Origin of the sequence: Methylobacterium sp. 22177, assembly GCF_052045615.1 — a bacterium.
Classification (GTDB): Bacteria; Pseudomonadota; Alphaproteobacteria; order Rhizobiales; family Beijerinckiaceae; genus Methylobacterium; species Methylobacterium radiotolerans.
The window spans coordinates 1-56,760 of record NZ_JBQEPK010000018.1; the positions used below are offsets into that span (position 1 = coordinate 1).

At 71.9% G+C, this 56,760-nt stretch carries 48 protein-coding genes and 1 pseudogene (1 of these 49 only partly in view); 29 read left to right on the plus strand and 20 right to left on the minus strand.

Features of this window, described 5'->3' with window-relative positions; genetic code table 11:
* From ACTJK8_RS17010 to ACTJK8_RS17020, 3 genes are all read left to right on the plus strand, one after another.
* Positions 1-880 (plus strand): methyl-accepting chemotaxis protein (locus ACTJK8_RS17010; RefSeq protein WP_440762264.1); only part of this gene is annotated, 880 nt, incomplete at its 5' end.
* A gap of 432 nt (positions 881-1,312) precedes the next feature.
* Entirely contained in the window at positions 1,313-4,000 is a 2,688-nt protein-coding gene (locus tag ACTJK8_RS17015; protein WP_164891413.1) for an EAL domain-containing protein, read from the plus strand.
* Between the two features lie 546 nt (positions 4,001-4,546).
* On the plus strand, positions 4,547-6,814 hold the full coding sequence (locus ACTJK8_RS17020) for a CDC48 family AAA ATPase (protein WP_024827390.1): 2,268 nt from the start codon (positions 4,547-4,549) through the stop codon (positions 6,812-6,814).
* 138 nt (positions 6,815-6,952) lie between these two features.
* On the opposite strand, the gene ACTJK8_RS17025 is transcribed toward ACTJK8_RS17020, so the two are convergent.
* On the minus strand, positions 6,953-7,792 hold the full coding sequence (locus ACTJK8_RS17025) for an aldo/keto reductase (protein ID WP_012329535.1): 840 nt from the start codon (positions 7,790-7,792) through the stop codon (positions 6,953-6,955).
* Positions 7,793-8,075: 283 nt separating this feature from the next.
* Between ACTJK8_RS17025 and ACTJK8_RS17030 the strand changes: the two genes are divergently transcribed.
* From ACTJK8_RS17030 to ACTJK8_RS17040, 3 genes and pseudogenes are all read left to right on the plus strand, one after another.
* Positions 8,076-10,775 (plus strand): excinuclease ABC subunit A, encoded by a 2,700-nt coding sequence (locus ACTJK8_RS17030; protein ID WP_440762265.1) that lies wholly within the window; start codon positions 8,076-8,078, stop codon positions 10,773-10,775.
* Between the two features lie 94 nt (positions 10,776-10,869).
* On the plus strand, positions 10,870-11,553 hold the full coding sequence (locus ACTJK8_RS17035; protein ID WP_012329537.1) for a type 1 glutamine amidotransferase domain-containing protein: 684 nt from the start codon (positions 10,870-10,872) through the stop codon (positions 11,551-11,553).
* A 232-nt stretch (positions 11,554-11,785) separates the two neighbouring features.
* A pseudogene (locus ACTJK8_RS17040) lies at positions 11,786-13,036 on the plus strand (hydantoinase/carbamoylase family amidase); the annotation flags it as partial.
* Positions 13,037-13,083: 47 nt separating this feature from the next.
* Here ACTJK8_RS17040 and ACTJK8_RS17045 read toward each other — a convergent pair.
* Both ACTJK8_RS17045 and ACTJK8_RS17050 read right to left on the minus strand, forming a co-directional pair.
* A complete protein-coding gene (locus ACTJK8_RS17045; protein WP_440762266.1) occupies positions 13,084-14,403 on the minus strand; it encodes a dihydroorotase in 1,320 nt (439 codons plus the stop codon).
* A 13-nt stretch (positions 14,404-14,416) separates the two neighbouring features.
* Complete coding sequence (locus ACTJK8_RS17050; protein WP_024827386.1) at positions 14,417-15,097, minus strand: aspartate/glutamate racemase family protein; 681 nt, start codon at positions 15,095-15,097, stop codon at positions 14,417-14,419.
* A gap of 169 nt (positions 15,098-15,266) precedes the next feature.
* On the opposite strand from ACTJK8_RS17050, the gene ACTJK8_RS17055 reads away from it, so the two are divergent.
* On the plus strand, positions 15,267-16,733 hold the full coding sequence (locus ACTJK8_RS17055; protein ID WP_024827385.1) for an amidohydrolase family protein: 1,467 nt from the start codon (positions 15,267-15,269) through the stop codon (positions 16,731-16,733).
* 13 nt (positions 16,734-16,746) lie between these two features.
* On the opposite strand, the gene ACTJK8_RS17060 is transcribed toward ACTJK8_RS17055, so the two are convergent.
* The 6 genes from ACTJK8_RS17060 to ACTJK8_RS17085 form a co-directional block, all read right to left on the minus strand.
* A complete protein-coding gene (locus ACTJK8_RS17060; RefSeq protein WP_012329542.1) occupies positions 16,747-18,339 on the minus strand; it encodes an ABC transporter substrate-binding protein in 1,593 nt (530 codons plus the stop codon).
* A 188-nt stretch (positions 18,340-18,527) separates the two neighbouring features.
* Positions 18,528-19,694 carry a M24 family metallopeptidase gene (locus ACTJK8_RS17065; RefSeq protein ID WP_012329543.1) on the minus strand — a complete coding sequence of 389 codons (1,167 nt, stop codon included), beginning with the start codon at positions 19,692-19,694 and terminating at the stop codon, positions 18,528-18,530.
* Between the two features lie 26 nt (positions 19,695-19,720).
* On the minus strand, positions 19,721-20,401 hold the full coding sequence (locus ACTJK8_RS17070) for a GntR family transcriptional regulator (protein ID WP_012329544.1): 681 nt from the start codon (positions 20,399-20,401) through the stop codon (positions 19,721-19,723).
* 69 nt (positions 20,402-20,470) lie between these two features.
* Entirely contained in the window at positions 20,471-21,280 is an 810-nt protein-coding gene (locus ACTJK8_RS17075; protein ID WP_029358149.1) for a transporter substrate-binding domain-containing protein, read from the minus strand.
* 66 nt (positions 21,281-21,346) lie between these two features.
* Positions 21,347-22,030, minus strand: coding sequence for an amino acid ABC transporter permease (locus tag ACTJK8_RS17080; protein WP_012329546.1), 684 nt, complete (start codon positions 22,028-22,030; stop codon positions 21,347-21,349).
* A 34-nt stretch (positions 22,031-22,064) separates the two neighbouring features.
* The gene (locus ACTJK8_RS17085; RefSeq protein WP_012329547.1) at positions 22,065-22,871 is read right to left on the minus strand and encodes an amino acid ABC transporter ATP-binding protein; all 807 of its coding nucleotides are present in this window, start codon (positions 22,869-22,871) and stop codon (positions 22,065-22,067) included.
* 431 nt (positions 22,872-23,302) lie between these two features.
* Between ACTJK8_RS17085 and ACTJK8_RS17090 the strand changes: the two genes are divergently transcribed.
* From ACTJK8_RS17090 to ACTJK8_RS17110, 5 genes are read left to right on the plus strand one after another with little or no spacing between them, the layout of a single operon-like run.
* Positions 23,303-24,559, plus strand: a complete 1,257-nt coding sequence (locus ACTJK8_RS17090; RefSeq protein WP_043074718.1) for a Zn-dependent hydrolase — start codon at positions 23,303-23,305, stop codon at positions 24,557-24,559.
* Positions 24,560-24,585: 26 nt separating this feature from the next.
* Positions 24,586-25,359: a LamB/YcsF family protein gene (locus tag ACTJK8_RS17095; RefSeq protein ID WP_053620965.1), complete on the plus strand. Its 774-nt coding sequence runs from the start codon at positions 24,586-24,588 to the stop codon at positions 25,357-25,359.
* Entirely contained in the window at positions 25,352-26,086 is a 735-nt protein-coding gene (pxpB, locus tag ACTJK8_RS17100) for a 5-oxoprolinase subunit PxpB (RefSeq protein WP_440762267.1), read from the plus strand. The genes ACTJK8_RS17095 and pxpB overlap by 8 nt, the downstream gene beginning before the upstream one ends.
* On the plus strand, positions 26,079-27,113 hold the full coding sequence (locus ACTJK8_RS17105; protein ID WP_440762268.1) for a biotin-dependent carboxyltransferase family protein: 1,035 nt from the start codon (positions 26,079-26,081) through the stop codon (positions 27,111-27,113). Before pxpB ends, ACTJK8_RS17105 begins: the two co-directional genes overlap by 8 nt.
* Positions 27,114-27,151: 38 nt before the next feature.
* Complete coding sequence (locus ACTJK8_RS17110; protein ID WP_012329553.1) at positions 27,152-27,565, plus strand: VOC family protein; 414 nt, start codon at positions 27,152-27,154, stop codon at positions 27,563-27,565.
* Positions 27,566-27,616: 51 nt separating this feature from the next.
* Here the strand turns inward: ACTJK8_RS17110 and ACTJK8_RS17115 are convergent, their stop codons facing one another.
* The 10 genes from ACTJK8_RS17115 to ACTJK8_RS17160 form a co-directional block, all read right to left on the minus strand.
* Positions 27,617-29,158: an ABC transporter substrate-binding protein gene (locus ACTJK8_RS17115; protein ID WP_440762293.1), complete on the minus strand. Its 1,542-nt coding sequence runs from the start codon at positions 29,156-29,158 to the stop codon at positions 27,617-27,619.
* Between the two features lie 187 nt (positions 29,159-29,345).
* Positions 29,346-30,869: a class I adenylate-forming enzyme family protein gene (locus ACTJK8_RS17120; RefSeq protein WP_024827382.1), complete on the minus strand. Its 1,524-nt coding sequence runs from the start codon at positions 30,867-30,869 to the stop codon at positions 29,346-29,348.
* Positions 30,866-31,675: a VOC family protein gene (locus ACTJK8_RS17125; RefSeq protein ID WP_274852327.1), complete on the minus strand. Its 810-nt coding sequence runs from the start codon at positions 31,673-31,675 to the stop codon at positions 30,866-30,868. Before ACTJK8_RS17125 ends, ACTJK8_RS17120 begins: the two co-directional genes overlap by 4 nt.
* Positions 31,675-32,094, minus strand: a complete 420-nt coding sequence (locus ACTJK8_RS17130) for a PaaI family thioesterase (RefSeq protein ID WP_012329557.1) — start codon at positions 32,092-32,094, stop codon at positions 31,675-31,677. Before ACTJK8_RS17130 ends, ACTJK8_RS17125 begins: the two co-directional genes overlap by 1 nt.
* 64 nt (positions 32,095-32,158) lie before the next feature.
* Positions 32,159-33,175 (minus strand): zinc-binding dehydrogenase, encoded by a 1,017-nt coding sequence (locus ACTJK8_RS17135; RefSeq protein WP_029358139.1) that lies wholly within the window; start codon positions 33,173-33,175, stop codon positions 32,159-32,161.
* A gap of 31 nt (positions 33,176-33,206) precedes the next feature.
* Positions 33,207-34,187, minus strand: coding sequence for an ABC transporter substrate-binding protein (locus ACTJK8_RS17140; protein ID WP_440762269.1), 981 nt, complete (start codon positions 34,185-34,187; stop codon positions 33,207-33,209).
* 64 nt (positions 34,188-34,251) lie between these two features.
* Positions 34,252-35,067 (minus strand): ABC transporter permease, encoded by an 816-nt coding sequence (locus tag ACTJK8_RS17145; protein ID WP_440762270.1) that lies wholly within the window; start codon positions 35,065-35,067, stop codon positions 34,252-34,254.
* On the minus strand, positions 35,061-35,828 hold the full coding sequence (locus ACTJK8_RS17150; RefSeq protein ID WP_440762271.1) for an ABC transporter ATP-binding protein: 768 nt from the start codon (positions 35,826-35,828) through the stop codon (positions 35,061-35,063). The genes ACTJK8_RS17145 and ACTJK8_RS17150 overlap by 7 nt, the downstream gene beginning before the upstream one ends.
* Positions 35,825-36,589 (minus strand): GntR family transcriptional regulator, encoded by a 765-nt coding sequence (locus ACTJK8_RS17155; RefSeq protein ID WP_440762272.1) that lies wholly within the window; start codon positions 36,587-36,589, stop codon positions 35,825-35,827. The genes ACTJK8_RS17150 and ACTJK8_RS17155 overlap by 4 nt, the downstream gene beginning before the upstream one ends.
* Before the next feature lie 365 nt (positions 36,590-36,954).
* Positions 36,955-37,485 (minus strand): MarR family winged helix-turn-helix transcriptional regulator, encoded by a 531-nt coding sequence (locus tag ACTJK8_RS17160; RefSeq protein ID WP_012329563.1) that lies wholly within the window; start codon positions 37,483-37,485, stop codon positions 36,955-36,957.
* Positions 37,486-37,606: 121 nt separating this feature from the next.
* On the opposite strand from ACTJK8_RS17160, the gene ACTJK8_RS17165 reads away from it, so the two are divergent.
* The 13 genes from ACTJK8_RS17165 to ACTJK8_RS17225 all read left to right on the plus strand — a co-directional run bounded on the left by ACTJK8_RS17165 (position 37,607) and on the right by ACTJK8_RS17225 (position 52,371).
* Positions 37,607-38,890 carry an amidohydrolase/deacetylase family metallohydrolase gene (locus tag ACTJK8_RS17165; RefSeq protein WP_012329564.1) on the plus strand — a complete coding sequence of 428 codons (1,284 nt, stop codon included), beginning with the start codon at positions 37,607-37,609 and terminating at the stop codon, positions 38,888-38,890.
* Between the two features lie 10 nt (positions 38,891-38,900).
* Complete coding sequence (locus ACTJK8_RS17170; protein ID WP_440762273.1) at positions 38,901-39,770, plus strand: alpha/beta hydrolase; 870 nt, start codon at positions 38,901-38,903, stop codon at positions 39,768-39,770.
* On the plus strand, positions 39,767-42,121 hold the full coding sequence (locus tag ACTJK8_RS17175) for a xanthine dehydrogenase family protein molybdopterin-binding subunit (protein ID WP_440762274.1): 2,355 nt from the start codon (positions 39,767-39,769) through the stop codon (positions 42,119-42,121). Before ACTJK8_RS17170 ends, ACTJK8_RS17175 begins: the two co-directional genes overlap by 4 nt.
* Entirely contained in the window at positions 42,118-42,990 is an 873-nt protein-coding gene (locus ACTJK8_RS17180; protein ID WP_012329567.1) for an FAD binding domain-containing protein, read from the plus strand. The genes ACTJK8_RS17175 and ACTJK8_RS17180 overlap by 4 nt, the downstream gene beginning before the upstream one ends.
* Positions 42,987-44,195 (plus strand): xanthine dehydrogenase family Fe-S subunit, encoded by a 1,209-nt coding sequence (locus ACTJK8_RS17185; RefSeq protein WP_440762275.1) that lies wholly within the window; start codon positions 42,987-42,989, stop codon positions 44,193-44,195. The genes ACTJK8_RS17180 and ACTJK8_RS17185 overlap by 4 nt, the downstream gene beginning before the upstream one ends.
* A gap of 34 nt (positions 44,196-44,229) precedes the next feature.
* Entirely contained in the window at positions 44,230-45,378 is a 1,149-nt protein-coding gene (locus tag ACTJK8_RS17190; protein WP_440762276.1) for an ABC transporter substrate-binding protein, read from the plus strand.
* 82 nt (positions 45,379-45,460) lie between these two features.
* On the plus strand, positions 45,461-46,333 hold the full coding sequence (locus ACTJK8_RS17195; RefSeq protein WP_012329570.1) for a branched-chain amino acid ABC transporter permease: 873 nt from the start codon (positions 45,461-45,463) through the stop codon (positions 46,331-46,333).
* The gene (locus ACTJK8_RS17200; RefSeq protein ID WP_012329571.1) at positions 46,330-47,364 is read left to right on the plus strand and encodes a branched-chain amino acid ABC transporter permease; all 1,035 of its coding nucleotides are present in this window, start codon (positions 46,330-46,332) and stop codon (positions 47,362-47,364) included. The genes ACTJK8_RS17195 and ACTJK8_RS17200 overlap by 4 nt, the downstream gene beginning before the upstream one ends.
* Complete coding sequence (locus ACTJK8_RS17205) at positions 47,361-48,179, plus strand: ABC transporter ATP-binding protein (protein WP_058608075.1); 819 nt, start codon at positions 47,361-47,363, stop codon at positions 48,177-48,179. Before ACTJK8_RS17200 ends, ACTJK8_RS17205 begins: the two co-directional genes overlap by 4 nt.
* Entirely contained in the window at positions 48,172-48,876 is a 705-nt protein-coding gene (locus ACTJK8_RS17210; RefSeq protein WP_012329573.1) for an ABC transporter ATP-binding protein, read from the plus strand. The genes ACTJK8_RS17205 and ACTJK8_RS17210 overlap by 8 nt, the downstream gene beginning before the upstream one ends.
* Positions 48,869-49,315 carry a Rieske (2Fe-2S) protein gene (locus tag ACTJK8_RS17215; RefSeq protein WP_024827367.1) on the plus strand — a complete coding sequence of 149 codons (447 nt, stop codon included), beginning with the start codon at positions 48,869-48,871 and terminating at the stop codon, positions 49,313-49,315. Before ACTJK8_RS17210 ends, ACTJK8_RS17215 begins: the two co-directional genes overlap by 8 nt.
* Before the next feature lie 597 nt (positions 49,316-49,912).
* Positions 49,913-50,509 carry a response regulator gene (locus ACTJK8_RS17220; protein WP_043074725.1) on the plus strand — a complete coding sequence of 199 codons (597 nt, stop codon included), beginning with the start codon at positions 49,913-49,915 and terminating at the stop codon, positions 50,507-50,509.
* Positions 50,506-52,371, plus strand: coding sequence for an ATP-binding response regulator (locus ACTJK8_RS17225; RefSeq protein WP_440762277.1), 1,866 nt, complete (start codon positions 50,506-50,508; stop codon positions 52,369-52,371). The genes ACTJK8_RS17220 and ACTJK8_RS17225 overlap by 4 nt, the downstream gene beginning before the upstream one ends.
* A gap of 161 nt (positions 52,372-52,532) precedes the next feature.
* Here the strand turns inward: ACTJK8_RS17225 and ACTJK8_RS17230 are convergent, their stop codons facing one another.
* Positions 52,533-52,976 carry a PACE efflux transporter gene (locus tag ACTJK8_RS17230; RefSeq protein WP_012329577.1) on the minus strand — a complete coding sequence of 148 codons (444 nt, stop codon included), beginning with the start codon at positions 52,974-52,976 and terminating at the stop codon, positions 52,533-52,535.
* 89 nt (positions 52,977-53,065) lie between these two features.
* On the opposite strand from ACTJK8_RS17230, the gene ACTJK8_RS17235 reads away from it, so the two are divergent.
* From ACTJK8_RS17235 to ACTJK8_RS17250, 4 genes are all read left to right on the plus strand, one after another.
* On the plus strand, positions 53,066-53,974 hold the full coding sequence (locus tag ACTJK8_RS17235; RefSeq protein WP_012329578.1) for a LysR family transcriptional regulator: 909 nt from the start codon (positions 53,066-53,068) through the stop codon (positions 53,972-53,974).
* Positions 53,975-54,121: 147 nt separating this feature from the next.
* Complete coding sequence (locus tag ACTJK8_RS17240) at positions 54,122-55,024, plus strand: LysR family transcriptional regulator (RefSeq protein WP_024827365.1); 903 nt, start codon at positions 54,122-54,124, stop codon at positions 55,022-55,024.
* Between the two features lie 125 nt (positions 55,025-55,149).
* On the plus strand, positions 55,150-56,313 hold the full coding sequence (puuE, locus tag ACTJK8_RS17245) for an allantoinase PuuE (protein WP_116656609.1): 1,164 nt from the start codon (positions 55,150-55,152) through the stop codon (positions 56,311-56,313).
* Positions 56,314-56,489: 176 nt separating this feature from the next.
* Positions 56,490-56,760, plus strand: the beginning of a protein-coding gene (locus tag ACTJK8_RS17250) for an NCS1 family nucleobase:cation symporter-1 (RefSeq protein ID WP_012329581.1). 1,229 nt of this gene lie beyond the right edge of the window; only the first 271 of its 1,500 coding nucleotides appear in the window; the start codon lies at positions 56,490-56,492; its stop codon lies beyond the right edge, outside the window.

A 56,760-nucleotide genomic window follows, 5' to 3' on the forward strand; every position in this document is an offset into this window, starting at 1 on the left:
GCGCCTGGCCGACGCGGCCGCCGCCGCCGAGCGGAAGCGCACCATGATCGAGCTCGCCGACGGCTTCGAGCGCGCCGTCGGCGGCATCGTCGGCCTGGTCTCGTCCTCGGCCACCGAGCTCCAGGCCACAGCCCAGCAGATGACCGCCACCGCCCAGGAGACCGCCGCGCAATCGACCACCGTGGCCGCCGCAGCGGAAGAGGCCGCCACCAACGTCAACACGGTCGCGGCCGCGGCCGAGGAGCTCGGCTCGTCGGTGCAGGAGATCGGCCGGCAGGTGCAGGGCTCGGCCCATCTCGCCCAGGCCGCGGTGGGCGAGGCCGACCAGACTGCGCACCTCGTCCAGGCGCTCAGCCAGAACGCGGCGCGGATCGGCGACATGGTCGGGATGATCTCGGGCATCGCCGGGCAGACCAACCTCTTGGCGCTCAACGCCACGATCGAGGCGGCGCGCGCCGGCGCGGCGGGGCGGGGCTTCGCGGTGGTGGCCTCCGAGGTGAAGGCGCTGGCCGAGCAGACCGCCAAGGCGACCGAGGAGATCGCGCGCCAGATCGGCGAGGTTCAGGGGGTGACCGCGCAGGCGGTGACGGCGATCGGCGGGATCACGGGGCGGATCCGGGAGATCGACGGCGTGGCGACGTCGATCGCGGCGGCGGTGGAGCAGCAGGGTGCGGCGACCCAGGAGATCGTGCGCAACGTGGCGCAGGCCTCGACCGGCGCCGGCGAGGTGACGGGCAACATCGCGGGCGTGGCGCAGGCCTCGGAGGAGACGGGGGCCGCGGCCGGTCAGGTCCTGTCGGCGGCCTCGGAGCTGTCGCGGCAATCCGAGCATCTCCGCGCCGAAGTCGCACGCTTCCTCGCCACCGTCCGCGCCGCTTGACCCATCCCTCTCGTCGCTCGGGTGCGCAACAGGGCGGCCCAGCTTCGAGGTTCGCCTCCGCCTCCTCGACGAGCGGAAGCGGACCGGCAGAGATCGACCCGTGCGCTCATCCGGGCCGTGATCGGCGGCCCCGAGGGCGGCTGTGTCAGGCTGGCAACGATGTATTAGTCGATTGTGTGCGATCTATATGCCGGGCGGCGCAGCGGCCGCCCCGAGGCCAACCGCGGAGCGGCTCGGACCACCATCTGTCGGAGCCGACCGCCACGCTCTGTTTTCCGGCCCAGATACGATCACCGAACTCCGCGCGCTCGACGGTAAGGGGCTGAACATCTGCGAAGCGCCGGAAGCTGGGCATGCAATGAGATAACAGCCCGAGTCTATGAGTTCGCCTTTTGCTCCCGCGCCAGAGAAGGGCGACAGATGAGGGCCGGGATGGCAGCGATGTTCGGATCACCTGATCGGTCATACCCCGCTCTCGTCACGTCACTGGTCGTTCTAGCTCTCGCGATCGCGTCGGGCGGGGCCATCCTGATCTCCGACATGTACGGCCAGGCGCTGCAGGATACCGAGCGCAACCTCGTCGGCCTCTCCACGATCCTCGCTGATCAGGCCGACCGTTCGCTCCAGGCCCTCGAGATCGTTCAGGAAGCCATCATCGAGGATATGGCCGGCGCAAAGGTAGCCACTCCTTCGCAGTACGCTGCAGCGGCAAGCCGACACGACTTACATGAGGCACTCAAAGCGCGCGTCGCCGCCTTGCCGCAGGTCAACGCGGTCACGATTATCGATCACACCGGCCAGCTCCTGAACTTCAGCCGCTTCTGGCCGATCCCGAACGTCAACATCGCAGATCGTGATTACTTCAAGGCGCTCGCTTCGGACCCGAAGCTGCAACGCTTCATCAGCCAGCCGGTCCAGAACCGCGGCGACGGTGCCTGGACGATCTACATCGCGCGGAAGGTCACGGCGCCCGACGGAACGTTCCTCGGCCTCGTGCTCGGCGCAATCGAGCTCGGCTATTTCGAACGACTGTACCGGCAGATCGCGCCGACCGACGACGCCGTGGTCTCGGTCTTCCGCCACGACGGGATGCTGCTCGTCCGTCACCCCTATCGGGAAAACGTGATCGGCAAGATCCTGCCGACCACGGGGGCCGCGCTGATCGCCCAGAAGAATCCTCTGGGCGGCGTGATGCGCAACGTGAGCCCCGTCGATGATCAAGAACGCATCATCGCGACGAAGGCGCTCGCCGGCTATCCGCTCATTCTCAGCATCAGCCGCACGACAGAAGCGTGCCTGGCCCCCTTCCGCCGGCAGGCGCTCGCGGTCGGTTCAGCAACAGCCCTCCTCCTGGTGTGCATCGCGGCGCTGTTTCGGCTCTTTCTTCGGGGGGCGAGCGCCGAGCGGCGGATCGCGAGCGCCGAAGAACGTGCCCGCAGCGAGCGCGACTTACGGGCCCATTACGAGCGGTTCGGCGTCGCCCTCGACAACATGGTCCAGGGACTATGCCTGTTCGACGCCGACGAGCGGCTCGTCATCTTGAATGAGCGCTTCGCCACGCTCTACGCGATCCCCGATCAACTTCGGCAACCCGGCACGAAAGCCAAGGATCTGCGCGGGTTCGTGCTGGCGCAGCACCGCGACGCGGGGGGGGCCTGGGACGAAGTGCTGACGCCACCATCGCCCCGGGCCCCTTCGGACACGGCGAGCGTCGTTCACATGACCGACGATCGGGACATCAGCGTCCTCCGCGTTCTCCTTCCGGACGGAGGCTGGATTTCGACGCATGAGGACATCACGGAGCGCCGGCGGAGCGAAGCGCGCCTGCGCTTCCTCGCGCGGCACGACGTTCTGACCCAATTGCCGAACCGCCTGCATTTCGAGGAGGTCGTCGAACGCGAGCTGGCAGCGCGAGCCGATCGAGCCGGGGAAGTGGTCCTTCTCTGCCTCGATCTCGACGGCTTCAAGCAGGTCAACGATCTCTTCGGTCATCCGGCCGGGGACCGCCTGCTGATCGAGGTCGCCGCGCGCCTGAAGGCATTGATCGGCGCGCGCGGCGCGGTCGCGCGCCTCGGCGGCGACGAATTCGCGGTGCTGGCGACAGATCTCGCCGCCGGGCAAGCTGCCGCGCGGGCCCAGGCTATCATCGATGCGATCTCAGCGCCCTACGCGGACGGCGAGCTGAGGTATTCCATCAGTTGCAGCGTCGGCATCGCCCTCTTCCCGCATGATGGCGACACCTACGACGCGGTGCTGTCCGCTTCCGATATGGCGCTCGTGCGCGCCAAGAAGGAAGGCAAGGGAACCTACCGCTTCTTCGAGGCGGATATGGACAAGGCGGCTTTCGAGCGGCAACGATTGGCTCTGGACCTGCGCGCGGCCATCGGGACGGGGCAGTTCGCGCTGCATTACCAGCCCCAGTTCAGGATCGCCGCCGATCGCGCCTGCGGCTTCGAGGCGCTCCTGCGATGGACCCATCCGACCCGCGGGCCGATTTCGCCGGCGCAGTTCATACCGCTGGCAGAGGAGACAGGGGCGATCCTCCCACTCGGCGAGTGGGTGCTCCGTGAGGCCTGCCGCGAGGCTGCGAGCTGGACGTTGCCCCTCGGCATCGCTGTCAATCTCTCGATCGCGCAGCTGCAGCAAGCTGGCCTGTGCGATGTCGTCGGTGCGGTGCTCGAGGAGACCGGACTGAAGGCCGACCGTCTCGAACTCGAGGTGACCGAGAGCCTCTTCCTGAAGGGGTCGGCACGCGCGCAGGAGATGCTGCGCGACCTGAAAGCGCTCGGCGTGCGCATCTCGATGGATGATTTCGGAACCGGATACTCATCACTGGCAACGTTGGAAGCTTTTCCGTTCGACAAGATCAAGATCGATCGGTCGTTCGTGTGGCAGATCGGCGTGACCAGCAAAGGCGGCGCGATCGTCCGGGCGATCCTGAGTCTCGGCGAGAGCTTGGACATTCCGGTCATCGCGGAGGGCGTCGAGACTGAGGGGCAGCTGGCCTTCTTGCGGCAACACGGTTGTGCAGAGATACAAGGCTATCTGCGCGGCAAACCGCAGCCGATCGCCTCTTACCGCGCGCTCGTCGGTCCCGATCGTGATCTCAAGGTCGCCTAGCGGCGACTTGTGTCCGCCCAACGAGCGGTTCTCGAATACTCCTCGACAGCGAAACCGCTATCGCCAGAGGAAGAAGCCCCGAAGCCCGTCCCGCTTCCCATCGATCCGAGCGACCGGCCTGAGGGAGCATGAGAGGCCCCAAGAACAGGACTTTCCCGCCGGCGCACGCTGATGTCGTCGAATGCGGTGAACAGCGACACTTTCGCGGCTGGCATCATGCCATTGCCCACGGGCGCCCATTGGCCGCGCGGAATCGGGATCGCACTCTGCCTTGTCAAGCGAGACCGATATCGAAGTCGAATAGCATATCATCAGCGATCGCATCCTGAACTGCGTGCAGGCCCGCTTGTTCTGGAGATGCGGACGCTCCCGAACCGTGTCCGGTCGTCGCGTCCTGACCGAGCCTTGCCGGTGCCGCCTCGGACCGTCGCGACGCAGCCGCCATGGTCGTGGCGGCGCGGGCATGTCCTGGCTCGATCCGAACCATCCGGATCACCGACGGTTGACCAGATGTCGTCATGACCGAGGTCCTGCCCGGGAGTTCAGATGGCTGACGCCGAGGAGCGGGCGCTCAGATTGCAGGTCGCCAATGCACGCCCCCAGGATTCGGGGCGCGGCATCGCCCGACTCGGCCATGCGGCGCTGACCCAGCTCGGCCTGCGCGAGGGCGACGTTGTCGAGATCGTCGGCAAGCGCCACACCGCGGCGATCGCGGTCGGTCCCTACGATGAGGACGAGGGCCTGAACCTCGTCCGCCTCGACGGGCTGCAGCGCGTCAACGCCGGCACCGCGAGCGGCGACCATGTCGAGATCCACCCCGCGGAGATCCGGCCGGCCGCCCGCGTCGTCGTCGCGCCGGCTCAGAAGAACATGCGCTTGCAGGGTTCGGGGGAGGCCCTGCGCCGCACGCTGTTCCGGCGGCCGCTGGTTTCGGGCGACGTCATCTCCACATCGACTCAGTCGCGCGCCGCGTCCGACCCGCGCGTTCCACCGGAGCTGCGCCCCTATCTCGAGGGGCCGTCCTACGGCCTGCAGGAGATCCGCCTCGTCGTCGTCGCCACACAGCCCCGCGGCATCGTCTACGTGGCGGAAGGGACACAGATCGAACTCCGGCCGCTCTTCGAGGAGCCGAAGGACGGGCGGCGCGCCGACGTCACCTACGACGATATCGGCGGCCTCGGCGACACCGTCGATCAGATCCGCGAGATGGTCGAGCTGCCCCTGCGCCACCCAGAGCTGTTCCAGCGTCTCGGCATCGATCCGCCGAAGGGCGTGCTGCTGCACGGACCGCCCGGCACCGGCAAGACCCGGCTGGCGCGGGCGGTGGCCAACGAGACCGAGGCCCGGTTCTTCCACATCGCCGGGCCCGAGATCATGGGCAGCCGGTACGGCGAGTCCGAGCAGCGCCTGCGCGAGGTCTTCCAGGAAGCCGCTCAGAGCGCGCCCTCGATCATCTTCATCGACGAGATCGACTCGATCGCCCCGAAGCGCGAGCAGGTGACCGGCGAGGTCGAGCGCCGCATCGTCGCGCAGCTCCTCACGCTGATGGACGGGCTGGAGCCGCGCCAGAACATCGTGGTGATCGGCGCGACGAACCGGCGCGACGCCATCGACGAGGCCCTGCGCCGGCCTGGCCGCTTCGACCGCGAGATCATCATCGGCGTGCCGGACCAGCCGGGCCGGCGCGAGATCCTGGGCATCCACACCCGCGGCATGCCGCTGGCGGAGGATGTCGACCTGGATGAGGTCGCGCGCACCACCTACGGGTTCGTCGGGGCCGATCTCGGCGCGCTGGTGCGCGAGGCCGCCATGGACGCGGTGCGCCGGATCCTCCCGGAGGTGAACCTGCGCGACGGTATCCCGGCGGAGATCCTAGAGGGCCTGAGCGTCCGGCGCGACGACTTCCTCTCGGCGATGAAACGGATTCAGCCGTCGGCGCTGCGCGAGATCATGATCCAGGTGCCGGACGTGACCTGGGACGATGTCGGGGGACTCGCCGAGGCCCAGATGCGCCTGCGCGAGGGCGTCGAGCTGCCGCTGCGGTCGCCGCAGGCCTTCCGCCGCATCGGCATCCGGCCGGCCAAGGGCTTCCTCCTGTTCGGGCCACCCGGCACCGGCAAGACGCTGCTCGCCAAGGCGGTGGCGCGCGAGTCGGACGCGAACTTCGTCGCGACGAAATCCTCCGACCTCCTGTCGAAATGGTACGGCGAATCCGAGCAGCAGGTCTCGCGCCTGTTCCAACGCGCCCGGCAGGTGGCGCCGACGGTGATCTTCATCGACGAGATCGACAGTCTCGCGCCAGCGCGGGGCGGGGGTCTCGGCGAGCCCGCCGTCACGGAGCGCGTCGTCAACACACTCCTGGCCGAGATGGACGGGCTGGAGGATTTGCAGGGGGTTGTCGTGATGGCGGCCACAAACCGCCCGAACCTGCTCGACCAAGCGCTGCTGCGTCCGGGACGGTTCGACGAACTCGTCTACGTGCCGGTTCCGGACATCGCCGGCCGTCGCCGGATCCTGGCCATTCACACGCGGGACATGCCGCTCGCGGAAGATGTCGATCTCGACGTGATTGCCGAGCGGACCGCCCGCTTCACCGGCGCGGATCTGGAAGATCTCACGCGCCGCGCCGGTCTGCTGGCGCTGCGCGAATCGCTGGAGGCGGCCCAGGTGCAGCGTGCACATTTCGAACAGGCTGCCCGTGAGACCCGGCCTTCGGTCACACCCGAGATGGAGCGGGAATACGAGGAGATGCTGCGCACCTTGAAGCAAGAGGGCCCGCAGCGCCAACCGATCGGCTTCCTATCCCCGCGCTGAGGCGGCCCACCAGGCGAAAGGGCGGGCGGCGCCCGAAACGGGATCACGTCAGGGATTTCTTCGAATCGGACGCCGCGTCCGCTGACCAAGGCTGGCCATGCGCGAGCGCCCGTTTCGGCCGAGCGGGCATCCCGGCGCCTACAGCATCGGCAGCCGACGCGGCCGCGGCCCGAGCGGGAACGCCGCGTCGAGCCGGGCGAGCTCGGCATCCGTCAGCGAGAGCGCGCTCGCGCCCGCGTTGTCGGCGGCATGCTCTGGGCTGGACGCCTTGGGGATCGCGAAGGTCGACGGCCTCCGCACGAGAAACCGGAGCGCGACCTGGCGTGCGGTCGCGCCGTGGTTGGCCGCGATACTCTCCAACAGGCGGCCGCCCGGCGTGCGGGGGCCGGGGAAGCTGCCATGACCGAAGGGGCTGTAGGCGACGACGGCGATGCCGTGCGCCTCGCACCAGGGCTGGACCGCGTGCTCGATCGCGCGCTCCTCCAGGTGGTAGAGCACTTGGTTGCAGGCGATGCGGCCCTCGCCGCCGGCTTCCCACGCGGCCTCGAGGTCGGGCACGTCGAAGTTGCTCACCCCCCAGGACAGGATCTTGCCCTGCTCGCGAAGCCGTTCGAAGGCGGCGAAGGTGTCCTCGAGCGGGTGCGGACCGGGCCAGTGCAGGAGGTAGCAGTCCAGCCTGTCGGTGCGCAGACGCGCGAGGGAGCGCTCGCACGCGGCCACCGTCCCGGCGCGCGAGGCGTTGCTGGGGACGACCTTGGAGACGAGGAACACCGCGTCGCGCCGTCCGGCGATCGCCTCGCCGACCACGATCTCGGCGTCGCCGTACATCTCGGCGGTGTCGACGTGGGTCATCCCGAGATCGAGGCCGCGGCGCAGGGCAGCGACCGCGGTGGGCCGGTGCGCGTCGTCGATGTACCAGGTTCCCTGCCCGATCAGCGCCACCTCGTGCGGCACGAGACCGAAGGGACGTCGTTCCATTTGCAACGGCTCCCTTGAACGACGTGTGCTCTGCAGCGCCGGTTCGGGCTGCAGGTCACACCCGGCCGCGGCGGGCCGCGATCGTCCCTGTGCGCGGGCGGACAGCCTGATCACTGCGGGCTCGAAGGCCGGGATCCCGATCCTTGTCGTGAAAGACAAACGTCGGCCGTAGCCCCTGGTTTGCTACGGAGTGTCCCTAAGGATGGTCTCTCGCGTTGACTCTATCCGCGGTCCAGCGGCGTTTGCTGTTTTACGCGAGAGTGCCCGCCGAGAGAGCGATCCGATGGACCAGCCGACGCCCAGGGAACCCGGCAGGATCGCGCGATCCGGCGTCGGACGGCCGGGCTACGTCACGGTAAAGGGCGCCCGGGAGCACAACCTGCGCGACGTCGACGTGGAACTGCCGCGCGACGCCCTCGTCGTGTTCACGGGGGTCTCCGGCTCCGGCAAGTCCTCGCTCGCCTTCGGTACGCTCTATGCGGAAGCCCAGCGGCGCTACTTCGAGTCGGTCGCCCCCTACGCGCGGCGGATGATCGACCAAGTCGGCGTGCCCGACGTCGATTCCATCGAGGGCCTCCCCCCGGCGGTCGCCCTGCAGCAGCAGCGCGGCACGCCCAGCGCCCGCTCCTCGGTCGGCAGCGTCACCACCCTGTCGAGCCTCGTGCGGATGATGTACTCGCGCGCCGGCACCTACCCGCCGGGCCAACCGATGCTCTACGCGGAGGACTTCTCGCCCAACACGCCCCAGGGCGCCTGCCCGTCCTGCGGCGGGCTCGGGCGGATCTACCGGGCCACGGAAGCCTCCATGGTGCCCGACCCGTCGCTGACGATCCGCGAGCGCGCCGTCGCGGCCTGGCCGCAGGCCTGGGGCGGCCAGAACCTGCGGGACATCCTGGTGAGCCGGGGTGTCGATGTCGACACGCCGTGGAAGGACCTGCCGCGGGCGCTCCGGGACTGGATCCTGTTCACGGACGACCAGCCGCAGGAGCCGGTCTATGCCGGGCTCTCCCCAGAGCAAACGCGCCTCGCCCGCCAGCGCCGCCTGGAGCCGAGCTACATGGGCACGTTCACGAGCGCCCGCCGCCACGTGCTCGGGACCTTCACCAAGTCGCAGAGCGCGCTCATGCGCCGACGGGCGGCGCGCTACCTCGTCAGCGAGGACTGCCCCGCCTGCCACGGCAAGCGCCTGAAGCCCGAAGCGCTCTCGGTCACCTTCGCGGGCTTCGATATCGGCGACCTGTCGCGCATGCCGCTCTCCGCGCTCGCCGCGGTGATGCGGCCGGTCGCCGAGGACCGGCTGCCCGATGACGACGCCGACGCCAGCGCCGGGTCCGGGACGCTCGATCGCGAAGTGGGCCGGCGCGATCGGGCCCGGCGGGCCGCCTCCGGAGCGTCGGCCCATGCCGGCGCGCCGGACGTGCGCGCGACCCCGAACCTCTCGATCGAGAAGCGGCTCGCCGCCCAGCGCCTCGCCGCCGATCTCATCGACCGGATCGGGACGCTCACGGAGCTGGGCCTCGGCTACCTGTCGCTCGACCGGGTCACCACGACCCTGTCGTCGGGCGAGTTGCAGCGCCTGCGCCTCGCCACCCAGCTGCGCTCGCAGCTCTTCGGCGTGGCCTACGTGCTCGATGAGCCGACGGCCGGCCTGCACCCCGCCGACGGTGACGCCATGCACGACGCGCTTGCCGGGCTGCTCGCCTCGGGCAACTCGCTGTTCGTCGTCGAGCACGATATCGGCACGATGCGCCGCGCCGACTGGCTGGTCGATGTCGGTCCGGCGGCGGGCGAGCACGGGGGCACCGTGCTCTACAGCGGCCCGCCGGAGGGCCTGCGCGCCGTGGAGGCGTCGCGCACGCGCCTTCACCTGTTCGGGCTCGCCGAGCCGCCGCTGCGACCGCAGCGCGAGCCCGCGGGATGGCTGCGCCTGGAGGGGATCGTCCGCAACAACCTGCGCGACGTCTCGGTCGCGTTCCCGCTGGGATGCCTCACCGCCGTCACGGGCATCTCGGGCTCCGGCAAGTCGAGCCTCGTCAGCCAGGCCTTGCTGGATCTCGTCGGCGACCGCCTCGGCCGGCCCGTCGACACCGACGACGAGCCGGACGATCCCCTCGACGCGGCGCCGGGCCCGACGGAGGGGCGCATCGCCGGCGGCCTGGAGGGAATCCGCCGCTTGGTCCAGGTCGATCAGAAACCGATCGGGCGCACGCCCCGCTCGAACCTCGCGACCTATACTGGCCTGTTCGACGGCGTCCGCAAACTGTTCGCCGCCGCGCCCGAGGCCCGCCGGCGCCGCTACGATGCCGGCCGCTTCTCCTTCAACGTCGCGAAGGGCCGCTGCCCGGCCTGCGAGGGCGAGGGTTTCGTCAGCGTCGAACTCCTGTTCATGCCGAGCGTCTACGCCCCCTGCCCGACCTGCCACGGGTCCCGCTACGCGCCGGAGACGCTGGCGGTCACCTGGAACGGGCTGACCATCGCGGACGTGCTCGGGCTGACCGTCGATCGGGCCTGCGAAGCCTTCGCGGACGAGCCCGCCGTACTGCGGCCGCTCACCGTGCTGCGGGATCTCGGCCTCGGCTACCTGCGCCTGGGCCAGCCGGCGACCGAACTCTCCGGCGGGGAGGCCCAGCGGATCAAGCTCGCGACCGAATTGCAGAGGGGGCAGCGCGGGGGCACGCTCTACGTCCTCGACGAGCCGACGACCGGGTTGCACCCGACCGATGTCGACCGCCTCATGCTCCAGCTCAACGGCCTGGTCGATGCGGGCAACACGGTCGTCATGGTCGAACACGACATGCGCGTCGTCGCGGCGGCCGATCACGTCATCGACGTGGGGCCCGGCGCCGGAAACCTCGGTGGCACGATCGTGGCGGCCGGCCGCCCCGAGGTGGTGGCCCGGGCGCGGGCGAGCCGCACGGCACCGTACCTGCGGGAGGAGCTTGAGGCCGACGCCAACGGGGGCTGGCAGCCCCGAGATCCGTGATGGCCCCGCCGACCCGGTTTCTGGGCTCGGCCGGCACCGGACGCGGGTGACGGCATCCAGGACGACTGACCCAGACCAGCCCCGGAGAATGACCATGAAGATCCTGATGGTGCTGACCTCCCACGACCGGCTCGGCGATACCGGCCGCAGGACCGGCTTCTGGCTCGAGGAGCTCGCCGCGCCCTACTACGTGTTCAAGGATGCCGGTGCGGAGGTGGTCCTCGTCTCGCCGAAGGGCGGGCGTCCGCCGCTCGATCCGAAGAGCAGCGAGCCGGGTTCTCAGACCGACCTGACCCGGCGCTTCGAGGCGGACGGCGAGGCCAACGCTGCCCTGTCAAGCACGGGCCGGCTCGACGGCGTCACCCACGCGGGCTTCGACGCGGTGTTCTATCCCGGCGGCCATGGCCCCCTCTGGGATCTCGCCGAGGACCCGGCCTCGATCCGGCTGATCGAGACGACGCTCCGGGCCGGCAAGCCGGTCACCCTCGTCTGCCACGCCCCCGGCGTGCTGCGTCATGCCAAGACGCCCGACGGCCAGCCGCTCGTCGCCGGCAAGGCGGTGACCGGCTTCACCAACACCGAAGAGGAGGCCGTGGGCCTGACCGCGGTGGTTCCCTTCCTCGTCGAGGACGAGCTCAAGCGGAAGGGTGGCCTGTTCTCCAAGGCCGGCGACTGGCAGCCCTACGTGGTCGGGGACGGGCTGCTGATCACCGGCCAGAACCCGGCCTCGTCCGGACCGGCGGCCGAGCGCCTCAAAGCGACGCTCGACGATCGATGACCGGAGGGGGCGCATACCGGCCGGTTTGGGCTTCGGATCCCCGCGACGCCGGCGCCGCGGGGCTGACCCGCGCCTCTGGTCGCACGGCCGGCGATCCGGCAGACTCGGCCACCGTGACGGGGCCCGCCGCTCCGGCGGCCGCTTGATGACGCGCCCCCCGGCGGGCCGGCACGAAAGTGGCAGGTGGGGACCGGCGGGCCCGTCCCGGGGCCCCGCCCGGGGAGGCGTAGCGATGGACCGCGTGTCCGCCATCAAGGCAGCCGTGCGCGCGCAGCACGGCCGGGTCGAGGCCCTGTTCGCGGAGCTGGCCCGGTGCGGCCGGACGGAGCCGGGCTTCACCCGCCCCTCCTACAGCCCGGAGGAGACCGCGGCGCACGCGGTGGTCGCGCGCTGCGCTGCGGATCTGGGCCTCGCGATCGGCCGGGACGCCGCCGCCAACACCGCGATGACGCTGCCGGGGCGGGACCGGACCCTGCCGCCGATCCTGATCGGCTCCCACCTCGACACCGTGGCCCAGGGCGGCAACTTCGACGGCGCCGCCGGCGTGGTGGCCGGGCTCGCCGCCGTCGCGGCGATCCGCGCGCTCGGCCTGGAGCCGGAGCGGGACATCATCGTCCTGGGCATCCGCGCCGAGGAGAGCGTCTGGTTCCAGGTCTCCTACATCGGCAGCCGCGCGGCGCTCGGAGCCCTGCCGGACGGGGCGCTCGACGCGGCCCGGATCGACACCGGCCTCAGCCTCGCCGCCCACATCGCCCGGGAGGGCGGCGACCCGGACGCGCTCGCCCGCGGCCCGGCCGCCCGCGCCGCCGCCGCGATCCACGCCTTCCTCGAGGTGCATATCGAGCAGGCGCCGAGCCTCGAGGAGGCCGGGATCTCGGTCGGCTTGTGCACCGGGATCCCCGGCAACGTCCGCTATCCTGACGTCCGCATCGCCGGCCGCTACGACCATGTCGGGACGCCGCGCCGCTTCCGGCGCGACGCGGCCATGGCGGGGGCCGAGATCGCTCTGGCGCTGGACCGGGTCTGGGCGGAGCGCGAGGCGGCCGGCTGCCCGATGGCCGTCACCTTCGGCCGGTTCCACACCGACGCCGCTGCGCACGGCCTGACGACCGTACCGGGTGAGTTCCGGTTCAGCCTCGACATGCGGGCCTACACCGCCGGGGTGCTGGCCGCGCTGGAGGCGGCGTTCCTGGCGGCGGTGGCGGAGGTGTCGGCGCGCCGCGGCGTGACGGTGACGCTTGGCCCGCGCGCCGAGGCGGGCGTCGGGACTGTCGCGCCCCGGATCCGCGACGGGTTCGCGGCGGCCGCGGACGCGCTCGGCATCGCGACGCGGCCCCTCGGCAGCCCGGCCTCCCACGACGCCGCCGCCTTCGCCAAGGCCGGCGTGCCGATGGCGATGCTGTTCGTGCGCAACGCCAACGGCAGTCACAATCCCGACGAGGCCATGGCGATAGACGACCTGCTCGACGCCGTGGCGATCCTCACCGCGTGGCTGGTGGCGGAGACGTGCGGCGGGCGAGGGGCGTCCCGTCAGGCGGCGAAGCGCGCGAGGCGACCGACGGGTTCGCCCAGCACCGCGTCGTCGCGCATGACGGGGGTCCCGCGCACGATCGTGGCGACGGGCCAGCCGGTGACTTCGAGGCCCGCGAAGGGCGTCCAGCCGCAGGGCGAGGCGATCCACGATTCCTCGATCCTGCGGTGGGCCTTCAGGTCCACCAGGGTGAAGTCCGCGTCGTAGCCGGCGGCGATGCGGCCCTTGCCCAAGAGCCCGTAGACGCGGGCCGGCCCGGCCGCCATCAGGTCGACGAGGCGGGCGAGGGACAATCGCCCCGCCGCCACGTGATCGAGCATCACCGGCACCAGGGTCTGGACCCCGGTGAGGCCGGCCGGGCAGTCCGGCCAGGGCTGCGCCTTGGCCGCCCGCGCGTGGGGCGCGTGGTCGCTGCCGACCGTGTCGACGGTGCCGTCGCGCAGGGCCGCCCAGGCGGCCGCCCGATGGCGCGCGTCGCGGATCGGCGGGTTCATCACGCCGAACCCGCCCAGCGTGTCGTAGCATTCCGGCGCCACCTGGGTCAGGTGGTTGACCAAGACCTCGACGGTGGCGACGTCGCGGAAGTCGCGCAGGTAGGCGAGTTCCTCCGCGGTCGAGACGTGGAGGATGTGGGTCGCCCGGCCGGTCCTGCGCGCGAGGGCCATGAGGCGCCGCGTGCCCAGGAAGGCGCATTCCGGGTCGCGCCACGCCATGTGAGTCCGGTAGGGCTGCCCCCGGCTGAACAGCGCCTTGCGCGCCTGGAGCCGGTACTCGTCCTCGCTGTGGAAGGCCATGCGCCGGTGGCCGGCGCGCATCGCCCGCTCGAGGTGCGCGTCGTCCTCGATCATCAGCGCCGCCGTGGAACTGCCGGCGAAGACCTTGACGGCGCAGACCCCGGCCTCGCGTTCCAGGGCCGCGAGCGCGTCGATGTTGGTCTTCGTCCCGGCCACGTAGAGGCCGATGTCGCACCAGCTGCGGCCCGCGACGTAGTCGCGCTTCCAGGCGACGCGCCCGGCGTCGGCGACCGGCGGGACCGTGTTGGGCATGTCGAACAGCGTGGCGATCCCGCCGAGGATTGCGGCCCGCGTGCCGGTCTCGATCGTCTCCACCGCCGGGTCGCCGGGATCGCGCAGGTGGACGTGGCTGTCGATCAGGCCGGGCAGGACGTGCAGGCCCGCGGCGTCGATCACCGCCTCCGCGGTCGCACCGGCCGGGACCCCGAGGGCCGCGATGCGCCCGTCGCGGACCCCGACATCCATCGTGTCGGAGCCCCAGGGTGTCACGCAGGTGCCGCCGCGGATCAGGAGGTCGTAATGCATGCCCGGTTCCTTCTCACGGGGCCGTCCGAAGCAGCACGGCCCCGAGGGCCGCGGCGGCCGCCTGCTGGCAGGGCTCGATGACGGGACACCCGATCGCGCTCGCCACGGCGGCCCGGTGGCGCGCCATGCCGGCGCAGCCGAGCACGACCACGTCGGCGCCGTCGCGCTCGACCAGGGTCCGACCGGCCGCGATCAGGCGCGAACCCATCGCGGCGTCCGCCGTCTCGGAGGCCCGCGCCTCCACGGGTCGGCTTCCGGCATAGCGATCCCCAACGCCCATCTGGCGCACCATGCGGCGCTGGCGCCGGACGCTGCCCTCCGACAGGGCCACGATGCCGAAGCGCTCCCCGAGCGTCAGGGCCCGCAGGATCCCCCACTCGGCGATGCCCATCACCGGGCGTCCGCGGGCCGCCTCTCGGACCGCGTGCAGGCCCGGATCGCTGAAGCAGGCGATGACGAAGGCGTCGGACGGATCGTCCGCCACGCGCCGCACGAGCGGCAACACCACCGAATCCGCGTCCTGCTGGGTCGCGATGCTCTCCGGGCCCTCCGGCAGGTCGGTCACCGCGAGAACGGGGCCGCCCGGCAGGCGCAGCGGTGCCAGCGCGGCGTCGATGGCGTCCGTCACCGCCCGGGACGCGTTCGGATTGATGACGAGGATGCGCGGGGGCGCGGTGGTGTCGCGAGGCTGCACGGCGCCCTCTCTCTGAACGCGGTTCGATCCGGACCGACCTCGATGCCGCGACATCGACCGCTCTGTCGTGACCGCGGAGGGGTCCAAGCGAAACCCGGGCCGCACGGCCGCCGGTCCGAGTGCGAGGCACCGATCTTGCCCGCCCGCCGACGCAAGCGAGAGGTTATCGATGCACGACGAAGCTCCGGACGCCACCGCCGCCGTCACCCTGGTCAAGGGAGCCCGGTGGGTCGTCGCCTGGGATCCGGACAGCGGCGGTCACGTCTACCGCACCGACGCGGACGTCGCCTTCGCGGACGGGGCCCTCGTCCATGTCGGGCCGGGCTACGCGGGTCCCGAGCCGGCCCGGACCATCGACGCCTCCGGCTGCATGGTCATGCCCGGGCTCGTCGACATCCACACGCACCTGTTCTCGGAACCGATGAACAAGGGCATGTGGGACGAGGTCGGCAGCCAGCGGCTCTACAACACCTCGCTCTACGAGTACCTGCCGATCCTACGGCCCGACGCGGAGGGTACCCGCGCCGCCTACGGGGTGGCGCTCGCCGAGCTGGCGCTCTCGGGCGTCACCACCGTCTGCGATCTCGCCCTGCCGAGCGAGGGCTGGCTCGACCTCCTCGGCGCCTCGGGCCTGCGGGTCTGCATCGCCCCGATGTTCCGGTCGGGGCGCTGGCTGACCCGGAACGGCCACAGCGTCGAGTACGAGTGGGACGCGGCGGCGGGCCAGCGCGGCCTGGAGCAGGCGCTCGCCGAGATCGAGGCCGCGCGAAGGCACCCGAGCGGGCGCCTGTTCGGCATGCTCTGCCCGGCGCAGGTCGATACCTGCACGGCGGAGCTGCTGCGGGACGCTTACGCCGAGGCGGTGCGGCGCGACCTGCGCTTCCACACGCACGCGGCGCAATCGCTGTCGGAGTTCCACGAGATCACCCGCCGCAGCGGGATGACGCCGATCGAGTGGCTCGACGACCTCGGCGTGCTCACCGAGCGGACCATCGTGGGTCACGGGATCTTCCTGGACGACCACCCCTGGACCCACTGGCACAGCCCGGGCTCGGACATGCGCCGCTTGGCCGAGCGCGGCGCCACGGTCGCCCACTGCCCGACGGTCTTCGCCCGCCGCGGCATCGCGCTCCACCATTTCGGGCGCTACCTCCAGGCGGGCGTCAACATGGGCATCGGCACCGACGTCTACCCGCACAACATGCTCGACGAGATGCGCCTGGTCTCGTACCTCGCCCGGGTCGTCGCCGAGAATCCCCGCGACACCCGCGCGGCGGACGTGTTCCACGCCGCCACGGTGGGGGGCGCCAAGGCGCTCGGGCGCGGCGATATCGGCCGTCTCGCGCCGGGCTGCAAGGCCGACTTCGTCCTCGTCGACTGCGCGCATCCCGCCATGCGGCCGTGCCGCGATCCCGTGCAGTCGCTGATCTACTCGGCCGGCGACCGCGCGGTCCGGCAGGTCTTCGTCGGCGGCCGCGAGATCGTGCGCGACGGCCGCGCCCTGACGATCGACTATGCGGCGGCCGCGGCGGCGCTGGAGGAGGCGCAGGGCCGCGCGCTGGCGCAGATCCGGCAGCTCGACTGGGCCGGGCGCGGCCCCGACGCCATCGCGCCTCCGACCTTCCCGGGGCTGTGAGGCCCCGCGCTCCTCAGGCGGGCCGGACGTTCCAGAAGGTCGGGAACCCGTCGAGGATGCCGGTGAGCCGGGAGCGGTAGGCGGTCGGCTGCAGGTACTGCCCGAGGGGATAGTAGGGCACGTCCTGCATCGCCTGGAGCTGGATGTCCCGGCAGAGCGCGGCGCGCGCCGCCTCGTCCGGGGCTGTGAGCCAGGCGTCGCGCAGGGACTCGATCCGCGGGGTCGTGGCCCAGCCGGCGTAGCCGGTCTCGCCGGTGCCGCGCAGGGCGATGTAGCCCGCGGGGTTGAGCCAATCCATGCCGGACCAGTTGGTAACGAAGGCGCTCCAGCCGCCCTCGGAGACCGGCCCCTTGCGGTTGCGCCGCTGCAGCATCGCGTTGAACTCGACCGCGTAGACCTCGACCGTCATGCCGACGCGCTGGAGCAGGTCGGCCGCGACCTGACCGAGCGCCAGAAGGGGCGCCGAGTTCGACGGCACCATCAGCAGCACGGTCTCGCCATTGTAGCCGGCGGCCTTGAGGTCGGCGCGCACCCGCGCCGGATCGCGCGGATCCGTGAGCGGCTGCAATCCGTCCGTCGAGGCCATCGGCGTGCCCGGGCAGAAGAAGCCGAGAGGCACGTGGAACAGGCCGGGATCCTCGGCGCCGACGACCCCCTGCATGCAGGCGGTCTGGTCGATCCCGCCCCAGAGCGCCCGCCGGATCGCCGGGTTGTTGAAGGGCGGCTGCAGGTGGTTGACCCGCAGCATGGTCACGAAGCCGGTCGGGTCGAGGACGCGGGTGCTCACGCCTTTGGCGGCGTGCAGGAGCCCGAGCTGGTCGTGCGAGGCGTATTCCTGCCAGTCCGCCTCGCCGGCGATCAGCGCCGAGGTCGCCGTGGAGGTGTCGCCGATCACGCGCCACTCGACCCGGTCGAAGTGGACGACCTTCGGACCCGAGGTCCAGGTGAGCGGGCCGTCCCGGCGCGGCACGTAGCCCTCGAAGCGGGTGTAGACGACGCGGTCGCCGGGCACCCGCTCGTCCGCCTTGAAGCGGAACGGGCCCGAGCCGATGAGCTCCGGCACCTGCTGGAACGGGTCGGTGGCGGCGAGGCGCTCCGGCATCATGGCGCAGACCGGGACGGACGCCTTGCCCAGCGCGATCGGCAGCAGCGGGAACGGGTGCTTGAGGCGGAACCGGATCGTCCGGTCGTCGGGCGCGGAGAGCTCGTCGGTCGCCTCCATGAGGGAGCCGCCGAACGGGTCGCGCTTCGCCCAGCGCCGCAGGGAGGCGACGCAGTCGCGGGCCAGCACCGGCGTCCCGTCGTGGAAGCGCAGGCCCTCGCGCAGGGTCAGGTCCCAGCGGCGCCCGTCCGCCTCGACGCGGTGGCCCTCGACCATCTGCGGCGTGGCGCGATAGGCCGCGTCCATGCCGTAGAGCGTGTCGAAGACCATGTAGCCGTGGTTGCGGGTGATGTACGCGAAGGTCGTCACCGGATCGAGGGTGACGAGATCCTGCTGCGGGATGAAGCGCAGGGTCCTGGCAGCCTCCGCACGGACGAGGGCCGGCGCCGCGACGGCGCCGGCGACGAGGGCGCCGGCTCCCTGCAACAGCGTGCGTCGCTTCATCCGAAACCTCCCGCTCTGCTCCGGCACCGCGCCTCGCGCGCCTGCGGCCCGAGGCCCCGCGGGGCGCCCGGCCCGGCATCGCTTGCAGGAACGGGGCCGGCTTCCGCTCGGGGGGGACCGGCCGGCCCTCGACCGGGGGCGCGAGGCGGCGGCCCGTCAGTCCGACCTCCGTTCGTGAAAGCAGCGCCTCACCGCAGCGACAGGGTGCGGGGCAGGTCGGACAGGGGCTCGGCCCCGCTGGCGGTGACGATGACGGTCTCGGACGCGCCGACCGTCCAGGCGCCGTAGCGGCGCAGGGTGGCCGGCAGGTGGAAGACCATCCCGGGCTCGATCGGCCGGTCCTCACCGGTGAAGAGCGAGAGCAGACCGCCCTCCCCCCAGTCCGGGGCGAAGGCGACGCCCATCGAGTAGCCGATGCGCTTGCGGAAGGCCGGGCCGTAGCCCGCCGCGTCGATGACGGCCTGCGCCGCTTCGTGGGGAGCCGAGCAGGGATGGCCGGGGCGAATCGCGTCGAGTGCCGCGTCGAGGGCGCGCAGGGCGCAGTCCATCATCCGCGACGCCTCGTCCGGCGGCGGGCCGATCCAGACGCTGCGCATCAGCGCCGCGTGGTAGCGGGCGTGGCTGCCGGCGAGTTCGAGGAAGACCGCGTCGCCCGGCTCCAGCCGTCGCCGCCGCCACGTCATGTGCGGCAGCCCGCTGCGCGGGCCCGACGCGACCAGGGGCTCCATCGCCATGGCCTCGGACCCGGCGGCCGTCGCGGCCGCCAGCATGGCGGCGGCGACGGCGTTCTCGTCGGTGCCCGCCGCGCAGGCATCGAGCCCCGCGGCGAGCCCGGCCTGCGCGTACCGGGCGGCGGCCCGGATCGCCTCCAGCTCGGCCGCCGACTTCACCGCCCGCAAGGGGGCCAGGAGGCCGGAGCCGTCGGGCAGCGGGCCGCGGCCGAGGGCAGCGTCGATCCGTCCCGCGAGCGCCGGCGAGACGAACCAGCCGTCCCGCTCCAGGGCCGGCCGGGCGAGCCCGCGCCGGCGCACGAGGGCCGCCAGGGCCTCGACCGGGTCGGCGCCGTCCGGATAGGCCTGGATGTCGTCGAGCCACGTGTTGGCGGCCGCACCCGGCAGTTCGAGCTGCCGGACGAGGAGCGCCGGGTCGCCCTCCACCGGCACGAGGAGGGCCTGGAAGGCGAAGTAGCCCGCGGTCTGGCGGCCGGTCAGCCAGTAGATCGTCTCCGGGCCGGTCACCACCAGGGCGTCGTGGCCGGCCGCCGCGATGGCGGCCCGGGCCGCCCCCTGCCGGGCGGCGAACTCCGCCTCCGGGAAGGCCGCCTCGCGGCCGCGCAGGTCCGTGAACTCGTGCATCGCGCCGCCCTCGTCTCAGACTGCGCTCAGACTTCGCTCAGGCGTCGGATGATGCCCTGCTTGAAGTTCTCGAGATGGGCCGCGATGGCGTCCGCCGCCGCCGCCGCGTCCTTGGCCCGCAGGGCGGCGACCACCGCGAGGTGTTCGCGATGGACCGCCTCGAACCGCTCGGGCATCCGGCTCAGGTTGAACATCTGCGTCTTGAGCCGCAGGTCCTTGATCGTCTTGGCGAGGATCGCGTTGTGGCTGTGATCCGCGATCAGGTCGTGGAAGCGCCGGTCGACCTCCCAATTGCCCGGCGCGTCCGGATCGCCCGCCGCCAGAAGCGACTCCATCTGCCGCTGCAGGTCCGCCAGCACCGCGTCGGCGATCCGGCCGGTGGCCAGCGTGACGCTCTCCCGTTCCAGCAGGCGGCGGACATGCAGGATCTCGATCAGCTCGCGCAGGGAGAACTCCTTGACCACGAGCATCCCGCCGGGCTGCCGCTCGATCAGCCCCTCGGTCTCCAGGCGCGACATCGCCTCGCGGGTCGGGGTCCGCGAGATGTCGAGCATCTCGGCCAGGCGGCGCTCGTGCAGCACGGTGCCGGCCGGAAGGTCGCGGCGGACCAGCATGTCGAGCAGACGGTCGTAGGCCATCTGACCGAGACTCTGCTCGCGCCGGGCACTGAGCGCCGTCGTGTAGGACGATGCGTCGAGGGTCTTCATCGCGTCCTCCCGGGGCGGCCGACCGGGCCGCCCCCTGTTTTCTTTTTCTCTGGCGTCCGGCGCGCCCGCCTACATGGCGGGCGTGCGGATCGGCTCCTTCGGGGCCGGGTCATAGCCGATCAGCGGCGTGACGAGCTTGGCGTAGGTACCGTCGGCGACCATCTCGGCCAGGGCCTTGTTGACGGCGGCGTGCAGGTTCGGCTTGCCCTTCTTGATGGCGAAGCCCTTCTGGACCGTGCTGAGCGGGGTCTCGATCATCACCAGCGGCAGCTTGCGCGCCTTGATCGCGTAGTTGCCGGCCACCGCGTCGTTGATCACCGCGTCGATGTTGCCGCCGACGAGGTCCTGCATGGCGTCCGCTGCGGTCTTGTAGCTCTTCAGGGTGGCACCGTGCTCCTCGGCGAGCTTGCCGAAGGTCGAGGCCGAGAGGGCGCCGACGTTGCGGCCCTTGAGATCGTCCGGCCCCTTGATGCCGGTATCCTTGCGGGTGACGATCCGCGCGCCGGATTCGAGCCATCCGTCCGCGAAGGCGACCTGCTTCTGGCGGGCGGGGGTGATGTCCATCGACTCGCTGGTGATGTCGTACTGATCGGCCATCAGGCCCACCAGCAGAGCGTCGAACTTGATGTTGACCGGGCTGTACTCGAGTCCCAGCCGGCGGCAGACCTCGCGCATGACCCGGACCTCCAGGCCGTCGAGCTCGCCGCTCGGCGTGCGCATGCTGAACGGCGCGAAGGTGCTGTCGGTGGCCACGATCAGCTTGCCGGGCTCGATCAGCTCGAGCTTGCCCTCGGCGGCGCGGGCCGGTGGAGCGGCGAGGAGGCCGGTGCCGAGGCTGGCGCAGAGGGCGGCGAGGGCGAGGACGTGGCGGCGGTTCATGGCGGTCTCCGGTCTCGGGACGGGGCGGGAGGGGTCGGCCGCGGCCCGTCCCGCGGCGGGTGAGGCTCAGGACAGGCGGGCGTAGCGCCGCTCGAAATAGGCCGAGAGCTGCGACAGGATCGACGTGAGGCCGAGGTAGATCAGCGCCGCCGCGATGTAGAAATCGAACGGCCGGAAGGTCGTGGCGATCATGAGCTGCGCGTAGAGCGTCAGCTCGACCACCGTGATCGTCGACAGGAGCGAGGTGTTCTTGACCGCCGAGATCGCCTCGTTGGTCAGGGACGGCAGGATCATGCGGAAGACCTGCGGCAGGACGATCCGGACCATCATGATCCGCGGGTTCATGCCCAGCGCGAGCGCCGACTCGACCTGACCCCGGGGGATCGCCGCGAGGCCGGCCCGGATGGTCTCGGCCACGTAGGCGCCGCTGCTGACGCCCAGCGCGATGATGCCGGCGGTCACGGGCGAGAGCTTCACCCCGATCTGCGGCATGCCGAAATACACGATGAAGACCTGGATCAGGGTCGGCGTGCCGCGGATGAACCAGACGTAGAAGCTCGCCAGCGCCCTGAACGGCGCGAAGGACGAGCGCTTGCCCAGCGCCCCGAGCAGGCCGCAGACCCAGCTCACCAGGATGCTCGCCACCGTGACGCCGAGCACCACCAGGGTCGCCGAGAGGAAGCCGGGGCCGTAGGTGACGACCTCGTCCGAGAGGGTGAGCCACAACTCCTGCAACGCCGTGCCAGTCATCGCCGTCCGATCTCCTTGGGGATGGGCCGGCGGCTCACGCCGTCTGTCCGGGCGCGGCGGGCTGATGCAGCACCCGCCGGAGGAACTGGCGCAGCCGCTCGCTCCGGGGCGCGCCGATGATGTCGTCCGGCGGCCCGTCCTCGGCGATCACGCCGCCGTCGAAGAACAGGGTGCGGGTGCCGACGTCCCGGGCGAACGCCATCTCGTGGGTGACGAGCAGCATCGTCATCCCGTCCGCCGCGAGGGAGCCCATCAGCGCCAGCACCTCGCCCACCAGCTCCGGGTCGAGGGCCGAGGTCACCTCGTCGAACAGCATCACCTTGGGCGCCATCGCCAGGGCGCGCACGATCGCCACGCGCTGCTGCTGCCCGCCGGAGAGCTTCGACGGGTAGGCGTGCCGCTTCTCGTAGAGGCCGATGCGCTGGAGCAGCGCCTCGGCCTCCGCGACCGCCTGCCGCCGCGGCAGCCGGCGCACCCGGATCGGCGCCTCGATGACGTTCTCCAGCACGGTCATGTGCGGCCAGAGATTGTAGCTCTGGAAGACCATGCCGATCCGCGCGCGCAGCTCGCAGAGCTGCTGCGGCGTCGGCTGGCGGCGGGCGCCCTGCTCGTAGTCGAAGGCGAAGCGCTCGAAATCCATGAAGCCGGAGGTCGGCGTCTCCATGAGGTTCAGGCAGCGCAGGAACGTGCTCTTGCCCGAGCCGCTCGCGCCGATGATCGAGACGACCTCGCCCTCGTGGATGTCGAGGGAGATGCCTTTCAGGACCTCGTTGGCGCCGTAGCTCTTGTGCAGCTTCCTGATCTTCAGGAGCGGAGGCGCGGCCGTCTCGATCTGAGTCATCGTCGAACCCGATGTGATGCGATTCCGTCGCGGATCTCTGCTTCGATCCACGCCAGATCGGCGCCTGTTTTTCAATATTTTGCTTGTCAAAGCCGTCGTATGGGAGCTTTTATTTCGCAATCTGACCCGTTTTACGTTGCCAAGTCCGCTTCGATGTCTTAGCAGAGCCGGTATACCGCCGGCATTCAAGCGGTATTTTTGAGCATGGCTGCCTTCGACATGGTCATCGAGCCCCTGGATCCCGGTCTTCCCTTCGCGATCGCGCAGGACCCGTGCCTCATAGTTCAGCCGACGGTCCGGCTCGGGCCGGCGCATCGGCGGGCTGCGGCCTTGGAATCCCGGGCCGCCACCGGCCGCGGTCCCGCGATCCGCGCCGAACCGGATGGCGGCGATCGGCGACGGTCGGAGGCCGCGCGCACGGGGCAGCCGGCATGACCGGCCTCGCGATCGACCCGGATTTCTGCGCGGGCCTGTTCGCCGAGCTCCTGGCTTTCAGCCAGGACGCGCCGGGCGTGACGCGGGCGGCCTACGGCGCCGGCGAGGAGCGCGCCCACGCTCTGATGCGGGCCACCGGACTGGCGCTCGGACTCACCGCCGAGACCGACGCGGCCGGCAACCTGTTCCTTACGATGGCGGGGCGCGAGCCGGCGCTGGCGCCCTGGATGGTGGGCTCGCACGTCGACACGGTGCCCCACGGGGGCAATTTCGACGGGGCGGCGGGCGTGATCGGCGGCCTCGCGGCCGTGGAGGCCCTGCGCCGAGCGGGCGTCGTGCCGGCGCGGCCCGTGACGGTGGCGGTGTTCCGGGCCGAGGAGAGCGTGTGGTTCCCGGCCTCCTATGTCGGCAGCCGGGCCGCCTTCGGCCTGCTGCCGCCGGAGGTGCTCGACCTGCCCCGCGCCGATACCGGCCGGAGCCTGCGCGACCACATGGCCGATCTCGGCTTGCGGCCGGAGGCGGTGGCGCGGGGCGAGCGGCTCCTCGACCCGGCGCGGATCCACGGCTTCGTGGAGATGCATATCGAGCAGGGGCCGGCGCTGGAGGCGGCCGGGATCCCGGTGGGCTTCGTCACGGCGATCAGCGGCAGCTTCCGCTACCGCAAGGCGGCTTGCTTCGGCCGCTACGGCCATTCCGGGGCCGTGGCGCGGAGCGAGCGCAGCGACGCCGTCTTCGCCCTCGCCGACCTGATCACCGGGCTGGACGCGCTCTGGGGCACGCTGGAGGCGGAGGGCTGCCCGGCCACGATCACGCTGGGCGAGGTCGGCACCGACCCGGTCCAGCACGCCTTCGCCAAGATCCCCGGCGAGGTCCGCTTCTGCCTCGACGTGCGCAGCACCGAGCCGGCCGTTCTCGACCGGATCGAGGCGGCGCTCGCCGAGCGCGTCGCCGCCGTCGAGGCCGCCCGCTCGGTGCGCTTCGTCCTGGGCGAGCGCACCGGCAGCACGCCGGCGCGGATGAGCGCCGCGCTGGTCGAGGCCCTGTCCGGACACGCGCACCGGCTCGGGATGCCGTTCCGCACGATGGCGAGCGGGGCGGGGCACGACACCGCGACGCTGGCCGGCCAGGGCGTGCCGAGCACCATGATCTTCATCCGCAACCAGAACGGCAGCCACAACCCGGACGAGGCGATGCGGATCGAGGATCTGTGCGCGGCCGCGACCCTGGTGGCCCACTTGGTCGCTGAAGCCTGACCCCGCGCGAGAGAAAGGATGCACCGATGATCGTCGATCTGAACTGCGACATGGGCGAGGGCTTCGGCGTCTACCGCCTGGGCGACGATGCCGAGATGCTGACCGTGGCGACCTCGGCCAACATCGCCTGCGGCTTCCATGCCGGCGACCCGCTGGTGATGCACGAGACCCTGAGCCGCGCCGCCGCGAACGGCGTCCAGGCCGGCGCCCATCCGAGCTTCCTCGACCTCTGGGGCTTCGGCCGGCGGCCGATCCACGGCGAGCGCCCCGCCGACATCGAGAAGGCGGTCCTCTACCAGGTCGGCGCCCTCCTGGCGCTCGCGCAGGATGCCGGCTGCCCGGTGCGCCACGTCAAGACTCACGGGGCGATGGGCAACATGGCCAACGAGGATGCCGACCTCGCCGTGGCTGTGGCGCGGGCGATCCGCACCCTCGACCGCGACCTGATCTTCGTGGTCATGCCGGGCCTGGAGACCGAGCGGGCTGGCGAGAAACTCGGGCTGCCGATCGCGCGCGAGATCTACGCCGACCGCGCCTACGCGGATGACGGCACCCTGGTCTCGCGCAAGCTCCCCGGCGCCGTGCTGCACGATCCCGACGCCGTCTCGCAGCGCGTGGCGCGGATGCTGGAGGACGGGGCGATCACCTGCCTGTCCGGGCGGCGCATCCCGACGCGGATCGACACGGTCTGCGTCCACGGGGACACGCCCGGCGCCGTCGCCATGGCCCGCCGCCTGCGCGCGGAGTGCGCCGCAAAGGGGATTGCCCTGCGCCCGATGGCGGAGGTGCTGGGTGTCTGAGCCCGGCTACCGCCTCCTCGATTGCGGTGACCGGGCCCTCACGGTGGAGCTCGGCCGAACGGTCGATCCCGCGGTCAACGCGCGGGTCATCGCCCTCGACGCGGCGCTCCGCGGCGCCGGCCGTCCCGGCCTCCTGGAGACCGTGCCGACCTACCGCTCGCTCCTCGTCCTCTACGATCCGGACCTGCTGCCCCGGGCCGACCTCGTCGCGCTGATCGCCGCGCACTGGCCGCCGCCGGACGGGACGGCGGGGTCCCTGCGCCGCTGGCGGGTGCCGGTCCATTACGGCGGCGCGCACGGCGCCGACCTCGACGACCTCGCCGCCGGGGCCGGGCTCAGCCCGGAGGCGGTGATCGCCCTTCATTCCGGCCGCGACTACCGCGTCTACATGATCGGGTTCGCCCCCGGCTTCGCCTATCTCGGCGGCCTCGATCCCCGGCTCCACGCGAGCCGGCGCACCGATCCCCGACCGAAGACCCCGGCGGGCAGCGTCTCGATCGGCGGGAACCAGACCGGCGTCTCGCCGCCCCTGGAACTGCCGAGCGGCTGGCAGCTCATCGGCCGCACGCCCGCGCGGTCCTACGATCCGGCCCGGGCCGAGCCGTTCCTGTTCGCGGCCGGCGACCTGATCCGGTTCGAGCCGATCGACCGCGCCGCGTTCGACGCCCTCAGCGAGGCCGCCCGCGCCGGCGAGACCGTCGCGACCCTGGAGCGGATCGATGCCTGAGGGCCTGCGCGTCATCGCCCCCGGCGTGTCCTCGACCCTGCAGGATGCCGGGCGGCCGGGCTACCTCCGCTACGGCATCTCGGGGTCCGGCGCGATGGATCCCGACCTTCTGGCTCTGGCCAACGGACTCGTCGGCAACCCGCTCGACGCCGCGGTGATCGAGATGGCGATGGTCGGTCCGACGCTCGTCTGCGAGACGGACATCTGCCGCGTCGCGCTCGCAGGGGCACCCTTCGCGATGAGCGTGAACGGGCGCCCCCTCGACCCGTTCACGGCCCACGACCTGCGGCGGGGCGACCGGCTCGTCCTCGGCGGCCCGCGGCAGGGCCTGCGCGCCTGCCTCGCGGTCGCCGGCGGCCTCGCCGTCACGCCGATGCTCGGCAGCGTCGCGACGCACACCCGCACCCGCCTCGGCGGCCTCGACGGCAATCCCCTGGCGGCGGGCGACCTGCTGCCCCTCGCGGCGCCCGCGCCCCGCGACCGCCCGCTGACCCTGCCGACGGCCCACCGGCCGACCTTCGGCGGACCCATCCGGGTGGTGCTCGGGCCGCAGGCCGACGGCTTCACCGAGGACGGCCTGCGGACCTTCCTCTCCGAACCCTACACCCTCACGGCGCGGGCGGACCGGATGGGCTGCCACCTCGACGGGCCGCCGATCGCCCACGCCGACGGCTTCAACATCGTCTCGGACGGGATCGTGAACGGCTCGATCCAGGTGCCCGGCCACGGGCGGCCGCTGATCCTGCTCGCCGATCGCCACACCACCGGCGGCTACCCGAAGATCGCCACCGTGATCTCGGCGGATCTCGGCCGCCTCGCGCAGGTGCGGCCGGGCGAGACCATCCGGTTCGCGGCCGTCGCCGTCGCGGAGGCCCAGGCCATCGCCCACGCGGCGCGGCGCGGCCTGGCCGCGCGGTTGGCGGCGCTGGTGCCGGCCGGCGGCGGCGATCTCGACAGCGCCTTCCTGCTGTCCTGCAACCTCGTCGGCGGCGTCGTCTCGGCGCGCGCCCTCGACCCGGCGCCCTGACGGCGTCGCACCCCCTCCCACCCAGCAAGAGACCGTCGATGCTCACGCCGTTCCATCTCGCCTACCACGTCACCGACCTCGACGCGGCGCGCCGCTTCTACGGCGGCGTCCTCGGCTGCCAGGAGGGCCGCAGCACCGAGACCTGGGTCGATTTCGACTTCTTCGGCCATCAGCTCTCGCTGCACCTGGGCGAACCCTTCGCCACCACCCGGAGCGGGAAAGTCGGCGACCACACGGTGATGATGCCGCATCTCGGCGTGGTGCTGCCGCTCGACGCCTGGGAGGCGCTCGCCGGCCGCGTCGAGGCGGCCGGCATCGCCTTCGACATCCCGCCGGTCGTCCGCTTCGCCGGCGAGCCCGGCGAGCAGCGCACGATGTTCTTCTTCGATCCGAGCGGCAATCCGATCGAGATCAAGGGTTTCCGGGATCTGGCCGGCGTCTTCGCGCACTGAGGCGCGCGCGCCCGTCGCCGACGGCGACGGGCGGCTCGGACGGGCCGCCCGTCAGGCGCGGCGGGCGTTCCAGAAGACGAACTGGCCGTCGACCACGTCCCGGAGATCGCGCCGGAAGGCCGTCCGGTAGAAGTACTGGCCGGTCGGCAGGTACGGCACGTCGCGCATCGCCAGGGTCTGCATCTTGGCCGCGATCGTCTTGCGCGCCGCCTGGTCCGGCGCCTCGATCCAGGCCTCGCGCAGGCTCTCCAGTTCGGGCAGGTCAGGCCAGCCGAAGAAACCCTTCTCGCCGCCGCAGCGCAGGACCTGCTCCACGACCGGGTTGGCCATGTCGAGGCCGGTCCAGGTCGTGGTGAAGATGTTCCAGCCGCCCTGGTCGGGGGGCGCCTTGCTGGCGCGGCGCGTGACCAGCGTGCCCCAGTCGGACACGACGTACTGCACGTTCATCCCGAGGCGCTGGAGCAGGTCGTGCATGATCTCGCCGAGGGCGCCGAGCACGGGGTTCTCGCTCGTCGACATGAGCACGACGCGCTCGCCCTTGTAGCCGGCCGCCACGAGGTCGCGCTTGGCCTTGGCGAGATCGCGCGGCCGGGTGAGCACGTCGAGGCCGGCATCGGTCGCCATCGCGGTCCCCGGCGTGAACAGGCCGACATCCTTGCGCCACAGCTTGGGATCGTCGCCGGCGGCCGCCGCCATGAAGTCCGCCTGCGACAGGGCCTCGAGGACCACGCGCCGGACCGCGGGCTTGTCGAAGGGCGGATAGAGGTGGTTCATGACGCCGGTGCCGAGGTTGCCGAGCGGCGAGGCGAGCTGCGTGGCGATCTGCGGGTGGGCCTGCAGGGTCGGCACGAGATCGCTGATCGGGTTCTCCCACCAGTCGACCTCGCCGTTCTGGAGGGCGGCGGCCGCGGTGCCGGGGTCGGGCATGACCTGCCACTCGACCCGCTCGAAATGGACGCGCTTCGGCCCGGCCACCCAGGAGACCGGGCCGTCCTCCCGGGGCCGGTAGTCCGGGTTGCGGTCGTAGACCACGCGGGCGCCGACGAGCCGCTCCTTGGCGTTGAACCGGAACGGGCCGGAGCCGATCAGCTCGGGGATCTGCTGGGCCGGGTCGATGGCGGCGAGGCGCTCGGGCATGATGACGAGGACCGGCGGCCCGAGCTTCGCCAGGGTCTCGAGCATGAGCCCGTAGGGCCGCTTCAGGCGGATGACAAAGGTCCGGTCGTCCGGCGCCTCCAGGGCGTCGGTGCGCGCCATCAGGGCCTGTCCGAGGCTGTCGCGCTGCGCCCAGCGCCGGATCGACGCGACGCAGTCGCGGCCCCGCACCGGCTCGCCGTCGTGGAATCTCAGGCCCTCGCGCAGCCGGAAGGTCCAGCGCCGCCCGTCCTCCTCGACCGTGTGGCCCTCGACCATCTGCGGCTGCGGCGTGAACTGCGCGTCGAGGCCGTAGAGCTGGTCGAACACCATGAGCGCGTGGTTGCGCGTGACGTAGGCCGTGGTCGTCACCGGATCGACGATGGTGAGGTCGGATTGCGGCACGAAGCGCAGGACGCTCGCCCGGCCGCCCTGGGCCAGGGCCGGGCGGGCCGGCAGGAAGGGCGCGGCGGCCGCGGCGGCGGTACCGCCGAGGAAGGTTCATCGCAGCATCGGGGTCACTCCTGGCGTTCCGGGTCAGGCGGGCGGGGACGGGTGCGCCGGGCGGCATCCCTCGCGAGGATGCCTTCTGCGGGCGCGCATTCCGTAGGAACACAACCTGCAAGGGCCGTTCCGCCCGGGCCGGTCACCGGGCCCGGACGGCCTCTTCGGCGCGCCGGCGCAGGGCCGCGCGGTCGATCTTGCCGGTCGAGGCGAGCGGCAGCGCCTCGACGAACCAGACCCGGCGCGGGTGCTGGTAGGCGGGCGCGTGTTCGAGCGCGTGCTCCTTGAGGGCGGCCTCGTCGACGGTGGTGCCGGGCCGGCGGACCGCGAAGGCGACGGGCTTGGTGCCCTTGATGGCGTCGTCCACGGGCACCACGCAGGCCTGGAGCACCGCGGGGTGGCGCTCCAGGACCAGCTCGACCTCGCCGGGGAAGATGTTCTCCCCGCCCGAGACGAACATGTCGTCGGTCCGGCCGAGGAAATAGTAGAACCCGTCCGCGTCGCGGCGGAAGACATCGCCGGTGTCGTAGAACCCGTCCGGGGTGATCGGCACGGGGACGTCCGGCCGGTTGTGGTAGCCCAGCATGATCGCGGGGCTGCGCATCTGCAGGACGCCGGTCTCCGGGGCGTCCGGTCCGACGAGGCGCACCGCGACCCGGGGGTGCGGCGCGCCGACGGAGGCGACCGGCGTGGGCAGGCCGTCCGGATGGTCGCCGAACACGACCGGGCCGCCCTCGGTGGTCCCGTAGGCGTTGAGGATGCGCGCGTTCGGCAGGAGGGCGCGGATCTGCCGGGCCAGGGCGTCGCTGACCGGCGCCGAGCCCATCCGCACCGTCCGCACGCGGGTGAGGTCGGCCTCCGCCAGGACATCCCGCTCCCGCAGCATCATGGCGATCATCGGCGGCACGGCGGTGAGCCACGTGCAGCTTTGGCGGTCGATCGCCGCGATGTAGGCCCGCGCCTCGAACTGCGGCAGCAGCACCATCGTGGCGCCGGCCGCGCAGACGAGGAGCGCCAGGGCCAGCGCGTTCATGTGGTAGAGGGGCGCCGCCACGAGCAGCCGTTCGTCGCGCAGGTCCGTGTCCGCGGCGCGGGTCCGGGCCACCCAGAGGTGGCTGGCATGGCTCAGCCGCACGCCCTTCGGCCGGCCCGTGGAGCCGGAGGTGTACAGGAACAGCGCCGCCTCGTCGGGCTCGGGCACGATCGGCGCGAAGGGCCCGGGATCGAGCCAGGCCGCGAAGCCCTCCGGTCCGTCATCGTCGAACCCGGCGACCCGGACCCCGGGGCCGAGCCCCGCCAGCACGTCCCGGCGCGGGCCGTCGCAGAGCACGAGCCGGGCCCCGCAATCGGCGAGCACGGCGGCGATCGTGGCCGGCGGAAACTTGTGGTTGACCGGGACCGGGACCACCCCGGCCCGCATCGCGCCGAGCAGGGCCGCGATCGTGTCGGGCCGGTTGGCCGCGAGGATCGCGAGCCGCGCGCCGCGGCCGATCCCGCCGCGCAGGAGACCGCGCGCGAAGGCGTCGGCCCGGGCATCGAGGTCGGCGCGGGTCATCACCGTCGCCCCGACCCCGGGGTCGACGCCGATGATCAGCGGCCTGTCCGGCGACCCGGACCGGTCGACGAGATCGCCGAGATTGGTCGGACCCGTGGCCGCGCGCGTCATGGGGCCGCCCTGCACGGGAGACGGAGGTCGAAGGCCGGCAGCGTCAGCGTGGCCGCCTCCGGCCCGTGCCTGACCCAGGCCGCCTCCGGGAGCGCGACCGCGCGGGCCTCGAGGGCGTCGAGGCCGCGGAAGCGCAGGGTCAGGGCGGCGAAGCGGGCGGCCGGCCCCGGCACGATCGCGACCCGCGTCTCCCCGAGCCGCAGGGTCCAGCCATCGCCTGCGGCCTCGGCCGCGGTGCCTGTCGCGGCGGCGTAGAGAGCGGCGTCGGCCTCGGGCGCCGGGCTCTCGATCGTCAGCGCGTCGATGCCCGAGAAGCCGTTCGGATGGTCGAGCCATTCGGGGCGCCAGACCAGATCCGGGGTCAGGTGCTCGCAGTGGTAGAGGCGGCCCGCCGGGAACCGGTCGGCCGGCACCCGAACCGTGCGGAACCGGGCCGCCGCCTCGCGGCCGTCGACGGTGACCGGGCGCGAGAAGGCGACGGGCGGTCCGGCCGCCAGCCCCAGAGCGGCCAGCCGCGCCTGGGTCGCGTCGGCGTCCCGGCTCGCCACGACGAGCCCGTTCAGGCCGAACGGGCTGTCCAGGACGTCCTGCCGCTGCGGACCGGTCTCGGGCACGCCCACGAGTTCGAGGTACGGGCCCGCCGTCATCATTAGGTGGTTGATGGAGCCGAGCGAGTGGTGGCCGCGCGGCGTCAGGCGGAATCCGAGGGCGGCGAACAGCTCCGCCGCCTCGTCCATCCGCCGCAGCACGTTGATCACGACGTGGTCGAGGGCCCCGTCCGCCGGGGCGCCGGGGGCCTGCCCCATCATCTCGCCGGCGCCGTCATGTAGACGCCCCGGCCGCTCGCGAGCAGGCGCCCCGCGTCGTCGAGGATCTGCGCCTCGGCCACCGAGAGCTGGTTGCCGAACTTCACCACCGTGCCGCGGCAGGTGAGATCGCCCTGCATCGCGGCGCGGTGGTAGTCGACCCGCAGGTCCACCGTGGGGACGCCGCGGCCGGTCTTGGAGACCAGCGCCCAGTCGGCGGTGAGATCGACGAGCGTCGCCAGGATGCCGCCGTGGACGTAGCCGCGCTCGGCGTTGACGACCCATTCCGGCCGCCACGTCGCCTTCAGCTCGATCGTGCCCTCGCCGACGGCGACGACGGAGAGCCCGAGCCACTGGTGGAACGGGCCGCGCAGCAGCAGCGCCTCGACCTGCTCCTTGCTGAGGGGGGTGTCGGACATGACTTCGGGATCTCCTTGGGCGAGGGCAGAGGCGACGACGCGCGCCGGACCGGCTCGGGCGGTGTCAGGGGGTGACGACGATCTTGCCCATGACCTCGCGGTCGCGGATCATCCGCAGGCCTTCGGCGGCCTCTTCGAGAGGCAGGATCTTGTCGATGGTCGGCTTCAGCGTGCCGGCCTGGATCATGTCCATCAGGGCCGACAGGTCGTCGTCGTAGAAGCTGTTCGAGCCGATCACCCTGAGCTCGAAGCTCCAGATGTAGCGGAGATCCTCCTTGGGATCGTGCCCCGCGGTCGCCCCGCAGACGAGCAGCGTCCCGCCGCGCTTCAGGCACTTGAGCGAGGGGACCCAGGTGTCGCCGCCGGTGAAGTTGATCACCACGTCGACGCCGCCCTCGTAGGTCCGGCGCTGCGGCTTGCCGTACTGCTGGATCGCCCACTTGGAGAAGTCGGTCTCGCGGTAGTTGACGACATGGTCGGCCCCGAGCGCCTTGAGCGCCGCCATCTTCTCCGCGCTGCCAGCGCAGGCGATCACCTCGGCGCCGAGCTGCTTGGCCAGCATCACACAGCCCGTGCCGACGCCGCCGCTGGCACCCAGGATCAGGACCCTGTCGCCCGCCTTCACGGTGTTGTGGGTGATCAGCATGCGGTGGGCGGTGCCGTAGGCCACCGGCAGGGAGGCGGCGTCCGCGTAGCTCACGTCCGGCGGCATCGCGATCAGCTGGCTCGTCGAGACGCGGCAGTACTCGGCCATGCCGCCGTCGAGCATCTCGCCCATCAGGCCCTTGGCCTTGTTGAGCGGGTTGACCAGGACCCGGTCGCCGACGTGCCACTCGGCGACGCCCGCGCCGAGCTCGACGATCTGGCCGGCCATGTCGAGGCCGATGACCACCGGCATCGGCACCTTGATGCCGGGCATGCCCTTCACGGTGAACACGTCGTGGTAGTTGAACGAGGACGCGCCGACGCGGATCAGGACCTCGCCCGGGCCGGGCGACGGCTTCGGGTAGTCGTCGACCACTTTCAGCGTGTCGATGTCGCCGTGCGCCTCCAGCACGAGCGCCTTCATCGTCTGAGCCATCGTGGAAACCCTCTTCTGCAGGTCGGAAAGGCTACGGGATCGACTTCGACCGCTCGTAGGGGCCGGGAACCAGGGCCGTGTCGGGCAGGCTGCCCTGGACGGCGCCGACCGCCTTGAACACGTCGAACTCCCGCTTCAGCGAGGCGATGTCGGCGGGCTCCAGACTGACCGTGTAGATGCCGTCCCAGAGACCCGCGTAGGCGGCGGCGTCAGCGTCGCTCAGGTTCGCGGCCGCCTTCAGGATCTTGGCCACGCCCGGCTTGTCGGCCTGGCCGAAGGCGTAGGCCTTGCGCATCGCGGCCACGACCTTGGCGGGGGCGTCGGGGTTCTGCGTCATCCAGGCGTTGCGCATGAGGCCGACGCCGAGGACCGGCGGCGCGTCCTGCCGGGTGAGGCGCTTCCACTCCTCCCGGAAGGTGCCGAGGCGGCGCAGCTTCACGTCCGGCAGGAGCGCCAGGGTCACGGTGCGCAGGGCCGCGGCGTCGATGTCCTTCTGGACGAGGAATTGTGCCAGCCGGGAATCGTTGCCGGGCACGGCTTGGTAATCCGCGGGCTTGAGCCCGTGATTGGTCTCCAGGATCGCCGCCGCGATGGCGGCGGTGCCGCTGCCGGCCGGCGAGGTGCCGATCTTCTTGCCCCTGAGGTCGGCCATCGTCTTGATCGGCGAGTCCGCGGGGACCACGAAGTCGAGATCGGCCACCTGCGTCGCCAGGACGATGCTCATCGGCAGCCCGTCGGCGGTCACGCTCAACGCCGTCCCCGCGCTCGCCGCGATCGCGAAATCGATGGCTCCGGCCGCCATGGCCTTGGTCGGCGCGTTCACGTCCGGGAATTTGACGTACTCGGCCGTCAGGCCCTCCTTCTCCATGAACTTGCCGGCCTCCAGCACGGCGCCGAAGCCGAGGCTGATGCCGGAACTCCAGTAGCCGATGCGCACCGTCTCGGCGCGCGCGAGGCCGGGCAGGCCGATCGCGCAGAGCGCGGCGGCGGCGAGGACGCGGATCCGTTTCAAGGCGTTCTCCAGGAGCTGCGATGGGAGGACGTGCGGCGGGCGTGTCCCCGGCTGGCGCCGGCCGTCACGGCTGCGCCACCTTCTTCCAGGCGAACAGGCGCTGCTCGGCCGGCTTCAGGACGAGCGTCTCGAGCCCGATCATCAGGGCGACGAGGGTGAGGGTCCAGGCGAAGACCTGGTCGGTCTGGACGAGGTCGGCCGCCTGCCGCAGGCGGTAGCCGATGCCGCTGCTCGCCCCGAGCGATTCCGCCACGAGGACGACCCGCGCCCCGAAGCCGATGGCGAGGCGCGCGCCCGCGAAGAAGGCGGGCAGGATCGTCGGCAGGTAGATCTTGGTCAGCACCTTGTGACGCGGCATGCGGAAGGTGCGGGCGAGTTCGAGGTGCTCGGCGCTGACCGTGCGCGTGCCCTGCCAGACGTTGGTCAGGATCAGCGGCATCGCGGTCATGAACACCACGAAGATCGTGGTCCAGTTCGAGAGGCCGAACCAGATCAGCGCGAAGATCGCCCAGATCGCGGAGGAGACGGTGTTGGTCACCGTCAGCACCGGCTCGAAGAAGCGGCCGAGGCGGGGGCTGGCGCCGAGCAGGAGGCCGAGCGGCAGCCCCACGAGGGCCGCGAGGGCGAGGCCGGCGCCGATCCGGCCCAGGGTGATGCCGAGATCGGCGGCGAAGCTCGGCGTGGCGACGAGGCCGAGCCACGTGTGCCAGACCCGCGCGGGGCTCGGCAGGACGAAGCTCGGCGCGTGCAGCGATCCGAGCTGCCACGCCGCCAGCGCCAGGGCGAGGAGGGCGAGCCGCTGCAGCAGCACGCCCGCCCGGCGCCCGGCCCGGGACAACCGCGTCCGCCGGATCAGGCGCGGCGGGGTCTGCACTAGCATCGCGCGCTCGCGGCGGAGAGGCTGATGCGCAGGCGCCGGACTTCCTCGGCGACCTCCGGCGAGAGGGGGTCGCGGGGATACGGCAGATCGATCGACCGGACCGCGCCGATCCGGCCCGGCCGCGGGTGCAGGACGACCACTTGGCTCGCCAGCACCACCGCCTCCTCGACGTCGTGCGTGACGAAGACCAGGGTCATCGCCCGCAGCTCGGCGATGCGCAGCAGTTCCGCGTGCATCTGCGCGCGGATCTCGGGATCGAGCTTCGAGAACGGCTCGTCGAGGAGCAGGATCCTGGGCTCGGTGACGAGGCTGCGCGCGAGCGCCACCCGGCTGCGCATGCCCCCGGACAATTCGTGCGGGTAGGCGTCGCGGAAGGCCTCCAGCCCGACGAGCCGCAGGGTCTCGTCGACTCGCCGGACCCGCTCCGCCCGGCCCATGCGCCCGGCCTCGAGCCCGAAGGCGACGTTTTGGGCGGCCGTGCGCCAGGGGAGAAGCCGGTCCTCCTGGAACATGTAGGTCATGGCCTGCCAGTCGCGGAAGGCGTGCGACGGGATGCCGTTCAGGAGGACGGCGCCCCGGTCGGGCTCGACCAGCCCGGCGATCATGTTCAGGAGGGTGCTCTTGCCGCAGCCCGACGCGCCCAGGATCGCGACGATCGCGTGCTGCGGGATCGCGATGTCGACGGCGTCGAGGACGTGGAGCGGCCCGCCCTCGCGCCGGTCGAACCACTTGCTGACATGGTCGAGCTCGACGGCGTTCACGGCTCGCCCCCGTCGGCCCGGGATGGCCGCGCCGGCGCCACCACTGCGGTGTCGCGCAGGCTCGCGATGACCTTCTCCATCGTCATGGCCCGGAAGGTCTCGACGTGGCGGCGGGCCACCAGGGCGGCACTGTCGGCGTCGCCCGCCACGAGGTGCTCGATCATCGCGGTGTGGTCGTTCTCGATGTTCGGCCGCACCCCCTGCACGCCGAAGCCGAGGGCGACGAGGCGGGTCATCTCGTCGAGGAGGCCCGACAGGGTCCGGTACAGGCGCCCGTTCCCGGAAGCCGCGGCGATCGCGAGGTGGAAGCCCCGGTTGGCCTCCAGGAAGAAGTCGATCTGGTTGCCCATCTCCACCGTGATCTTGCGGCGGCAGGCCTGCTCCAGGCGCTCCAGATGCGCCCGGTTCACGCGGCCGGCGGCGCCCCTTGCCGCGAGGGGCTCGAGCTCCATCCGGAGGGCGAAGACCTCGTCGACGTCCTTCACGGTCACCGGGCTGACCCGGTAGCCGTGCCGCGGCATCGAGCTGACGAAGCCTTCCTGTGCCAGGCGCTGCAGCGCGATCCGGCAGCTCGCCTTGCCGATCTCGAAACGCTCCATCACCTCGGCCTCGGTGAAGCGCGTACCGGGCAGGAGGCGGCAGGCGACGATCTCGCGACGCATCAGGTCGTAGGCCTGGTTCCCCTTGCGCGTGGCGTCGGGGACGGCGAGCACCGTCGCGGTCGGGCGATCGAGCCGGGACCTGTCATCGCGTGTCGTCATCGCACCTCGCTGTCTGGGCATTGAGGCTCCCACAGCATGCTGTGAGCTGCTCACCGCACGCAGAACATGTGCCAACCCCGCGCTGAACCCGTTCGCGCGCGGCGCGCATCGGCGCGCGGAACGGTGCTCGGAGCCGGCATTCAGCACGCGCTGGGAAGCTCAGACGCGCCGCGTGATCAGATCAGCGTGCGCTGTGGGCATCCCATGCCGTATTTATGCGCAACGCCCCCGCGTTCTGTAAATGAAATACGCGTCCAATTTTCCCGAAGAGGTTGGAATAATGGGCTTTTCAACGCGGTCGGGTGCAGAACAATCTGTGTTTTCTTTGAGCAGACGGTGCGTGCTCGAGGCCGCGCCGGCGCGCCTCACAGGATGTCGGGCTGATCTCTCCGGTGCTCGTGCCCCGCGATAACGCGGCGCAGGAGCCGGGTCAGGGTGTCCTGCTCCGCCGGCGTGAGGGCGTCGACGGTCAGCGCGTGAGCGGCCCGCGCCGCCGGCTCCATCGCTCCGTGGAGCGCGGCGCCCGCCTCCGTCAAACGGCAGACCTGCGCGCGGCGGTCGAGCGGCGACGTCGTGCGGCTCACGAGGCCGCGGGCCGCGAGGCGCTTCAGGGCGCCGGTCGTCGTCGTGCGGTCGAGGGCGACCGCGCTCGCGAGCGTCGTCTGATCGGCCTCCTCCAGGTCCCGCAGCAGCGAGAGCAGGCTGTACTGGAGCGGGGTGACGCGGAACGCGGCACAGCGTTCGGCGAAGAGGCTGACGTGGATCTGGTGCATGCGGCGAGCGAGGAAGCCCGGGCGCTCGGCCAGGGGCCAGTGCCGCGCGTCCGCCGCCCCCGCCGCCGCCGCTTCCGCCTCTGCCGCCCCCGCCGCGGAACCGGCAACCGGGACCTCATCCATCGTCCGCCTCCGCAGAACGGTTCCAGCCTTGGCACGCCACGTGCAACGCCGAAATACGAAGCATGCTTCGCTTTTGGCAAGGGCGAGGCCGGCGCGCGCCGGCCGGGACCACGAGGTCGACATGGACAATCGCCGCTATGATCTGGTTCTGCGGGGCGGGCGGGTCATCTGCCCGGCCTCCGGCATCGACGGCATCCGCGACGTGGCGGTGCAGGACGGGCGCATCGCCGCCGTGGCGGAGACGATCCTGCCCTCGGCCGCCGCCGAGGTGGTCGACGTCGCGGGCAAGCTCGTCCTGCCCGGCATGATCGACACCCATGCGCACGTCTACCAGTACGTCACCGGCCGGTTCGGCCTGAATCCCGACATGGTCGGCGTGCGCTCGGGCGTCACCACGGTGGTGGACCAGGGCGGCCCGTCCTGCATGACCCTGCCGGGCTTCCGCCACTTCATCGCCGAGCGGTCGGAGACGCAGGTGCTCGCCTTCCTGTCGGCCTACCTCGTCGGTGGCCTGGAGGGGCATTTCTACCCGAACCTCTACAGCCCGGACGGCGTCGACATCGACGCCACGGTGAAGTCGGCCACCGAGAACCGCGACCTCGTGCGCGGCATCAAGGGCCATGCCGAGATCGGCGGTTTCGCCCGCTGGGGCATCAAGGTGATGGAGATGGCGGCCGAGATCAGCCGCCGCGCCGACATGCCGCTCTACGTGCATTTCGGCCAGCTCTGGGGCCTGCCGGAATCGGGCGCCAACGGCGAGGATGCCGACACCATCGTCGAGCGGGTCATCCCGCTGCTGCGGCCGGGCGACGTGCTGGCCCATCCCTTCACCCGCCACCCGGGCGGCTTCATCAACGAGCAGGGCGAGGTCCACCACATCATCCGCCGGGCCATTGAGGCCGGGCTGAAGGTCGACGTCGGCCACGGCAGCCACTTCTCCTACCGCGTGGCGCGGGCCTCCCTGCCGGCCGGCGTGATCCCCTACACGCTGGGCGCCGACATGCACGGCTACAACACCGAGATCCCCGAGGTGAAGAAGCCCGCCGGCACACCGGACGAGCACCACGACGACGAGAACCACCCCTTCCTCGGGCAGGCCCGGTTCAGCCTCACCCAGGCGATGAGCTCGATGATGGCGCTCGGCATCCCGCTGGAGGACGTGGTGCCGATGGTGACGTCGCACCCGGCCGAGATGCTGCGCATGAGCGACCGGATCGGTGCCCTCAAGGTCGGCTACGCGGCCGACGTCTCGGTGCTGCATGATGACCGCGGCCGCTTCCTGCTGCGCGACAACGAGGACACGCGGGTGATCGCCGACCGCCTGCTGCGCCCGGCCTTCTGCCTGCGCGCGGGGAAGCGCTTCGAGGCCGACTCGCCGATCCTGCCCCAGGCGATCGCGGCCTGAGGTGGCTCCGGTGCCCGCCTTCGTCCTCGACGACCCGACCCCGCCGGACCCGCGCCGCCGCTGGGACAGCCTGGACTTCGCGGCCCGGGGCGCCTGCTACGACAACAACGCGGGCGTGCCCGACAGCGCCGCGCAGGTCGCGGCCCGCAACGCCGCCTCGGCCGTGTACCGGGCGGCGCATCCGTCGGGGCTCGACATCCCCTATGCCCCAGGCGAACGCACGGCCTTCGACCTCTACCCGGCGGCGGAGACGGGGGCGCCCTGCCTCGTCTTCATCCACGGCGGCTACTGGCAGCGCAACGCCCGGGCCGATTTCGCCTGCTTCGCGGAAGGGCTGAACGCCGCCGGCTGGTCGGTGGCGATGCCGGGCTACACCCTGGCACCCGAGGCGAGCCTCACCGGCATCGTCGCCGAGATCGGGGCCGCCCTCGACTGGCTCGCCGGGCACGGAGCGGCGCGCGGGATCGGCGGCCCGATCGTCCTCGCCGGCTGGTCCGCGGGGGCGCAGCTCGCTGCGCTCCATCTCGGGCACCCCGCCGTGTCCGCGGTCCTGGCGATCTCCGGCGTCTACGACCTCGCGCCGATCCGCGAGATCTACCTGAACGAGAAGCTCGGGCTGACCGACGCGGAGATCGAGACCCTGTCGCCCCTGCGGCTTCCGGTGACGGCCAAGCCCATGACGCTGGCCTATGGCAGCCGCGAACTGCCCGCCCTCGTTCGCGACGCGCGCAACCTCCATGCCCTGCGCAGCGCCGCCCACGCGCCGGGCGCCCTGCTGCCGGTGCCGGGCGCCGACCACTTCTCGATCCTCGACGGGTTCCGCCGGCCCGACGGCCTCCTGGTCCGCGCCGCGCGGGATCTTTTCGGAGGCGCGCGATGAGCCGCGAGGGTGTGGGGGCTCCGCTCCCCCGCAAGGAGGACGACCGCCTGATGCGCGGGCGCGGCCAGTATGTCGGCGATCTCCGGCTGCCGGGGATGCAGGACGTCGCCTTCGTCCGCAGCCCGCTGGCCCATGCCCGGATCCGCGGCATCCACGTCCCGGAGGCCTACCGCGACCGCGTCTTCACCGCCGCCGATCTCGACGGCGTGCTGCCGATCCGCGCCGTCTCGGGGCTGCCGGGCTTCAAGGTCTCCGAGCAGCCGGTGCTGGCCACCGGCAAGGTCCGGCAAGTGGGTGAGCTCGTCGCGATGTGCGTCGCGCCGACCCGCGCCGAGGCCGAGGACATCGCCGCCGCCGTGGTGCTCGACCTGGAGGAATTGCCCGCCGTCCACGACATGCTGGCCGCGCGCGCGCCGGGCTCCGCCCTCGTCCACGAGCACTGGGGCGACAACGTCTTCCTGGAGACCCTGGTCGATGTCGGCATCGAGAGCGCCCTCGACGCGCCGATCAGGGTCAGCCGCACCATCTCGACGGGGCGCCAGTGCATGGCGCCGATCGAGGGCCGCGGCACCGTGGTGCAGCTCGATCACCGCCTCGACCAGCTCGTCGTCCACACCGCGAGCCAGATGCCGCACATCGTGCGCAACGGCCTCTCCGAATGCCTCGGGATCGAGCAGGGCCGCATCCGCATCGTCTCGCCGGATGTCGGCGGCGGGTTCGGCTACAAGGCGATCCTGCTCGCCGAGGACGTGGCGCTGGCGTGGCTCGCGCTCCGCCGCGGCCACCCGGTCCGCTGGCTGGAGGACCGGCGCGAGCACCTGACCGCCAACGCCAATTGCCGCGAGCACCATTACCGCATCACCGCCTACGCGGAGCGGGACGGAAGGCTGCGCGGCATCGACTGCGAGGCCACCGTCGATTCCGGCGCCTACTCGGCCTACCCGTTCTCGGCCTGCCTGGAGGCCGCGCAGGTCGCCAGCATCCTGCCGGGTCCCTACGACTTCCCGGCCTATCGCTGCCGCACGTGGTCGGTGGCCACCAACAAGTGCCCGATCCTGCCCTACCGGGGCGTCGCGCGCACCGGCGTCTGCTTCGCGCTGGAACTGGTGCTCGACGCCGTCGCCCGCGCGGCCGGGATCCCGCCCGAGGCGGTGCGCGAGAAGAACCTCGTGCGGCCCGAGCAGATGCCGTTCGAGAACATCACGAAGAAGCATTTCGACAGCGGCGACTACCCGGAGGCCCTCGCCCGGGCGCTGAAGGCGATCGACGTGGAGGCGGTCCGCGCCCGCCAGCGTCAGGTCGAGCCGGACGGGCGCCGGGTCGGCCTCGGCCTCGCGATCTACTGCGAGCAGGCCGCCCACGGCACCTCGGTCTATTCCGGCTGGGGCATCCCGATGGTGCCCGGCCACGAGCAGGCCAGCGCCCGCCTGACCCCGGACGGCGGCCTGGAGCTGCGGATCGGCGCCCATTCCCACGGCCAGGGTCTGGAGACGACGCTCGCGCAGGTCGCCCACGAGATCCTGGGCGTCCCGGTGGCGCGCACGCGCCTCGTCCACGGCGACACCGCCATGACCCCCTACTCCACCGGCTCCTGGGGCTCCCGCGTCATGGTGATGGCCGGCGGCGCGGTGGCGGCGGCCTGCGAGGAGTTGCGCGACCGCGCCGTGCGGATCGGCGCCCACCTGCTCCAGGCGCGGCCCGACGAGTGCCGGTTCGAGGGCGGCCACGTCGTCGGCCCCACCGGCGACGTGCCGCTGGAGGCCATCGCCCGCACTTGGTACCGGCGCCCGCAGGATCTCGCGCCCGACACCGATCCGGGCGGGCTCGAAGTCACCGCCGGCTACAAGCCGGTGCGCGATTCCGGCACCTTCTCGTACGCGGCACACGCGGCCGTGGTGGCGGTCGATCCCGATCTCGGGGCGGTGGAGATCCTCGACTACGTCATCGTCGAGGATGGCGGCACGCTGGTGAATCCCCTCGTGGTCGACGGCCAGATCTACGGCGGCCTCGCGCAGGGGATCGGCACGGCCCTGTTCGAGGAGATGCGCTTCGACGGCCGCGGCCAGCCTCTGGCCTCGACCTTCGCCGACTATCTCCTGCCCGGCGCCGCCGACGTGCCGATGGCGCGCATCGACCACATGGAGACGCCCTCGCCCTACACGCGCTTCGGCCAGAAGGGCATCGGCGAGGGCGGCGCCATCGCGCCCCCGGCGGCGCTGGCCAACGCCGTCAACGACGCGCTGGCGCCGCTGGGCGTCGAGCTGCTGCACGCGCCCGTCACCCCCCGGCGGATCGTGGAGGCGGTGCTCGGTGCCGGAACCCCCGCCGTGACTGCGCGGGAGGCCGCATGAAGCCCGCCGCCTTCGCCTGGGAGCGCCCCGACAGCCTGCCCGCGCTGCTGGCGCGCCTCGCCGAGGCCCCCGCCGGCGTGAAGCTGATCGCGGGGGGCCAGTCCCTCGGGCCGATGCTGAACCTGCGCCTCGTCGAGCCCGCCCTCATCCTCGACATCACCGGCGTGCCCGAGCTCCGGGAAGCCCGGGTCGAGGGCGACACCCTCATCCTCGGGGCCTGCGTGACCCATGCCGACATCGAGGACGGGCGCGTGCCCGACCTCACCGGCGGCGCGCTGCGGCGGGTTGCGGCCGCGATCGCCTACCGGCCGGTGCGCAACCGCGGCACGGTCGGCGGCAGCCTCGTCCACGCCGACCCGGCCGCCGACTGGGTGAGCGCCCTGACGGCCCTCGGCGCCGAGGTCGAGATCGCGGGGCGGAACGGACGCCGCACCCTGCCGGTCGAGCGCTTCGTGACCGGCGCCCTCGCGGTCGCCCTCGGTGCGGACGAGATCCTGGTCGCGGTGCGCGTCCCGGCACTGCCGGCAGGCGCGGCCTGGGGCTACGTCAAGCACTGCGCGAAGATCGGCGAGTTCGCCCACGCCATCGGGGCGGTGCGGCTCGAACCCGGCGCGGGCCGGGGCCGGGCCGTGATCGGCGCGGTCGAGGGGCCGCCCGTGCTCCTGGCCGATGCCCGACCTCTCTTCGGCGGCCGTATCGGCCCCGACTTCGCCGCGCGCTTCGACCCCCGGGCCGCCGACCAGGCCTTGCGGGACGCCGGGATGGCCGACGCGGTCGAGCGGCACATCCACGTCACGGTCCTGAGCCGCGCGGTGGCCGCGGCGGCCGCCCCCGATCCCCGAGCCAACACCCTTCCGGAGGCCGCATGAGCGCCGCGCTGGCCGAACCCGGGGCGTCCCGCATGGCTGTCGCGCTGACGGTCAACGGCCGCGCCGTGCGGGTCGCGGCCGAGCCGCGCAGCCATCTCGGCGACGTGCTGCGCGACGGGCTCGACCTGACCGGCACGCATCTGGGCTGCGAGCACGGTGTCTGCGGCGCCTGCACGATCCTGCTCGACGGCGAGCCCGCCCGCGCCTGCCTGACCTTCGCGGGCGCCTGTGCGGGCGCCGCGATCACAACGATCGAGGGTCTCGATACGGACGCGATCGCGGGCGAGCTGCGGGCCGCCTTCAACCGCGAGCACGCGCTCCAGTGCGGCTACTGCACGCCCGGGATGCTGGTGGCGGCCCGCGATCTGGTCCTCCGGCTGCCCGAGGCCGACGAGCGGCGGATCCGCGCCGGCCTGTCGGGCAATCTCTGCCGCTGCACCGGCTATGCCGGCATCGTCCGGGCCGTGATGGCGGTCATCGCGGCGCGGCGGGCGCGGGGCATCCCCCCGGAGACCGGCGCGGCGCGCGCCCTCGGCCCGGTCGGTGCCCGGGTCGGCGGCGCGACGGTCGCGCCCCTGGATCCGCCGGCGGACCGGATCGCACCGGCGGCACCGGCGGCACCGGCGGCGGTTGCGGACCTGTCCGACGCGTTCGTCCCGGCCCACAGCTTCACGCAGGTGCTCGACCTCGCCCACCCGCCGGAGGCCGTCTTCGCGCTGCTGGGGGACATCGCGGCGGTCGCCGCCTGCCTGCCGGGCGCCGTGCTGACGGCGCAGCCTACCCCTGACACGGTGGAGGGTGGACTGCAGGTGCGGATCGGGCCGATCGCCGCGACGTTCCGCGGCCGTGCCCGCCTCGCGCGCGACGAGGCCGCGCGGACCGGCGCGGTCCACGGGGCCGGCAGCGACGCGGGCGGCCGCTCGGCGACCGAGGGCCGGATCCGCTACCGGGTCGAGGTCGGGCCGACGCCCGGCACCGCCCGGGTCGCGCTCGACGTCGGCTACACCCTGACCGGGCCGCTGGCGCAGTTCGGCCGCCCCGGCCTCGTGCGCGACCTCGCCGGCCGCATCGCGGCGGAGTTCTGCCGCAACCTCGATGCCCGGCTCTCGGGCGTCGCGGCGCCGGCGCCCGCCGGCCTCGACCCGCTCCGCCTGCTCCTCGGCCTCGCCCGCGCGCGCCTCGCGGCGTGGTTCGGCCGCGCCTGATCCCCTCCCGCCTCAACCCACCGGAGACACGCGAATGCCCAGCAGGTTCACCCTCACGACCGCGATCCTGCTGGCCCTGGCGGCGACGGGCGCCCGGGCGGACGCGATCCGCATCGGCGTCAACGAGCCGCTGACCGGCCCGTTCGCGGCCTCGGGCACCTACGTGGTCAACGGCGCCAAGATCGCCGCCGACGAGATCAACGCCAAGGGCGGCGTTCTCGGCAAGAAGCTCGAGCTCGTGATCGAGGACAACAAGAGCAACCCGACCGAGGCCGCCGCGGTCGCCGAGAAGCTGATCACCAGCGACAAGACCCCGGTGATGATGGGCGCCTGGGGCTCCAGCCTGACGCTCGCCGTCATGCCGAAGCTCATGGACTACGAGACCCCGATGCTGGTCGAGACGTCCTCGTCCGGCAAGATCACGACCTCCGGCAATCCCTACGTGTTCCGGATCTCGCCGCCCTCGTCGCTCGAGGCCGAGACCTTCGCGCCGATGGTTGCGCGCCTGGGGCTGAAGAAGGTCGACTTCCTGGTCCTCAACAACGATTTCGGCCGCGGCGCCGCGACCGACTTCGGCAAGATGCTGAAGGACAAGGGCGTCGCGGTCGGCCTCGTCGAGACCATGGACCAGGGCGCGCAGGACATGAGCGCCCAGCTCGCCAAGCTGAAGGCGTCGGATTCCGACACGATCATGATCACGAGCTCCGTCGATCAGCTCGTGCTCCTGTTCAAGCAGATGGCCGCCCTCGGCCTGAAGAAGCGCGTGATCACCACCGGCGGCTCTCAGAACCCGGACCAGATCATCGCCCAGGCCGGCGCCGCGGCCGACGGCACGATGCACCTCACGACCTTCCTGCCCTGGTCGCCCGACAAGACGCCGGACCCGAAGGCCACAGAGGCCTTCATCGGCGCCTGGAAGAAGCGCGGCTTCGACTTCGCCGGCGTCACCGAGAGCTTCCGCGGCTACGACGGCATCCGCGCGATCGCCCACGCCATCGAGAAGGCGGGCTCGGCCGATCCGGCCGCGATCACCAAGGCCTTCTGGTCGGTCGACTTCGTCGGGCTCAACGGCCCGATCCGCTTCGCCAAGGCCGGCCCCGCCGGGAAGGAGAGCGGCCAGAGCAAGCCCGACGTCTACCTCATCGAGATCAAGGACGGGAAAGTGATCGTGCCGGCGCTGTGAGCGCCCCGGACCGGCGGCCTGACGCCGGTCCCTTCGCCCGTCCACCGGCCTCCGGGCCGGGGCGCATCCTCGGAGGCGGCCCGTGAACGAACTGATTCAGCACCTCGTCAACGCGCTCATCCTCGGCGGCACCTACGCGCTGCTGGGGATCGGCCTGACGCTGATCTTCGGGATCATGAACGTGGTGAACTTCACCCACGGCGCGCTCTACACGGTCGGCGCCTACGTCATGTATCTCGCGGTCGCCGCCCTGGGGCTGAACTTCTTCCTGGCGCTGCCGGTGGCGATCCTCGGCGGCCTGCTGCTCGGGGCCGCGATCGAGCTGCTGCTGCTGCGCCCGTTCCGGGGCTCGGACATCGACACCACCATGCTGGTGATGATCGGCGCCGGCATCGTCCTGCAATCCGGCACGCTCTGGACCTTCGGCGGCGTCGCCAAGGCGATCCCGTCGCCCTTCCCCGAGGCGCCGCTCCAGGTCGGCCCGGTCTCGGTGTCGTGGCTGCGGCTGTTCGTGCTCGGCGCGGCGCTGACCCTGATCGCCCTGACCTACGCGCTGATCAACCGGACCAAGCTCGGTCTCGCCATGCGCGCGGCCTTCCAGGATTCCGACACGGCGGCGCTGATGGGCGTCGACGTCCGCCGGATCTACACCGCGACCTTCGCCCTCGGCTCGTCGCTGGCGGCGGCGGCGGGCGCGCTCCTCGGTCCCGTCTACGTGGTGTTCCCGCAGATGGGCGGCCTCGCCGAGCTCAAGGCCTTCGCCATCGTCATCCTGGGCGGGCTCGGCAACGTCACCGGCGCGGCGATCGGCGGCTTCATCCTGGCGCTCGCCGAGGAGCTGGGCGCCGGGTACGTCTCCTCCGGCTACCGGGACGCGATGGGGTTCCTGATCATCATCGCGGTCCTGCTCTACAGGCCCACCGGGCTGTTCGCGAAGGCGGAGCGCATCGGATGAACCGGCTCCTCCCCCTCGCCCTGCTCGCCGGCCTCGTGGCCCTGCCCCTGGGGCTCGGCGCCAGCCCCTACCTCCTCAACGCGCTGGTCGTGACCGGCATCCTGACGATCGGCGCCATGAGCCTGAACCTGCTCCTGGGCTTCACCGGGCAGCTCAGCCTCGGCCACATCGCGTTCTTCGGGATCGGCGCCTATGTCAGCGCGCTGACGAGCCTCGGCTTCGACGTGGATCTGGGCTTCGGGATCCGCGTGGTCCACGAGCCCTGGCCGGCGGTCGTCGGCCTCCTGCTGGCGACGGCGGCGGCGGGCGCTTGCGGCTACCTGATCGGGCGGCTCTCCTTCCGGGTGCGGGGCGCCTACTTCGTGATCGTGACGATCTCGTTCGCCGAGGTCGTGCGACTCGTGGCGCTCAACTGGGTGGAGCTGACCCAGGGGCCGCTGGCGCTGACCAACATCCCGGCCATCACCCTCGGCCTGCCGGGCCTCGGGATGTGGACCCTCAAGACCAAGCTCCAGAACTACTACCTCGTTCTGGCCGTGGGGACGCTCTGCTACGCCGTGATCGCCCGCCTGGTCGGCGGGCGCTTCGGCCGGGCGATGCGGGGCCTCAAGGAGAACGAGCCGCTGGCGCTGTCGGTCGGCATCAACGCCACCCGCACGCTGACGGTGGCGGCCGTCATCTCGGCCGCGATGGCCGGCGCGGCGGGCAGCCTCTACGCCCATTACCTGCGGATCATCGATCCCGACGTGTTCCTGTTCGCCACCACGGTCAGCATGGTCATCATGGTGGTGGCGGGCGGCAAGGGTACCCTGATGGGCCCGGTCGTCGGCGGCCTGATCTTCGGCCTGCTGCCGGTGGCGCTCCGCCCGGTCATGGCGCCGGAGGCGCAGTGGATCGTCTACGGCCTCGTGCTGATCGTGATCCTGTTCGTGATGCCGCGGGGCATCGTCCCGGGCCTGGCGGCGCTGCTCGGCCGCCGGCCGGCCCCGGCCGCCCCCGTCCTCGAGGCCAATCCGGCGGTGCAGCGATGAGCGCGATCCTCTCCGTCGAGCATGTCGGCGTCCGCTTCGGCGGCCTCGTCGCCATCGCGGACCTGCATTTCGACGTCCGGGCCGGCGAGATCGTCAGCCTGATCGGCCCGAACGGGGCCGGCAAGACGACGGCCTTCAACGTGATGACCGGCTTCCTCAAGCCCAGCCAGGGCGATGTCCGCTTCCGCGGCACGTCCCTGAAGGGCCTGCCGCCGCACGCGATCACGCGGCTCGGCCTCGCCCGCACCTTCCAGCGCACCAGCGTCTTCCCGGACGACACGGTGTTCGAGAACGTGATGATCGGCCTGCACCAGATGGGCGCCGCGGCGGGCCGCGCGCCGGTGCTCGACGCGCTCCTCGGCCGCGCGGGGGCCGGCGAGCGGCAGCTGCGCGCCCGCGCCGCGGCGCTCCTCGACTGGGTCGGGCTCGCCGGCCGGGCGCAGGAGAAGGCCGGCGCCCTGGCCTACGGGGAGCAGCGCCTCGTCGGCGTGGCGCTGGCGCTCGCCACTGAGCCCGCCATGCTGCTCCTCGACGAGCCGGTCTCGGGGATGAACGCCTCCGAGACGCGGGTCTTCGTGCGGCTGATCCGGCAGATCCGGGAGCGCGGCGTCACCATCCTGCTCGTCGAGCACGACATGCCGATGGTGATGGAGGTCTCCGACCGCATCGTCGTCCTCAATTACGGCCGCCTGATCGCCGAGGGGCCGCCGGACCGGATCCGCAGCGACCCGGCGGTGATCGAGGCCTATCTCGGCCAGGGCAGCGCCGCCCGGCAGGCCGCCGCCGCTGCCGCGCAGGAGGCGGTCCATGCTTGAGATCCGCGACCTCGTCTGCGGCTACGGGCACGTCACGGCGCTGAAGGGACTCACGATCGACGTGCGCGAGGGCCAGCTCGTCGCCCTCGTCGGCGCGAACGGGGCCGGCAAGTCCACGACGCTGCGGGCGATCTCCGGCCTCGTCCCGCCGCGATCCGGCGCGATCCGGTTCGCCGGCCGGGACATCGCCGGGGCGGAGCCCCGCCGGATCCTGGCCGCGGGCATCGCCCATTGTCCGGAGGGGCGGCGCGTCTTCCCGCAGATGACGGTCGCCGAGAACCTCGCAATGGGCGCCTATCTGCGCCGCGACCGGGCGGCGGTCGCGGCGGACCTGACGCGCATCTACGGGGAGTTCCCGCGCCTCGCGGAACGCCGCGACCAGGCGGCCGGCACGCTCTCGGGCGGCGAGCAGCAGATGCTGGCGATCGGCCGCGCGCTGATGGGGCGCCCGAAGCTCGTACTGTTCGACGAGCCGTCCCTGGGCCTCGCGCCGAACATCGTCGAGCGGATGTTCGCGGTGATCGGGGCGATCCGCGATGCCGGCACGACCGTGCTGCTCGTCGAGCAGAACGCCTTCGCGGCCCTCGAACTCTGCGACTACGCCTACCTGCTCGAGACCGGCCGCATCGTCCTCGAGGGGCGCGGGCAGGACCTCATCGCCGATCCCCACGTCCGGGACGCCTATCTCGGTGGCTGAGGCGGTACCGCCGGGGTGGATCCGCCTCGGCCCGACCGACCTTCTCGGCGATCGGGACCTGCTCCCCGTCACCGCGGGCGGACGCCAGCTGCTCCTCGTGCGGGCCGGCGCGCGGATCGTGGCCGCCGAGCGCGCCTGCCCGCACGAGGGGGCCGACCTGGCCCTCGGCCGCTGCGTCGCGGGCCGGCTGCTCTGCCCCCGCCACCAGGCCTCGTTCGACCTCCGGGACGGCGCCGTCTCGCCGGGCTGGTCCTTCCGTGCCCTGCGCCTGTTCGCGATCGAGGCGGCCCCGGACGGGCTCTGGCTCAGGACCGGATCGGACCTTCTCGCGCCCAACACGGCGCGGTCGGGCTGCACCCGCCGGGCGGGCACGGGAGAGCGGTCGGAAGCGGGACCGGACGGTAGAGCGACCGCGAGCGGCCGACAGATCGGGATCTAGGGCCGCGCGGTCGGGATCGCGGCGCTCACCGCGCGTCTCGCGCGGACGATCGTGCTGCACCCGCTCCTGCTCGGGCGGGGGCGCATCGCGAGGACGGTCGCGGGGGCGTCCTCCCGCTGGGGACGCGGGCCGATCGCCCGTCCGAAGGTGTCGGCCCAGGCCAGCCTCGTCACGTTGTCCGGGCTCGGAGTCGTCGGGGCTTCCTGGCGGGCCGCTCGGCGGCGCTTGCGGGCCGCGGCGCCGATCCACCGCTTGATCAGGGGACCCCTCGCGGCGAATGTCGGATCCGACGCGGTCCAGCCGACGCTTCGTCTATGACGGCGATGAGCCATGGAATCCCCTCAAACCGACTTCGGAGGGCCGCTCGCGCGCGGTCCGTCGGACAGCATCGCACCGCCGCGTGGGTCGCACAGGATCGCGGGCGCGCGCCCAGCATCCGATCCCGTCCGCGTGGCCTTCTGCTGCATCCCCGGGCGCGTGCGATTGAATGTCCCGAACATCAGCTTAGCCGATCGGGATAGCTTCGTGGACCAGTCCACATGGACTGGTCTATGACCCGTGACGGCGCCTGCGCGGTTGCTCTAAACAGGATCCGGCATGGCGCAGGAAGCAATCCTCATCATCGATGACCACGCGCTGTTCCGATCCGGCATCGTCTCGATGCTGTCGACGGCGTTCGACGAGATTCCGGTTCTCGACAGTGCATCGCTGCACGAGGCGCTCGCCATCGTCGCCGTCGTCCCGACGATCGTCCTCCTCGACATCCAGTTGCCGGGCATCAGCGGCCTCGAGGGGATGGGCCTGCTCCAGCAACGCTGGCCGGCCGCCCGGATCGTCGTGGTGTCCGGCCTGGATCTGCCCGACACCGTCAGCACGGCCCTGGCGCATGGCGCCTGCGCGTTCCTGTCCAAGGCCGACCGTCCCGACCGGATGATGACGGTCCTGCGCGAGATGCTCGCGCGGTCGTCCGCGGCCCCGCGCGCGGGCGCCGCCCTCTGCCCGACGCTCACGCCGCGCCAGGCCGAGGTGCTGACCCTGGTCGGGCGCGGCTTGTCCAACAAGATGATCGGACGCAGTCTCGGCCTGTCGGAACACACGATCCGGGGCCACGTGCAGGGGCTGCTGTCGGTGCTGGGGGTGACGCGGCGCGCGGAGGCGGTCTTCAAGGCTCAGCAACTCGGCCTGATCCGATGAGCCCGTCGCAGGAGGACCGGATCGCGGCCGAGCAGCTGCGCCTCGTTCTCGACGGCGTCACGCAGTCGGTCGCCGTCGGTTTCCTCGTCTCGACACTCATGCTCGCCGTGCTGTGGGAGCTGGTGCCCCACGCCGTCCTGCTCGGCTGGTACGGCGCGTTCCTCGTCGAGCGGTTCGGGGCGGCCGCCTACGCGCGCCGCGTGCGCGAGGCGGTCGGCGAGCCCGATTGCGCCCGCCGGGTGGAGCGCGTCATCTTCGCGAGCAAGATCGTCGAGGGCGCGATCCTCGGATCCCTGATCTGGATCGCGCTCCCGCTGCAGATCCCGGCGGTGAGCATCCTGACCATGTCGCTGCTGGGCGCGACCTGCAGCAACGGCGTCTCGCTCCTGGCGCCGCGGCGGCACCTCTATCTCGCCCTCGTCGTCCCCGTCGCCGTCCTGGCCGCCGGAACCCTCTGGTCGCTCGGCGGCGCGCCCTACAGGGCCCTGGCGGTCTGCTCGATCCTCTTCGTGGTCGGGCAGTACGGTCAGGTCGTGCTCGCCAGCCGCCGCGTGCGGGAATCCATCGAGCTCCGCTTCGAGAACGCGGCCCTCGTCGAGCAGCTGCGCGCGGAGAGCGCCGCGGCGCACCGGGCCCGCCGCGACGCCGAGCACGCCAACACCGCCAAGTCCCAATTCCTGGCGGCGGCCAGCCACGATCTGCGCCAGCCGGTCCACGCCCAGGGCCTGTTCCTCCAGGCGCTGAGCCAGACGGATCTCGCCGCGCCGCAGCGGCGAATCCTCCAGAACGCCCAGACCGCGAACGTCGCGTCGACGGACATGCTCAACACGCTGCTGGACTTCTCGCGCCTGGAAGCCGGGGTCATCACGCCGCGGCGCCGCGCCTTCGAGCTCCAGCCGCTCCTCGACAAGATCGAGAACGATCTGGCGCATCTGGCCGACGCCAAGCGCCTGATCTATCGAACCCCCCAGACCGATCTGGCGATCGTCTCGGACGCGGCCCTGCTGGAGCTGGTCCTGCGCAATCTCGTCCTCAACGCCATCCGGTACACCGAGCGCGGCGGCGTCCTCATCGGCTGCCGCCGCCGGGGCGCGGGCGTGTCGATCGAAGTCTACGACACCGGGATCGGCATCCCCGTCGACCAGCGCGAGGACATCTTCCGGGAGTTCTACCAGCTCGGCAATCCCGAGCGCGATCGGCACAAGGGCCTGGGGCTCGGGCTCGCGATCGCGCGCGGGATCGCCGCCTCGCTCGATCATCCGCTCTCCCTCTCGTCGGAGGTCGGGAGCGGCAGCGTCTTCCGCATCCTCGTGCCCAGGAGTCTCGACGCCGTGCTCGACAGCGTGCACGACACCGTGCACGGCGCCGACCTCGACGCCGCGGGCGAGGCGGATATCTCGGAGAGCGGCGGACTGGCCGGCGCCCGCATCCTGATCGTCGACGACGACGCCATCGTCCGCGACGCGATGGTGGCACTCCTCTCGGGCTGGGGGTGCCTGTGCTGGGCCTTCGAGGACCCGACCGAAGTCACCCGACTGCCCTGGCAGGGGCCGCCGCCGGATGCGCTGATCTGCGACTATCGCCTGAGACGGGACCAGACCGGCGCGGAAGCCATCGCGACGCTGCGGCAGCATTGGGGGCGGCCGGTCCCGGCGATCCTCATCACCGGCGACACCGCGCCCGTCCGCATGCGGGAGGCCTCGGAGAGCGGGATCCCGCTGATCCACAAGCCGGTCCGACCGGACCTTCTCCAGACCGCGCTCGCCGCGCTGATCCCGCCGGGCCGGCCGCCCGTCGGGCCCGTGAGCGCGGAGGCTCGGCGCGGACCGGAGGACACGGGTCTCGTCCGCGCGGCGGGATAGTCGGCGCCTCCCGCAGCTCCGCGGGCCCCCGAACGCCCGCCGCGCCATCGTCGCGGTCCACCCGGCGCGGCCGGCGCGGCGGCGGCGGGTTGGGCCGGATCGGCGTGCACGGGATCGGTGACGCGACGGCGCTGCGCGGCCGCGTCGCCGGGCGCAGAGCGTCAGCGGGACGGCTCGGCGGCCGCGTCGGTCCAGCTCGGAAGCGGGAAGGTCCGATCGTAGGCCAGATTGAACACGAAGGCGTAGGCCACGTAGAAGGCCGCGATCGCGAGATCCATGAAGAAGGCCTCGACCAGGCCGATGCCGAGGTACCACGCGATCGGCGGCAGCAGGATCATGAGCAGACCCGCCTCGAACAGCACGGCGTGGAAGACCCGCAGGACGAGGCTCTTGCGCGTGTGCCCGGCGAGCCGCTGCATCGCCCGGTCGAAGCCGAGATTGTAGACGTAGTTCCAGCTCGTCGCGACGAGGGCGCTGCCGACGCCGATCACGCCCATGTCGGCGGCGTGCAGGCCGAAGGCCGCGGTCCCGAGCGGGACGATGAGCAGGAGGCCGATCACCTCGAACAGGATGGCGTGGCGGATACGGTCGCGGGTGCTGCGCATGGTCTCGCTCTGCGGAGGCGGTTTGGTCGGCCGCTCTCTATCTGCGATAACGCCATCCTCAAGTTAGGACGTATCTGAGAATCCGATAGATGGCGGTGTCGCTGGACCAGCTCCAGGCTTTCGTGGCCGCGGCGGAGGCCGGCTCCTTCTCGGGCGCGGCGCGGGCGCTGCGGAAGGCCCAGTCGGCCGTCAGCGCGCAGGTGGCCAACCTCGAAACGGATCTGGGGTTGGCGCTGTTCAGCCGCGCGGGCCGGAACCCGGTGCTGACCCCCGCGGGGGAGCGGCTGCTGCTGGAGGCGCGCGTGGTGCTCGACCGGCGGGAGCACCTGATCGGCGTCGCGAGCAGCCTGGAGCAGGGCGTCGAGAACCGGCTGGTGGTCGCCATCGACGAGCTCTACCCGGAGCACGCCCTCGGCGCCCTCTTCGCCAGCTTCGCCCAGCGCTTCCCCTTCGTGGAACTCGAACTGCTCTTCCCGCTCATGGAGGATGTCAGCCGCATGGTTCAGTCGGGGGCCGCCGACCTGGGTGTGATGTGGCGCCAGGAGGAGCTCCCCACGGAACTCGGGTTCCAGACCATCGGCTGGGTGCCGCTCAAGCTCGTCTGCGGCCGCGATCACCCGCTCGCGAAGGCGCGGGTGGAGTGGGAGGAGCTGAAGCGCCACCGCCAGATCCTCGTGGCCGCCCGCGGCGACGGGGCGGAGAAGCGCCGTCTGCGGGTCGCCGCCGAGGTGTGGTGGGTGGAGAGCCACTGGGTCATCCTGGAGATGGTGAAGCACGGGATCGGCTGGGCCTTCGTCACCGACCACGTCATCGCCGCGTCCCTCACGGCGCCGTACCTCGTGACGCCGGACCTTCAGTTCGACCAGGGCGACTGGCCGATCGCCCTCGAACTGGTCTGGCACAAGCAGCGGCCCTGCGGCCCCGCCGCGACCTGGCTTCGGGAGCGTTTCGCGGCGGAGCGCGTCGGCGGCCTCCCGGTCGAGGGCTGGCCACGCTGAGGAAGGGCCGCTGCGCGGAGCCGCGATCGACGGGCCCGCCGGTGAGCGCGACCCGGCGCGACTCCCGGCGAGGTCGTCACGACAGGCGGTCTGGACGCGGAAAGACCTCTGTGTTCCTATCCATTCGAATTTCCTATGGTCCGGCCCATGGAGCTCCGGCATCTTCGCTACTTCGCCGCGGTGGCGGAGCATCTCAGCTTCACCGCCGCCGCCCAGAGCCTGGGCGTGTCGCAACCGCCGTTGAGCCAGCAGATCCGCGATCTCGAAGTGGAGATCGGCGTCAACCTGTTCGAGCGCTCGAGCCGGCGCGTCGTCCTGACCGCGGCGGGCGAGGACTTTCTCGGGAACGCGCGGGCGGTTCTCGCGCAGGTCTCCGACGCCGTCGACCGGGCGCGCACGATCGGCACCGGAGCGGCCGGCATCCTCAACATCGGCATGACGAGCTCCGTCCTCGCAGGGCCGGCCGGATGCCTGATCCGGGCCTTCGAGCAGCGCTTCCGGGCGGTGGACGTGCGCATCCACGAGATGGCGCCGACCGACCAGATCGCGGCCCTCAAGGCGAACCGGACGGATCTCAGCTTCCTGCGCAGCCCCCCCGAGGACCCGGATCTCGTCGCCCACATGGCGTGGCCGGAGCGGCTCTGCGTGGCCGTGCCGCGCGAGCACGCCCTCGCCGCCGGTCGGAGCGTCGCGATCGACGTCTTCCGCAGCGAGCCGCTGATCTCGCTCGGCCTCGAGAGCTCGCGCTTCGCCGCGGAAATCTACCATGCTTGCATCCAGAGAGGCTTCACGCCGAGCATCTCGCAGCAGGTCAACGAGGCCTCGTCGCTGATCAACCTGGTCGCGGCCGGCTTCGGTCTCGCCATCATCCCGGAATTCGTCGGTCGTGCGAGACATCCGGACGTCGTCGTCTTGCCGATCAAGCCGTCATTCCTGTCGGCGGACGTCTATGCGCTGCATCATACTCGACGAAATCCGGTCATCGACAATTTCCTCGCGCTGATCCGCGAGGAGGCGCCGGGCTTGATCGCGCGGTTCCAGAAGCGGTGACGCCGTCCGGAGGCCGGATCAGTTGTCCAGCCATCTAAACGTGCAGCCTATCAATCAAGCCGAACAAGATATTGGACCAACGGACGTCGGTGCGTCTATCTCGCGTTGGAACGAGGGATCACGCCATGTTCGACCTCGACCAGGACTATCCCCGCGACATGGTCGGATACGGTCGGCATCGACCGGACCCGGCCTGGCCCGGGGGCAAGCGCGTCGCCGTCCAGTGCGTCGTCAACTACGAGGAGGGCGGCGAGAACTGCATCCTCCACGGTGACGCGGCTTCCGAGGCCTTCCTCTCCGAGATCGTCGGGGCCCTGCCCTGGCCGGGGAAGCGCCACGCCAACATGGAATCGATCTACGAGTACGGCGCCCGCGCCGGCTTCTGGCGCCTCTGGCGGGCGTTCACGCGCCGCAACCTCCCGGTCACGGTCTTCGGCGTCGCCTCGGCGATGCAGCGCAACCCCGAGGCCGTCGCCGCCATGGTCGAGTCCGGCTGGGAGATTGCCAGCCACGGCCTTCGCTGGATCGACTATCGTGACCACAGCCCGGAGGCCGAGCGCGCCGATATCGACGCGGCCGTCGCGCTGCAGACGTCGCTGACGGGCAGCCGGCCCCTCGGCCTCTACCAGGGGCGGACCTCCGCGAACACGCTGGCGATCGGCGCCGCCGAGGGCGGTTTCCTGTACCTCGCCGATTCCTACGCCGACGACCTGCCCTACTGGCTGCGGATCGGGGGGCGTCAGCAGCTCGTCGTTCCCTACACCCTCGACGCCAACGATATGCGGTTCGCGACCGCCCAGGGTTTTAACAACGGCGACCAGTTCTTCGGCTACCTCAAGGACACGTTCGACGTCCTGTACCGCGAGGGCGAGGCGGGCCGGGGCGGCATCATGTCGGTGGGGCTCCACTGCCGCCTGGTCGGGCGTCCGGGGCGGATGGCCGCGCTGGAGCGATTCCTCGACTACGTGGGCGATCACCCGGACGCATGGGTGACCACCCGGCTGGACATCGCCCGCCACTGGATCGCGGCCCACCCGCCGCGCGGCGGCTACCGGCCGACCCGCATGGGCCGCGCCCTGTTCGGCGAGGTCTTCGGCCCGGTCTGCGCCGGCCTGTCCGGCGCGTCGCCCGCGGCCGGCGCGGCGATGGCGGAGCGGGTCCGCGCGGGCGGACTCCCCGCGGAGGCGGACGACCCGTCCGTTCTGGCCCGGCTCCTCGCGGAGGCCGCGGGTGTCCCGGCCGACGCGCGCGGCCTCCGGAGCCGACTCGAGGCGCTCACCGGAGAATAGAGCCGACGCCTCGACCGGGTCGTGAATGCCCCAACGCGGTCGTTATCTGTATTCGGTTCGGGTTTACGAGGATCAGGAGACGGAGAGACGTAGGTCTTGCTTGACGGGCCGCAAAGGGCCGTCAGGGTCACGGGAAAAGCCCGGCAACAGGGCTGCGCCAGTCAGGGAGAAACGCCATGTACGCACAGGTCGAGGCCGCCGGCATCAGCACCGCCGTGTCGGATGAACGGGACGCCGTCGTCATCAAGCCGAGCTACGATCCGGATCTCGTGAACAAGGATCTGGCGCCGCTGCGCAAGCAGACCTGGGGCACCTACAACATCTTCGCCTTCTGGATGTCTGACGTTCACAGCGTCGGCGGATACGTGACCGCCGGCTCCCTGTTCTCGCTGGGACTCGTGAGCTGGCAGGTGCTGATCGCCCTGCTGGTCGGCATTGTCATCGTCC

Bases quoted from the DNA above. Each gene is read 5' to 3' on its own strand.
- ACTJK8_RS17135 (WP_029358139.1), bottom strand. From the start codon at position 33,175: ATGGCTCAGACGATGAAGGCGCTCGTGCTGGAGGCGCACGGCGACATC.
- ACTJK8_RS17060 (WP_012329542.1), bottom strand. From the start codon at position 18,339: ATGAAGCGACGCACGCTGTTGCAGGGAGCCGGCGCCCTCGTCGCCGGC.
- ACTJK8_RS17210 (WP_012329573.1), top strand. From the start codon at position 48,172: ATGCTTGAGATCCGCGACCTCGTCTGCGGCTACGGGCACGTCACGGCG.
- ACTJK8_RS17105 (WP_440762268.1), top strand. From the start codon at position 26,079: ATGCCTGAGGGCCTGCGCGTCATCGCCCCCGGCGTGTCCTCGACCCTG.
- ACTJK8_RS17180 (WP_012329567.1), top strand. From the start codon at position 42,118: ATGAAGCCCGCCGCCTTCGCCTGGGAGCGCCCCGACAGCCTGCCCGCG.
- ACTJK8_RS17120 (WP_024827382.1), bottom strand. From the start codon at position 30,869: ATGACGCGCGCGGCCACGGGTCCGACCAATCTCGGCGATCTCGTCGAC.
- ACTJK8_RS17065 (WP_012329543.1), bottom strand. From the start codon at position 19,694: ATGCACGAGTTCACGGACCTGCGCGGCCGCGAGGCGGCCTTCCCGGAG.
- ACTJK8_RS17090 (WP_043074718.1), top strand. From the start codon at position 23,303: ATGACCGGCCTCGCGATCGACCCGGATTTCTGCGCGGGCCTGTTCGCC.
- ACTJK8_RS17165 (WP_012329564.1), top strand. From the start codon at position 37,607: ATGGACAATCGCCGCTATGATCTGGTTCTGCGGGGCGGGCGGGTCATC.
- ACTJK8_RS17200 (WP_012329571.1), top strand. From the start codon at position 46,330: ATGAACCGGCTCCTCCCCCTCGCCCTGCTCGCCGGCCTCGTGGCCCTG.
- ACTJK8_RS17110 (WP_012329553.1), top strand. From the start codon at position 27,152: ATGCTCACGCCGTTCCATCTCGCCTACCACGTCACCGACCTCGACGCG.
- ACTJK8_RS17080 (WP_012329546.1), bottom strand. From the start codon at position 22,030: ATGACTGGCACGGCGTTGCAGGAGTTGTGGCTCACCCTCTCGGACGAG.
- ACTJK8_RS17160 (WP_012329563.1), bottom strand. From the start codon at position 37,485: ATGGATGAGGTCCCGGTTGCCGGTTCCGCGGCGGGGGCGGCAGAGGCG.
- puuE (WP_116656609.1), top strand. From the start codon at position 55,150: ATGTTCGACCTCGACCAGGACTATCCCCGCGACATGGTCGGATACGGT.
- ACTJK8_RS17225 (WP_440762277.1), top strand. From the start codon at position 50,506: ATGAGCCCGTCGCAGGAGGACCGGATCGCGGCCGAGCAGCTGCGCCTC.
- ACTJK8_RS17205 (WP_058608075.1), top strand. From the start codon at position 47,361: ATGAGCGCGATCCTCTCCGTCGAGCATGTCGGCGTCCGCTTCGGCGGC.
- ACTJK8_RS17220 (WP_043074725.1), top strand. From the start codon at position 49,913: ATGGCGCAGGAAGCAATCCTCATCATCGATGACCACGCGCTGTTCCGA.
- ACTJK8_RS17155 (WP_440762272.1), bottom strand. From the start codon at position 36,589: ATGACGACACGCGATGACAGGTCCCGGCTCGATCGCCCGACCGCGACG.
- ACTJK8_RS17030 (WP_440762265.1), top strand. From the start codon at position 8,076: ATGGACCAGCCGACGCCCAGGGAACCCGGCAGGATCGCGCGATCCGGC.
- ACTJK8_RS17020 (WP_024827390.1), top strand. From the start codon at position 4,547: ATGGCTGACGCCGAGGAGCGGGCGCTCAGATTGCAGGTCGCCAATGCA.
- ACTJK8_RS17125 (WP_274852327.1), bottom strand. From the start codon at position 31,675: ATGGGGCAGGCCCCCGGCGCCCCGGCGGACGGGGCCCTCGACCACGTC.
- ACTJK8_RS17145 (WP_440762270.1), bottom strand. From the start codon at position 35,067: ATGCTAGTGCAGACCCCGCCGCGCCTGATCCGGCGGACGCGGTTGTCC.
- ACTJK8_RS17075 (WP_029358149.1), bottom strand. From the start codon at position 21,280: ATGAACCGCCGCCACGTCCTCGCCCTCGCCGCCCTCTGCGCCAGCCTC.
- ACTJK8_RS17185 (WP_440762275.1), top strand. From the start codon at position 42,987: ATGAGCGCCGCGCTGGCCGAACCCGGGGCGTCCCGCATGGCTGTCGCG.
- ACTJK8_RS17035 (WP_012329537.1), top strand. From the start codon at position 10,870: ATGAAGATCCTGATGGTGCTGACCTCCCACGACCGGCTCGGCGATACC.
- ACTJK8_RS17230 (WP_012329577.1), bottom strand. From the start codon at position 52,976: ATGCGCAGCACCCGCGACCGTATCCGCCACGCCATCCTGTTCGAGGTG.
- ACTJK8_RS17070 (WP_012329544.1), bottom strand. From the start codon at position 20,401: ATGAAGACCCTCGACGCATCGTCCTACACGACGGCGCTCAGTGCCCGG.
- ACTJK8_RS17190 (WP_440762276.1), top strand. From the start codon at position 44,230: ATGCCCAGCAGGTTCACCCTCACGACCGCGATCCTGCTGGCCCTGGCG.
- ACTJK8_RS17175 (WP_440762274.1), top strand. From the start codon at position 39,767: ATGAGCCGCGAGGGTGTGGGGGCTCCGCTCCCCCGCAAGGAGGACGAC.
- ACTJK8_RS17045 (WP_440762266.1), bottom strand. From the start codon at position 14,403: ATGCATTACGACCTCCTGATCCGCGGCGGCACCTGCGTGACACCCTGG.
- ACTJK8_RS17015 (WP_164891413.1), top strand. From the start codon at position 1,313: ATGGCAGCGATGTTCGGATCACCTGATCGGTCATACCCCGCTCTCGTC.
- ACTJK8_RS17235 (WP_012329578.1), top strand. From the start codon at position 53,066: ATGGCGGTGTCGCTGGACCAGCTCCAGGCTTTCGTGGCCGCGGCGGAG.
- ACTJK8_RS17095 (WP_053620965.1), top strand. From the start codon at position 24,586: ATGATCGTCGATCTGAACTGCGACATGGGCGAGGGCTTCGGCGTCTAC.
- ACTJK8_RS17055 (WP_024827385.1), top strand. From the start codon at position 15,267: ATGCACGACGAAGCTCCGGACGCCACCGCCGCCGTCACCCTGGTCAAG.
- ACTJK8_RS17130 (WP_012329557.1), bottom strand. From the start codon at position 32,094: ATGTCCGACACCCCCCTCAGCAAGGAGCAGGTCGAGGCGCTGCTGCTG.
- ACTJK8_RS17025 (WP_012329535.1), bottom strand. From the start codon at position 7,792: ATGGAACGACGTCCCTTCGGTCTCGTGCCGCACGAGGTGGCGCTGATC.
- ACTJK8_RS17085 (WP_012329547.1), bottom strand. From the start codon at position 22,871: ATGACTCAGATCGAGACGGCCGCGCCTCCGCTCCTGAAGATCAGGAAG.
- ACTJK8_RS17240 (WP_024827365.1), top strand. From the start codon at position 54,122: ATGGAGCTCCGGCATCTTCGCTACTTCGCCGCGGTGGCGGAGCATCTC.